This is a genomic window from Candidatus Magnetobacterium casense (genome assembly GCF_000714715.1).
GTDB classification, from domain to species: Bacteria; Nitrospirota; Thermodesulfovibrionia; order Thermodesulfovibrionales; family Magnetobacteriaceae; genus Magnetobacterium; species Magnetobacterium casense.
Genome location: NZ_JMFO01000026.1, coordinates 1 through 44,968 on the forward strand (window position 1 = coordinate 1; position 44,968 = coordinate 44,968).

The 44,968-nt window shown below is 47.8% G+C and carries 39 protein-coding genes; 18 read left to right on the forward strand and 21 right to left on the reverse strand.

Going from position 1 to position 44,968, the window contains the following annotated elements:
• From Mcas_RS12250 to Mcas_RS12270, 5 genes are all read right to left on the reverse strand, one after another.
• The coding region (locus Mcas_RS12250) for a hypothetical protein (RefSeq protein WP_156033351.1) at positions 1 to 714 on the reverse strand (714 nt) is incomplete at its 3' end.
• A gap of 186 nt (positions 715 to 900) precedes the next feature.
• Positions 901 to 1,902 (reverse strand): D-alanine--D-alanine ligase family protein, encoded by a 1,002-nt coding sequence (locus Mcas_RS12255; protein WP_040335842.1) that lies wholly within the window; start codon positions 1,900 to 1,902, stop codon positions 901 to 903.
• Positions 1,903 to 1,955: 53 nt separating this feature from the next.
• Entirely contained in the window at positions 1,956 to 2,276 is a 321-nt protein-coding gene (locus Mcas_RS12260; RefSeq protein WP_040335843.1) for a nucleotidyltransferase domain-containing protein, read from the reverse strand.
• Positions 2,249 to 2,641, reverse strand: a complete 393-nt coding sequence (locus Mcas_RS12265) for a HEPN domain-containing protein (RefSeq protein ID WP_040335844.1) — start codon at positions 2,639 to 2,641, stop codon at positions 2,249 to 2,251. The genes Mcas_RS12260 and Mcas_RS12265 overlap by 28 nt, the downstream gene beginning before the upstream one ends.
• Positions 2,642 to 2,761: 120 nt before the next feature.
• Positions 2,762 to 3,670 carry a sensor domain-containing diguanylate cyclase gene (locus Mcas_RS12270; RefSeq protein WP_040335845.1) on the reverse strand — a complete coding sequence of 303 codons (909 nt, stop codon included), beginning with the start codon at positions 3,668 to 3,670 and terminating at the stop codon, positions 2,762 to 2,764.
• A 124-nt stretch (positions 3,671 to 3,794) separates the two neighbouring features.
• Between Mcas_RS12270 and Mcas_RS12275 the strand changes: the two genes are divergently transcribed.
• Positions 3,795 to 5,012, forward strand: coding sequence for a cyclic di-GMP phosphodiesterase (locus Mcas_RS12275; RefSeq protein WP_040335846.1), 1,218 nt, complete (start codon positions 3,795 to 3,797; stop codon positions 5,010 to 5,012).
• Between the two features lie 20 nt (positions 5,013 to 5,032).
• Here the strand turns inward: Mcas_RS12275 and Mcas_RS12280 are convergent, their stop codons facing one another.
• A complete protein-coding gene (locus Mcas_RS12280) occupies positions 5,033 to 6,256 on the reverse strand; it encodes a glycosyltransferase (protein WP_081853835.1) in 1,224 nt (407 codons plus the stop codon).
• Between the two features lie 228 nt (positions 6,257 to 6,484).
• On the opposite strand from Mcas_RS12280, the gene Mcas_RS12285 reads away from it, so the two are divergent.
• The 3 genes from Mcas_RS12285 (at position 6,485) to Mcas_RS12295 (ending at position 9,309) form a co-directional block, all read left to right on the forward strand.
• Positions 6,485 to 7,552, forward strand: coding sequence for a radical SAM/SPASM domain-containing protein (locus tag Mcas_RS12285; RefSeq protein ID WP_040335848.1), 1,068 nt, complete (start codon positions 6,485 to 6,487; stop codon positions 7,550 to 7,552).
• A 165-nt stretch (positions 7,553 to 7,717) separates the two neighbouring features.
• The gene (locus tag Mcas_RS12290; protein WP_040335849.1) at positions 7,718 to 8,473 is read left to right on the forward strand and encodes a hypothetical protein; all 756 of its coding nucleotides are present in this window, start codon (positions 7,718 to 7,720) and stop codon (positions 8,471 to 8,473) included.
• 188 nt (positions 8,474 to 8,661) lie between these two features.
• The gene (locus Mcas_RS12295) at positions 8,662 to 9,309 is read left to right on the forward strand and encodes an endonuclease III domain-containing protein (protein ID WP_040335850.1); all 648 of its coding nucleotides are present in this window, start codon (positions 8,662 to 8,664) and stop codon (positions 9,307 to 9,309) included.
• On the opposite strand, the gene Mcas_RS16945 is transcribed toward Mcas_RS12295, so the two are convergent.
• A complete protein-coding gene (locus Mcas_RS16945) occupies positions 9,299 to 13,057 on the reverse strand; it encodes a PAS domain S-box protein (protein WP_081853836.1) in 3,759 nt (1,252 codons plus the stop codon). The genes Mcas_RS12295 and Mcas_RS16945 overlap by 11 nt on opposite strands.
• A 182-nt stretch (positions 13,058 to 13,239) precedes the next feature.
• Positions 13,240 to 14,256, reverse strand: coding sequence for a hypothetical protein (locus Mcas_RS12305; RefSeq protein WP_040335851.1), 1,017 nt, complete (start codon positions 14,254 to 14,256; stop codon positions 13,240 to 13,242).
• A 462-nt stretch (positions 14,257 to 14,718) separates the two neighbouring features.
• Here Mcas_RS12305 and Mcas_RS12310 point away from each other — a divergent pair, with 462 nt between their 5' ends.
• Both Mcas_RS12310 and Mcas_RS18280 read left to right on the forward strand, forming a co-directional pair.
• Positions 14,719 to 15,102 carry a hypothetical protein gene (locus Mcas_RS12310; RefSeq protein WP_040335852.1) on the forward strand — a complete coding sequence of 128 codons (384 nt, stop codon included), beginning with the start codon at positions 14,719 to 14,721 and terminating at the stop codon, positions 15,100 to 15,102.
• Positions 15,056 to 15,646, forward strand: a complete 591-nt coding sequence (locus tag Mcas_RS18280; RefSeq protein ID WP_156033352.1) for a hypothetical protein — start codon at positions 15,056 to 15,058, stop codon at positions 15,644 to 15,646. Before Mcas_RS12310 ends, Mcas_RS18280 begins: the two co-directional genes overlap by 47 nt.
• A 400-nt stretch (positions 15,647 to 16,046) precedes the next feature.
• Here the strand turns inward: Mcas_RS18280 and rsmA are convergent, their stop codons facing one another.
• Genes rsmA through Mcas_RS12335 form a run of 4 tightly spaced genes read right to left on the reverse strand, consistent with a single transcriptional unit; the run spans position 16,047 to position 18,758 of the window.
• The gene (rsmA, locus tag Mcas_RS12320) at positions 16,047 to 16,826 is read right to left on the reverse strand and encodes a 16S rRNA (adenine(1518)-N(6)/adenine(1519)-N(6))-dimethyltransferase RsmA (RefSeq protein WP_081853837.1); all 780 of its coding nucleotides are present in this window, start codon (positions 16,824 to 16,826) and stop codon (positions 16,047 to 16,049) included.
• Between the two features lie 50 nt (positions 16,827 to 16,876).
• Positions 16,877 to 17,212 carry a hypothetical protein gene (locus Mcas_RS12325; RefSeq protein WP_040335854.1) on the reverse strand — a complete coding sequence of 112 codons (336 nt, stop codon included), beginning with the start codon at positions 17,210 to 17,212 and terminating at the stop codon, positions 16,877 to 16,879.
• Complete coding sequence (amrA, locus tag Mcas_RS12330) at positions 17,209 to 17,742, reverse strand: AmmeMemoRadiSam system protein A (RefSeq protein ID WP_052567374.1); 534 nt, start codon at positions 17,740 to 17,742, stop codon at positions 17,209 to 17,211. The genes Mcas_RS12325 and amrA overlap by 4 nt, the downstream gene beginning before the upstream one ends.
• A gap of 26 nt (positions 17,743 to 17,768) precedes the next feature.
• On the reverse strand, positions 17,769 to 18,758 hold the full coding sequence (locus Mcas_RS12335) for a polyprenyl synthetase family protein (RefSeq protein ID WP_052567376.1): 990 nt from the start codon (positions 18,756 to 18,758) through the stop codon (positions 17,769 to 17,771).
• 850 nt (positions 18,759 to 19,608) lie between these two features.
• Between Mcas_RS12335 and gatB the strand changes: the two genes are divergently transcribed.
• The 4 genes from gatB to Mcas_RS16950 all read left to right on the forward strand — a co-directional run bounded on the left by gatB (position 19,609) and on the right by Mcas_RS16950 (position 25,248).
• Positions 19,609 to 21,081 (forward strand): Asp-tRNA(Asn)/Glu-tRNA(Gln) amidotransferase subunit GatB, encoded by a 1,473-nt coding sequence (gatB, locus tag Mcas_RS12340; protein ID WP_040335855.1) that lies wholly within the window; start codon positions 19,609 to 19,611, stop codon positions 21,079 to 21,081.
• A 1-nt stretch (position 21,082) separates the two neighbouring features.
• A complete protein-coding gene (locus tag Mcas_RS12345) occupies positions 21,083 to 21,601 on the forward strand; it encodes an NUDIX hydrolase (protein ID WP_040335856.1) in 519 nt (172 codons plus the stop codon).
• Positions 21,602 to 21,826: 225 nt separating this feature from the next.
• Positions 21,827 to 24,559 carry an excinuclease ABC subunit UvrA gene (uvrA, locus tag Mcas_RS12350; protein WP_040335857.1) on the forward strand — a complete coding sequence of 911 codons (2,733 nt, stop codon included), beginning with the start codon at positions 21,827 to 21,829 and terminating at the stop codon, positions 24,557 to 24,559.
• 224 nt (positions 24,560 to 24,783) lie between these two features.
• Positions 24,784 to 25,248 (forward strand): 3D domain-containing protein, encoded by a 465-nt coding sequence (locus Mcas_RS16950; RefSeq protein ID WP_052567378.1) that lies wholly within the window; start codon positions 24,784 to 24,786, stop codon positions 25,246 to 25,248.
• Between the two features lie 95 nt (positions 25,249 to 25,343).
• Here Mcas_RS16950 and Mcas_RS12360 read toward each other — a convergent pair whose 3' ends face one another.
• Positions 25,344 to 26,594, reverse strand: a complete 1,251-nt coding sequence (locus Mcas_RS12360) for a putative glycoside hydrolase (RefSeq protein ID WP_040335858.1) — start codon at positions 26,592 to 26,594, stop codon at positions 25,344 to 25,346.
• An 84-nt stretch (positions 26,595 to 26,678) separates the two neighbouring features.
• A complete protein-coding gene (locus Mcas_RS12365; RefSeq protein WP_040335859.1) occupies positions 26,679 to 27,461 on the reverse strand; it encodes a polysaccharide deacetylase family protein in 783 nt (260 codons plus the stop codon).
• A 161-nt stretch (positions 27,462 to 27,622) separates the two neighbouring features.
• Between Mcas_RS12365 and Mcas_RS12370 the strand changes: the two genes are divergently transcribed.
• From Mcas_RS12370 to rpsU, 8 genes are all read left to right on the forward strand, one after another.
• Positions 27,623 to 27,802: a type II toxin-antitoxin system HicA family toxin gene (locus tag Mcas_RS12370; protein ID WP_040335860.1), complete on the forward strand. Its 180-nt coding sequence runs from the start codon at positions 27,623 to 27,625 to the stop codon at positions 27,800 to 27,802.
• Positions 27,799 to 28,233, forward strand: coding sequence for a type II toxin-antitoxin system HicB family antitoxin (locus Mcas_RS18285; RefSeq protein WP_040335861.1), 435 nt, complete (start codon positions 27,799 to 27,801; stop codon positions 28,231 to 28,233). Before Mcas_RS12370 ends, Mcas_RS18285 begins: the two co-directional genes overlap by 4 nt.
• Before the next feature lie 436 nt (positions 28,234 to 28,669).
• A complete protein-coding gene (locus Mcas_RS12380; RefSeq protein WP_040335862.1) occupies positions 28,670 to 30,349 on the forward strand; it encodes a phosphoenolpyruvate carboxykinase (ATP) in 1,680 nt (559 codons plus the stop codon).
• Position 30,350: 1 nt separating this feature from the next.
• Positions 30,351 to 31,046, forward strand: a complete 696-nt coding sequence (locus Mcas_RS12385) for a site-2 protease family protein (RefSeq protein ID WP_040335863.1) — start codon at positions 30,351 to 30,353, stop codon at positions 31,044 to 31,046.
• A 13-nt stretch (positions 31,047 to 31,059) separates the two neighbouring features.
• On the forward strand, positions 31,060 to 32,109 hold the full coding sequence (trpS, locus tag Mcas_RS12390; RefSeq protein ID WP_081853839.1) for a tryptophan--tRNA ligase: 1,050 nt from the start codon (positions 31,060 to 31,062) through the stop codon (positions 32,107 to 32,109).
• 54 nt (positions 32,110 to 32,163) lie between these two features.
• Positions 32,164 to 32,364 carry an FmdB family zinc ribbon protein gene (locus tag Mcas_RS12395; RefSeq protein WP_040335864.1) on the forward strand — a complete coding sequence of 67 codons (201 nt, stop codon included), beginning with the start codon at positions 32,164 to 32,166 and terminating at the stop codon, positions 32,362 to 32,364.
• Between the two features lie 219 nt (positions 32,365 to 32,583).
• Entirely contained in the window at positions 32,584 to 32,919 is a 336-nt protein-coding gene (gene rbp, locus Mcas_RS12400) for an RNA-binding regulator (RefSeq protein ID WP_040335865.1), read from the forward strand.
• 6 nt (positions 32,920 to 32,925) lie between these two features.
• Entirely contained in the window at positions 32,926 to 33,120 is a 195-nt protein-coding gene (rpsU, locus tag Mcas_RS12405) for a 30S ribosomal protein S21 (RefSeq protein WP_040335866.1), read from the forward strand.
• 223 nt (positions 33,121 to 33,343) lie between these two features.
• Here the strand turns inward: rpsU and Mcas_RS12410 are convergent, their stop codons facing one another.
• From Mcas_RS12410 to Mcas_RS18535, 7 genes are all read right to left on the reverse strand, one after another.
• Positions 33,344 to 33,631, reverse strand: a complete 288-nt coding sequence (locus Mcas_RS12410) for a hypothetical protein (protein WP_040335867.1) — start codon at positions 33,629 to 33,631, stop codon at positions 33,344 to 33,346.
• A 10-nt stretch (positions 33,632 to 33,641) separates the two neighbouring features.
• Positions 33,642 to 34,751 (reverse strand): hybrid sensor histidine kinase/response regulator, encoded by a 1,110-nt coding sequence (locus tag Mcas_RS12415; protein ID WP_040335868.1) that lies wholly within the window; start codon positions 34,749 to 34,751, stop codon positions 33,642 to 33,644.
• Positions 34,748 to 39,334 (reverse strand): response regulator, encoded by a 4,587-nt coding sequence (locus Mcas_RS16955; RefSeq protein WP_052567382.1) that lies wholly within the window; start codon positions 39,332 to 39,334, stop codon positions 34,748 to 34,750. Before Mcas_RS16955 ends, Mcas_RS12415 begins: the two co-directional genes overlap by 4 nt.
• A 17-nt stretch (positions 39,335 to 39,351) precedes the next feature.
• The gene (locus Mcas_RS12425) at positions 39,352 to 40,716 is read right to left on the reverse strand and encodes an ATP-binding protein (RefSeq protein ID WP_040335869.1); all 1,365 of its coding nucleotides are present in this window, start codon (positions 40,714 to 40,716) and stop codon (positions 39,352 to 39,354) included.
• Positions 40,713 to 42,626, reverse strand: coding sequence for a PAS domain S-box protein (locus tag Mcas_RS12430; protein ID WP_040335870.1), 1,914 nt, complete (start codon positions 42,624 to 42,626; stop codon positions 40,713 to 40,715). The genes Mcas_RS12425 and Mcas_RS12430 overlap by 4 nt, the downstream gene beginning before the upstream one ends.
• Positions 42,627 to 42,917: 291 nt before the next feature.
• Entirely contained in the window at positions 42,918 to 43,871 is a 954-nt protein-coding gene (locus Mcas_RS12435) for an RpnC/YadD family protein (protein ID WP_040335871.1), read from the reverse strand.
• A gap of 202 nt (positions 43,872 to 44,073) precedes the next feature.
• Positions 44,074 to 44,968 (reverse strand): RpnC/YadD family protein (locus Mcas_RS18535; protein ID WP_040335872.1); only part of this gene is annotated, 895 nt, incomplete at its 5' end.

Sequence of the window (44,968 nt, forward strand, 5' to 3'; positions counted from 1 at the left end):
CTTTACATCCCGGCCATCAGGCTTGGATTTTACCTCTATCATGAAGGCATTGTCCGTAGAGATGATCAATATGTCAACCTCACAGTTATTAGCGCCTCCTTGTTTACCGGCCCTTACACGAAAATCAATAGGTTCACATTTAAAATATTGCCTTATCAAGGGTTTTGCTCCAGGAGCTATTATGTTCTCAACAAGAGTGCCAAGTAGTTGGGCATTATCAGCGCTTGTTTTATTCATTTGTCGCTCGAACGCCTTACGTTCTTTCTCCCTTTCTTCCTTGTCCTTTTGAATCCACTCTTCGAAACGAGCATCCTTCTCTCTCATCTCTTGCCGGAAGGCTTCCATTGTTTTGTCAGACCGAGCATCCTTCTCTCTCATCTCTTGCCGGAAGGCTTCCATCGTTTTGTCAGACTGAGCATCCTTTGCTCTCATTTCTTGCCGGAAGGTATCCATTGCCTCCTTCTCTTGCCGGATATGCTCCTCAAATTTTTTGTCAGACTGAGCATCCTTCGTTCTCATCTCTTGCCGGAAGGCTTCCATCGTTTTGTCAGACTGAGCATCCTTCGTTCTCATCTCTTGCCGGAAGGCTTCCATTGCCTCCTTCTCTTGCCGGATATGCTCCTCAAACTTCCGATCTTGCTCCATTTGATGCTCTATCATCTCCGCAAAGATGTTCTCTAACCGGTCTACCCTTGCTTCCAATATCATCTGCATCGCTATAATTCTCCCTTCATAATCTTCTACATTTACAATAGCATATCCCATAGCCGTACTGCAACTATGCCGGCGAGGTATTTCCGACAAGCCCCAAGGTTATTGTAAAATTACTGGCAGCAAAGTAATCCGTGAAAAAAATTTGGGTAGGCTATGTGTTCAGCGCCTCTACTTTCAGATGTTGACTCATAGCTTACCCCCCTTGACCCTGACGGATGCCGAAGCAATGATTTCACCGATCAACTGTACGTAGGACATACCGGCCTTGGTGCACAGGATCGGCAGGTCGGAGTGCGTCGGATGAAGACCCGGCAGGGGGTTTATCTCAAGAAAGCAGAGCCGTCCTGCGGCATCGGCCTTGACGTCAACCCTACCGGCATCCCTGCACCCGATGGCCCTGTATGCGGCAATGGCCAACTCTGATGCCTCCTGCTTTATGCGTGCATCCTCAACCAGGACGTAGTCAACCAGTTGTTCGCAAAACTCCTTGTTCTCATACGAGTAGACGTACCCGGGCTGCCTCTGCCCAATCACCACCTCAAGCACCCCTACAACGTAAGCATTACTGCCACTTCCCAGGATGCCCACAGTGAACTCCCTGCCGCAGAGATAGCCCTCAACCAGCGCGGGCTGACGGTAACGCTCAAGGAGCCAACTGCATCGCTGCCGTAGCCCCTGCTCGTTATGAACAACGGAACCCTCGTCAACCCCCTTGCCCGTCCCCTCGTACAACGGCTTCACAAAGAGCGGATAATCCAGCCCCGTCAACACGCCGGGGGCGTCAAGTGCCTCAACCGAGTCGATAACCACATGGTTGGGCGTGGCAACCCCGACAGCCCTGACCACGGTCTTGGTTAATCCCTTATCCAGCGACAGGGCCATCGTAAGCGGGTCACTGAAGCAACAGGCAATGTCATATGCCTCAAGCAATGCCGGAACCTGTGCCTCCCTGCTCCTGCCGTGAAGCCCCTCGCAGATGTTAAAGACCAGCTCCCAACGCCTGCCATCGTTGAGCATACCAACAAGACTGCGGATATTGCCGACCCGTGTGACCCTGTGCCCCAACTGCGTGATGGCCTCCTCCAGCGACTCTATGGTCTGGACGCTGTCAAACTCGGCCGTCTCCTCCTCGCTGTACCCAAGCGCAAGGTACTCCGACCTTAAATCATATGTAAACCCTATGTCCAATCTTTAATTCAATGCCTTAACTATTTATCATTTTATCATTGCCAATTTGTGCTTTAAAACTTCAGCTTCTTACCAGTCATTTTGATTTCATCCGCAAGCAATCCGCCATTATCAAAATCTTCAGGTTTAAATGGCATAGGCTCTATCCTGCTGTCGATTTCTCTTCTATAAGGTACAATCAACCTCCGATCATCAAACCTGTCTCCTGAAAACGCTGTAGAAATCAGGGCAATATCAATGTCACTTGTTTCCACCTGGTTACCCTTGGCATAGGAACCAAACAAGATGACCTCTTGTATAGGTATATTGTTTTTTTCAAGTTCGTTTATATACCTTTTTATCTTCTCTATGATTGCATCTGTTGTAGTAACCATTCTCTTAACTCCTCTATTTCATTCATATATTTTGTGGCAAACGTCAATGTGCATTTTTTGTAAAATGAGAACTTTTCACTAGGATATCTTGCCTCAAAGTTAAAATCCGTGATTATTTCAAGCAGTTCCACTTTATCACGAGATAGCTCCAGGTTAATAGCTTCTGCCAATTGTATAAGTCTGTGCGTATATGGAGGTGTCTTATTAAATTTGCTGACATATATGCCTTTAAAAATCTTTTCAATTGTTAAGTGCCCAAAAAACATGGCATATGGGTAATCTCCATTTTCAAAAAGATGCCTTGCTACTGTCCAATCGTAATGCGATGATTTTATCCAGTACTGTACTTTCTCTTCTATTGTCATCTAACTACCCTAAGTATCTTAGCATAAAGCTTGACCCTATAATGCTCAATCCTAAATTTCATATAAAACCTTTTGCCAATATACTTATATCCGTATAGTAAGGTGAAAAAAGTACAGCGTCTATGTAAGCGGTACCGTAACGACCCTGTTGCGGCCTGTCTTTTTTGCCTCATAGAGGGCGCCGTCGGCCTTTTCCAGCAGTACGGTTGGTGAGTATATGTCCTCTTGCATCTGCGCAACTCCCAGGCTGATAGTGACTCTTACTATTTGGTTGTTGAAGTTGCTTTCAAGTTCCATGACGGACTTTCTCAGCCTCTCTGCCACTACGGTGGCACCCTCAAGCTCGGTCTCCACCAGCACGCAACAGAACTCCTCCCCCCCGTAGCGCGCTATCACGTCTATCTCCCTCAACTGGGACAGACACATGGAAGCCGTGGCCTTGAGGATGAGGTCACCGCAGGTGTGCCCGTAGGTGTCGTTGACCTTTTTGAAGAAATCTATATCAAACATTATCAGGCTGAAGGGCTTTGATGTCCTCATATATCGCGAGAACTCTTCGCTGAGGCGGGTTTCAAGATATCTTCGATTATAGGTCCCGGTGAGGGGGTCGGTGATGTTTAGTTCCAGCAGCGTTTGTTCGTGTGCCACCTGTGCCGTTACATCCTGCACGGTGATGAAGACGTATGCGGTGCCGTCCTGTTCATTGCGCAATGAACCCATGATACAATTCTGCCGCATATGGTCGTAGTTTACACTAAAGGAACCCACAGGTTTAAATGGAAACAGATACTTATACGGCTTGTGTCCAAAAAACACATTGTTGCCCAACTTTATTACGGACTTAAGATTCCTGAGAAACCTGGCCGTATTCAAATGGGGATAGAGGTCAAAGACAGACGTACCCACTACTTCGCTTGAGCTTAACTCACTGTGCAACTGCATCCAGCGGTTCCAGTGGACGACCCTAAAGTCGCTGTCAAGGATGACAAGTCCGATGTTTACTACGTCAAAGATGGCCGAAAAATTCATTTGTATGCTATTGTACTATTTTACGCCCCCACTTTTCAATTGCTGATGCCCGGGGGGATAAAAATGAGAAAAAAATATTTTTGCTTGCCATTTTTATTTATGTTTATGTATTATAATATTGTTTATGATAAAGAAGGTTAAAGTAGAGTACTTGAAGCCGGGGATATACATATCCGATCTGAACTGTAGCTGGATAATGCACCCTTTCTTGTCCAATAAGTTTAAACTCAAGGCTGAGAGTCAGATTCAGAAGATTATTGGTCTTGGGATTGCCGAGGTCTATATAGACACCGAAAAGGGTTTAGACGTTGAACAGGCCATAACAAAGCAAGAAATACAGGAGAGCATCCGGAAGGAGTTTAAAGAGGTCGTTGAAACCGGCAAACTCACCACCCAGAATCATGTTTCTACCGCAGAAGAAGTCAAGACGGCCTCGCTGGTGATCAAAGAGGCAAAGAAAATAGTGTCAACCATCATGGACGATGCACGTATGGGCAAGCAGGTCAAGATGGAACGGATTACCCCTGTAGTTGATAAGATGATAGACTCGGTGTTTCGCAACCAGGATGCACTTGTAAGCCTTGGCAGGCTAAAGAACGTCGATGAGTATACGTTTATGCACTCGGTCAGTGTAGCGGCCATGATGATATCCTTTTGCAGGGAGCTTAATCTGCCTCGCTCCGAAATAGAGCAGATTGCCTGTGGAGCTATAATGCATGACATTGGAAAGACGAAGGTGCCGCTAACGATTCTCAACAAACCCGGGAAGTTGACAGAGGACGAGTTTATACAGATAAAGCAGCATGTCACTTATGGGGTCAATATACTGGAAAAGATACCTGCAATGTCTGACAACTCCATGTGTGTTGTAGCACAGCACCATGAACACTACAGCGGTAAGGGCTATCCAAAGGGGCTGAAGGGTGAAGAGATACACAAGTACGGGCAGATGATGGCCATCGTTGACGTCTTTGATGCCATAACGTCAAACCGGTGTTATCACAAGGGCATGTCAACCATAGAGGCAATGAGGAAGTTGCTGGAATGGAGCGATTTCAACTTCAATAAAACCGTTACCCATAGTTTCATAAGGTCTATAGGGATATATCCTGTGGGGTCGCTGATTCGGTTAAAGAGCAAAAGATTGGCCGTTGTTGTTGACAGAGGGTATGACAACAGCCATTTCGAGCCTATTGTAAAGGTGGTCTATGACATAAGCAAATCACAATACATATTTCCCCCATTTACACTCGATCTCGCCAAAGACAATACCACTGATGAGATACAATGCCACGAGGTGCCTGGCAAGTGGAACCTTGACCCTTCGGTCTTTGATGCGTAGTGTAGCAGTTACGGTTATGCCTACCGTATTACCGGTGGAGTAGAGGGCGGTGGAAATAGCTTGTTTCTGATTGCGTAGTAGCGTTGTGCCAGTTTCCAGGATACGCTGGTGGAGGCATCGACGTTAAACTGCTCGATGTCGGCTATTTTGGGTATTAAGGCCATGAAATCGTTCACGATTGGTTTATAGTTCTCACCCGGTAAGTGCTCCATGTTTTCAACAAATGCAAATATCAGCTCCAGGTATGCCAGTACAACCTTGGACAGGGGCAGTTCCGGTTTGGTTTGTTCCTTTTGTGTGTGCAGAAAGAGTCTCAGGGGTCTGATGACCTCCTTGTTGGCCTGGAGTGTTATCAGTTGTTTCATGCTGTCATGCAACTGTTGGTTGGCAGCCTCCAGTTGAGCAATCCTGTGTTGCAGTTGGTTGTTTTTCAATCTTTCATCGTCGGATAGCTTATTGGCCTCAACGGTGACACACTTGCGTCTGTTGCCAACGAGTCCGTAGTTACGGATAACCCCTTCCGTTATCTTTTCCCTGTGTTTTTTCAGCACTCTGAAGTATGCGTCGTTTTTTACATCTTCGCCGGCGTGGGTTATCTGTGAGCACTTGTCCCAGTTGTTGTAGTGTGCGGTGGTTTTTCTTATGTGATGAAACGGATGTATTGCGGCCAATCTGATAAGCATGTCCCAGTCCTCAAACAGCTCAAAGTCCTCATCAAAGAGGATACCCTCAATGGCGCTCCGCTTAAAGAGCAGACAGTGTATCGGGATGTAGTTTTCCAGGAGAAGGGTGTCGTAGTTGAAGTCCTCCGAATAAAATACATACGTGTAAGCGTTCGTGAATTCCTGCTTTTCTATGTTGTACTGCTTGTGTACGATTTCGCAGTCTGAGTATGCGGTGTGGAAGTCGCTTCTTTCCAGGAAGGTTACCAACGTGTCGAGGTGTTCAGGCATGAGGTCGTCGTCGTCATCGAGGAAGCCGATGTAGTTGCCCGAGGCATTTGTCAGTCCAACGTTGCCGGCATAGGCACGCCCGCGGTTTTCCTCCAGCGCGATGTATGTGCACTGACAATCACCGAGGATTAGCCTTATTCCTTCTATGTCCAAGGCACACCCACCGTCATTGACCAACACAATCTCTATTGGTCTGTACGTTTGCCCGGCAATGCTCTCCAGGGCCTTGAGGAGCATTTTGGGTCGATCCTTCGTCCGTACTATAAGTGAAGCCAGGGGTTTTTTATCCATATATTTGTTTCAACTGCTGTATTATAGCATATGACGAATATAAATTTTGGGTATCCTCTTAAAAAGCATGGTAAAAATGGGGTCAAGGGGGCTGGCCCCCTTGCGGGGGGGTCTGAGGGGGGGCGGAGCCGCCCCCTTTTTTTTTTACTACCATTTTTGCTTAACGTAATACGTTTTTTTCCTGACTATGTTACAATATCCTGATGAAAGGGAATCTGCTGAGTTAGCATGGAGTTCGTGCCCAGGTGGATAGCGTGGGAGATCACGCGCAGGTGCAACTTAAAATGCGTCCATTGCCGGTCGTCGTCGGAGGACACGGCACCGGGACATGAGGACTTCACACTTGATGAGGCCCGGCGCGTCATTGACGACATCCGTAGTTACGCCGAACCGGTAATCGTGCTCTCCGGGGGAGAGCCGCTGCTGAGGGACGACGTCTACGACATAGCCCGCTACGGGACGTCAAAGGGCTTGCGCATGTGTCTGGCCACAAACGGCTCGCTTGTCTCAGATACGGTCTGTGCCGATATCAAGGCCGCTGGAATCAGGATCGTATCGTTGAGCCTCGATGGCGCAACGGCAGAGGTGCATGACAACTTCAGGTGTCAGCAGGGCGCCTTTGATGGCGTAATGAGGGCGGCAGGGCTATTCAAACGACACGGAATAGATTTTATCGTCAACTCGTCCTTTACCAAACGCAATCAGGCCGATATCCCCGCCGTTTACAGGCTGGCCAAGGATATTGGTGCTTCGGCGTGGTACATGTTTATGATAGTGCCCACGGGCAGGGGACAAGAGATGATGGCCGAACTCATATCCAAAGAAGACTACGAGGAAATACTCAACTGGCACTACTACATGGAAAAGGACGAAGACACGCTGTTGGTGCGTCCAACGTGTGCCCCCCACTATTACAGGATCGTGCTTCAGAAGGCAAAGGAGGAAGGCCGGCGGATGAAACAACGGTCGCTAAAGTTCTCCACGGGCGGTTCCAAGGGCTGCATCGCAGGGCAACTCATATGCCTCATAGACGTTGACGGCAACGTACAGCCATGCAGTTATCTCCAGCAGTATGCGGGCAACATCCGCAGGGAGTCGTTTAAGGATATCTGGGAGGGGTCGGCGTTGTTTAAGGACATGCGAAACTTTAACAGCTACGAGGGAAGATGCGGTGCCTGCGAGTACATTAAGGTATGTGGGGGCTGCAGGGCAAGGGCCTACACCATACACGGCGATTACATGCAAGAGGAGCCATTTTGCAGCCATCAACCAAGGGGCATGGCCGGAGGGCTCTGACCCCCCTTGACCCCACAATGCTTAATACTATCATCACAGAAATATTTACAGGAAGAAAACAGGGGAGGGTTTTTCTGCGCGTATGACTGCTATTGCAAATGAACGTAGAGGCATGTTATTATAAAGTCAATGGCAAAGGTGATAATCAGGATACAGGAGTAGGCAGTGAAAAATAACGATATAACGAAAGACAACAATAACGGCTACGTGCGTGTAAGTGAGTTCGATGAGCTTAAGGAGATGTTTCTGTTGATGATGCAGAAACTGGAGAGTATGGCATCGGATATAACCTCGATTAAGGTTGAGCAGAAGAGAATGGGGGTTGAGCAGAAGAGAATGGGGGTTGAGCTTGAGAGAGTTGGGGTTGAACAGAAGAGGATGGGGGTTGAGCTTGAGAGGGTTGGGGTTGAACAGAAGAGGATGGCAAAGGATATAACCTCGATTAGGCGTGACGTTGGCGGCCTGTCAAGGAGCGTAAGCTACGCACTGGAAAATGAGGCATATAGAGAACTGCCCGGATTTTTAAAGGCCAAGTACGGGATCGAACTGTTGGATAGCCTTATCAGAACTGAAATCAAAAAAGATTTCGAGATAAATATCCTCGGTGAGGGCACAAGGCATGGTAAACCGGTGTTAATCGTCGGTGAGGCAAAGCTAAGACTCCAGCGATACTATACCAGCGGTACGTCGAATAACTTGCAAATGGTCGATGTGTTTGAACAACTGGAAAGAAACGTAGAGGCCGTGCGTCTTCAATGCAAGGACGCTGAAACCGATGCCGACGGAAACACCAAAGAAATCGTGCGCATATTGATAACACACTTCGCAACAAAGGATTTCTTAAAAGAGGCGGAAGATAAAAATGTTATAGTCATACAGAGCCATGAGTGGCAAGCACCGTCGATCATTAAAACCAAGTAATTTATCTCTGATATCTGAATTGGCAGATACTCCTGCGCTGAGGATTGCTTATAACTGTTAGTTATCATAAGAATTGGCATATTTTAGTCATTTATTATCATTCTCGAGTTTTCGAAAAATAAATCTTAACAATGGTTGTAGTAAAAGCAGCAGTTTGTTATAATCTGAAAAAACCTCAAACTGTTGAGATGTTACCAAAAGAGTTTAACATAGACGTTGTCATCGGCCTGTTGCAGGGGCAGGTCAGTACGCTGAAGGTGCCATACATCGAGTTCATGGCCGTTAATGATAGGGCCCCATACAAGGTGCTGATAAGTTGTATCCTAAGTCTGCGCACCCAGGACAAGACAACTGCCCAGGCCAGTGAGCGTCTGTTTGCCTTGGCCGGTACTCCGGAGGCCATGTGCAGGTTGTCGGTTGAGGAGATTGAGCGGGCTGTCTATCCGGTGGGGTTTTATCGTGTCAAGGCCGCCAACATCAAGGCGATAAGCCAACGCCTGCTTGATGATTATGGCGGGGTTGTCCCTGATACGATTGAAGAGTTGTTGAAGTTCAAGGGCGTTGGCAGGAAGACGGCAAATCTGGTTGTAACGGTTGGCTATGACAGGGATGGCATCTGTGTTGACACCCACGTACACAGGATCACCAACAGGTGGGGGTATGTCCGGACCAAGACCCCGGAGCAGACCGAATTTGCACTCAGGGAGATACTCCCCCTGCGGCACTGGAGGGGCATAAACGGCCTCCTCGTCTGCTTTGGACAGGGCATCTGCCGACCCGTCTCGCCTTTGTGCACAAGGTGTTCGATTAGCCAATACTGCGGCTTCAGACTATAAACTCTAATGTAAAAACGGAACCACCATCTATCGTCCTTGCGCTTATTTTACCTCCTAAGCTTTCCTCTACGATTACCCTGGACATGTAGAGACCTATCCCTGTGCCTTTGTCTCCTTTGGTGCTAAAGTAGGGGTCAAACACCTTGTCAAGTATGTCGTCAGCGATCCCGCCTCCGTTGTCACTTACCTCTAACCTTAGAGTTCTGCCATCCTTATAACAGTCAATCGATATCATGCCCTCTGTTGTCAACAACCCCTTCTCTTTTCTTGCGATAATTGCATCTTTTGCGTTAGTTATTAAGTTCAACAGAACGTGTGCCAATTGGTTTTTATATGTAGTAATTACCGTGTCTTTACATATTATTACTGTAGAGTAATCCGTAAATGTCTTGTTATGAATATGACATGTGAGCCTGTATGATATCGAGTTTATTTTAAGTTGCGATGACAGCAGCGAAAATACATCTAATGAAATCCCTATTAAATTAAACGTCTCCTTAGTCTTGGACGGCTTGAAAAAGTTTCTGAATTCATCTATCGTCTTTGTCATAAATTCAATCTGTTTCATCATGTCTGTCACGGAATTGTTAATATACCTGGCATCAAGTTCTCCAAATCCATATGCGTCTTTTATGTCCTGGATCATAATGCCAAGGGAATTCAGAGGCTGTTTCCACTGATGTGCTATTGCACCTATCATCTCGCCCATGGCAGCCATCTTTGACTGTTGCATGAGTAGTTGTTCATTACGCCTCAGCTCATCCACTTTATTCTTAACAAGCGCCTCAAGGTTCGCATTAAGCCGGGCAAGTGTATAGGTCTTGACTCTCAGCTCTTGCTCTGATACCCTTAGTGCATTTTCAACCGCTTTTTGCTCGGTGACATCCCTGGCTATCTCAATTGCTGCTACAATATTGCCTGCGGCATCTCTGATTGGTGATGATACATTGTGGAAGTAAGCAACTTTACCATCAGGTTTTACGACACTTCTGATACTTGAATGAACATTACCATCCTTGAACACCCTTTCCACAGGACAATCATCACATACCTGATCGTTATTTTCGTATGCCTTATAGCAATACTCGCCAATACGGTCACCAAAGATGTCTTTTAAGTTTTGATTCTGGTAAGTTATCCTGTAGTCGGTGTCCTGAATCGTTACCCCATCGCCGATAGCCGTAAGCATGGCCTTGTTTTTTTCGTTTTCTTCAAACAATTGATTCTGAATGTGTTTTATGCTGCTGATATCACGTGCAAGATGAATTGACCCATAAAGTGTACCGTCCGGATTATATAGCGGCGTTGTGGTCACCATAAAGTACCCATTGAGGTGTCCATCATATACCTCAAAAGTATGTTCCAAGCCATCTTTGAGCAATTGTCTATGCGGGCAATTATCCAGGGGTTTATATGTTGCGTGGACAATTTCATAACATGTCTTTCCTATTGACTCTGACGGCATGATATTTAATTTCCTGGCCATTGTCTCATTCATCTTGATAATCCTGTGATTGCCGTCCAATATCATTATGAGATCAGGGATAGTGTTGAATGTTCTCTCCCACTCATTTCTGGCCTGAATCAGAGACATTTCCTTTATTTTGAGCTTAGTAATGTCTCGTGCTGCCGCAAATACGCCTATTACTTTTCCGGTCTCATCCCTGTATACGGATGCATTATACAGGACGGGTGTTATATGTCCCTTTTTATGCCTGATGGACAGTTCATAATCCTGTACCCTGCCATATTCAAACACCGCCTGATAACCAGTCCTTGCTACGTCAGGTTCCGTAAAATAACGGGAGAAATCAGTCCCTGTCAGCTCGTCCCGTGAATACCCGGTGACGACTTCAGTTGAGGTATTAACGTCGCCTATCTTGCCATCGGGGGTAATCGTTACAAGTGGATCAAGGCTGGCCTCTATCAAACTCCTGTTATACAGACCGGACAACCTTAAAGATTCGTTGAGGCGCTTATAGCTAGTGATATCGGTTGCTATCCCGCATACACCATAAGGATTTCCGTAGGCATCAAGCAATATGAACTTAATAGATATGTACGTGTGCAGACCGTCATCATGAGGTACGATCTCCTCAATCTCTATAGTTTTCTTTTCATTTAATACTATCCTGTCATTTTCTCTAAAGTTGTCTGCCCACTCCTTTGGAAAGATGTCATAATCAGTCTTACCAATGATATCGTCTTTGGTGATATGAAAGAGATCCTCGTACTGACGATTAATAAAAATGTATCGCCCGTTTGTATCCTTCAGGAAGATGATGGCGGTTGTATTGTCGATTATCGATTGTAACTGTTCTCTGGTCTCATTAAGTTTATTTTCCAGCAACTTACGGTCAGTTATGTTTCTTGAAATCTCTACGCACGCTATTATCTTTCCACTAATGTCCCTGACAGGATTGGCCGTGTTTTCAAAATACACAATGTTTCCACCTGGTGTTGTTACCCTTCTTTCTGAGACATGCGACTTTCCGTCTTTGTATGACATCTCCACGGGACATCCTTGACAAACCTCATTGCTACCTTCAAAGACACTGTAACATTTCTCCCCATGTCGTTCACCAAATATAGACTTGCTTATTTCACTTTGATATGTGATGTTATATTCCAGGTCTCGAATGGTCAGGGCATCTTCCATTGCATCTACGATAGACTGGAGTTTATTTTTCTCTTCAGTCAGGGATTTTTCCATATCCTTTTGTTCCGTGATATCTCGTGCAATCCCCACGTAGAGAGTCAAGTCTCCGGTAATGTTGGGAAACCCCCTGTCAGATATCCATCGGACAGAACCATCAGGACGGATAATTCTATATTCATGACTGAAGGGCATTCTTTTCTTTTTAACTTCAAGAGCAGCAATAACGCTTTCTCTATCTTCCGGATGTATTGCATCGATAAAAGAGCGAGGGTTTTCATACAAGCTATTGCATGTACGTCCCCAGATGACCTCATAGGCGGGGCTGACATATAGCGTTACACTAGTGTCAAGATTGGCAATCCAAAAGACTTCTGAGATATTACTCGTAAGTAAAGTTAAGCGCTCTTTGTTTTCTGACAGTTTTTTGCTTAACCTTTTTTGTTCGTCTATTTCAAGCTGAAGCTTGGCCGTTCGCTCCTTTACCAATTCCTCAAGGTGTGTCTTGCAGTGTCTTATTTCCTCTTTTTCCTGATTGCGTAAGAAAATGTTGGCAATTGTGTTGGCGGCTATTACAATGTGCTTTCTGGATGCGCTAAACACATACTCAGGTCTTGGGGTGTATTGTGCAGCAATTGCAGATAGTTCATCCGGAGATACCTTATATCTGTCTGCTATTTCTTTGATTTTTTTCTCATCGGTTGGCGGATTTGAAATACCGGCGTTATTTGAACCTATCACCATACCATCTGCTATTATTGGGGCTGCGTATATGACAATTCCTCCTGAACACTCCATCTCAACAGGTCTCTTGTCTCTCATACTCTTGAGACTCGTTGCCCAACAGTCTTCATGGCATATCCATTTGCCGGATTTCAGCGATTCTTCCTCAGAGGCATTACCGCATAGTTTCCTGGATGTCTGATTTAAAAAATCACACCACGTGGAAGTGAACAGGCTTGTCGCATAATCTCCGTTGACCTCATAAATAGACGCAGAGGATTCCAGATATTGCAGGTAGGAATCCTGAATATCCCTTAATTGTCCTTCACCTATGGCCTGCTTTAGGCTGATATCTCTTTCAGTTGTCATAACTTTTGACCACGATGTATATTATGTCACACATGGAGGGACAACAGTCAAGTTTTGAGACACACCAACCACGATGAGTTTATAGCAAATTCCGATTGATACAAAATTAGGTGGCATTTTTACGGGGTCAAGGGGTCAGCGACCCCCGGCATAAAAGGGGGCTTCTTCGTGCCCGGGGTGGCTCACCCCTCACCTTGCAGGGGGTTCTGAAGGGGGGCGGATGGGGTGTAGGGCGGGGGAGAGTTCTCCTGTTTTGTATTTATCTCATCGAAGTTGAGTATGTCGAGGTACTCCCATTGTCTGTATGCAACGACATAGAGGCCTTTTATGGTCGCAAATCTGGTAATTTCATCCTCAACGACGACACTGGCAAGCATGGGGATTATCTGTCTGCCTTTGCACTCGTCAAAAAAGATCGGCAGTGTTTCTACCTTGGCCAGTATCTTAGTGACATCTCGTTCATCCGGTTTGGATTTTACCTCTATAACAAAGACCCTGTCCTGACATGTGAGCATTATATCAACCTCACAATTCTTGCCTCCTGTTCTTTTCTTGTATCTCAGACAAAAAGAGGCAGGGTCGCAGTTAAAGTATTGTTTTATCAAGGCAACAGCGCCAGGCGCTATTATGTCTTCAACGAGCGTGCCCAGTTGCTTGGCAATTTCAGCCCTTTGCTGTCGGGCTCCTTTCGCTATCTCCGCCATTTCTTTACGAAAGGCCTCATGATCCTCTTTGTCCTTCCGATCGCGCTCTTCTTGCCTCCGGTCGCGCTCGGCAGCCTCACGTTTAATCTCCGCTACCTCTTCCTTGTACTTCCGATCGTTTTCGGCAGCCTCACGTTTAATCTCCGCTACCTCTTCCTTGTACTTCCGGTCGCTCTCTTCTTGTCTGCGGTCGCGTTCTTCTTTTTCTTCCTTGTCCTTCCGGTCGTTCTCTTCTTGTCTGCGGTCGCGTTCTTCTTTTTCTTCCTTGTCCTTCCGGTCGTTCTCTTCTTGTCTGCGGTCGCGTTCTTCTTGTCTGCGGTCGCGTTCTTCTTGTCTGCGGTCGCGTTCTTCTTTTTCTTCCTTGTACTTCAGCTCGCGCTCGGCGGCCTCACGCTTGATCTCGGCAGCCTCGAGCTTCAGCTCCCTGCAAACCTCGTAAAACTCCGCCCTGGCAACCTCTAACCTGTCAACCCGTGATTCCAATAACATCTGCATCGCTTTTACCTCTCTGTACTTTTATATCTCTCTCTGCTACTACGATAACATATCTGACACCCATTTGACAACCGGTTGAGGGGGGGTGGGGGGGTGACATTTGTATCTGCCCTCGTGATACAATAACGCATGAGAAGATGGGAGATATATAATTTTTGTCGTCAGGCGATCTGGCATCCCTCTTGCGTGCACGCACGCACGCATATAACATATCTTTAATAGCTTCCCTAAAAGAAAGCAAACAATTTAACGGCTTGTCTATACCCTATACCGCCGAGGGGGGAGGTGTTGCGTATGGATAAGTAGCGGGATAGCCATTTTTCTACATTGCGTCTCAGTCGTTAATTTAATCCGCTTATGTTAAGCGAATAAGCAAGTTTGTGACTGTGGCAGTTAGGAGTGTGTTTCTGTGTTTGGAAATCAAAGATGCTTTAAGCATCTAAAACAAGAAGGAGAATCTAAATGAAAGCGAATTATAGGTCAAGAAACAACAAAACAGGGAAAAAAACGCTGATACTTCTTATTGCAGTATTTCAGCTCTTACTCTTGTTAACATCGGCTTATGCTATCCCCACTTGGGTAGATAGTACTTCGGGTACTATTGATGATCAAAAGGGAATTGCAAACATAAACGACTTAGTAGAACCACGTATTAATGCTTATCAATGCACTCAAGGTGTTTGGGGTAACCAATGCGTAAGCTATGTACGAGGTTATTTTGCTGGAAGCGGGGTTTCTATGCCAGGGTTAGGTGAAAACGGTGGTGCATATCTTGCATGGTCTAATTGGAATTCAAATTATGGCAAAGATGATACACCAACAAACAATTCTATTGATGGTTCTTGACCACTGGGCCACAAACCAATATGGACACGTTGCTGCTGTCAAATCTGTTAAAGTTAACAGTAGTGGCTGTATTAATGGATATGCTCTCACAGTTGATGAATCAAATTTTTGTAATAATTGTGAGAAAATGTCTTGCAATGTACCTTATTGTTATAACCGTGCTACAAAAAAGGTTTCGAGGCGTGGTTTAGGTGCATATTCTGTATTAGGATTTATACATGCCTCACCAACGATATCAACCACGCCTGAAGTTTCTGATTTTTGGCAAAGAAACAACAATGGCATATACATTGCCAGTTGTTCATCAAATGTTTACAATTTTGATGCACAATTTAAACTTAAAAACACTACATCCTATACTATAACTGATGTTGCTCTTGCAGTATATGGATCAGATGGAAATTTCATATTGGATGTAAGGAAGAATTCAAATCTCAATATTTCACGAGGTCAAGCCTATCATTTTGATGTTGCTTACGATTACTTTCTCGAGGCAGGTGAATATCAGATTATAGCAAAAGCCTTCTATATTGGAATGTTGTGAAGGTTGCCGTGCAAAGCCCAATCAGTACACCCATTGGATTATATGCAACATGCGTAGCACCAAGCGTATCAGCAACTAGCCTTACACCTACATCCACTCCCTCTGCTGGCGATATGTATGATGGCAGTTACAAGTGGTATGGAAACGGTTCTATCATGAGCAAGCACTTTGAAGGCTTCTACAATAGGCGAAACGATAATGTAGGAAATGCTTGGCCATATGGTGCTTTTATTGATTACTTTGCTTCCTACGGTCGCAGGGCAGATTAAAGGATTTACAGGAAAAAGGGATAAGACCTTCCTGGCTTGACCAGGAATCCAGGATGCGTAACAGTATAGTTACCGTGAAATATAAAGAGGATACAAATTTTGAGACACACACCAATCACGATGAATTTATTCTATCGGTCTTTGTGTCTTCTCTGCTCCAGGGCGTGGGATACCCGTGCGAACTCCTCCAGGGAGAGTCTTTCTGCCCTTGTCATGTGGTCTATGCCGATGTCGCTCAGGATATCTTTGATGTTGATGTCGTATGACTTGAGGTTGTTGGCGATGGTCTTCCTGCGCCTCAGAAATGCAGTCCGGATCACCTTGAAAAACGACTCCTCATTGTTGACCGCTACGGCAGGTGTGGGCAGTGTCACAAAACTCACCACGGCAGAATCAACCTTTGGAGGCGGACTGAAGACATGCCGTGGTACAATGAAATCCAATCTGGCAGAACTCCTGTATTGCACCATCAGGGTCAGCACGCTATAATCCTTGGTGCCTTTGTTGGCGGTTATTCGCAGGGCCACCTCTTTTTGCAGCATCAGCGTCATCGACTGCATACCTTTGGCCTCTTGCAGCAACTTAAAGATCAGCGGTGTTGTTATGCTATAGGGGATGTTTGAGACGACCTTAAACCTCTCTATCCCGCTGTAATCAAAGTCAAGGGCATCACCCGCAATCAGGGTGATATTGTCACAACCGGCAAAGCGTACCCTCAACCTCTGATACAGGTCTGCGTCTATCTCTATGGCAATAACACGTCCCGCCCTGGCGGCAAGCATCTCCGTGAGCACCCCCGGCCCAGGACCAACCTCCACAACCGTATCGTCCGCAGTCAGTTGTGCGCAGTCCAGCATCCGTTGCAGGATGCCCACGTCATTTAGGAAATGCTGGCCATATCTCCTGCCCAGAAAATCCCTCCCCTAATCCCTGTCACAGAGGGAAAGGTACCCGGCATACGCTACCACTTCCTGGCCTGTTTCGATACCTCACACTTTGCCTTGACCGTCAATAGTTGTTCCCTTACCACCTTGAGTTCATTGTGCTCCATAAAGTACATGTACCAGCCCGTTGATGCAACGATCAGCAAGGCTAAAGTGAAATAAAATAAGCTTCTTTTGTTTTTGGTATAGTCCTGCTCAGAACCCTCAAGTTCTTGTTCGAGCTTCGTCTTGTCACTCTGATTAAGTGTGTTGATTTTACTTTTGTCACTCTGCTGAAATATGCTTCTCCTGTTCTTACTGTAACGCAGCTCGGAAAACTCGAGTTCCTGTTCTAACCTTGTCTTTTCGATCAATAGTACCTCCTGACTTCAAACCTGAATATCTCTACAGGTTCGTTTCCATAGATGTTTGCCTTTAACCTGGCGATCCTCAACTGTTCCTCAACCGAGTCCACACCATCTATATCGGGTAGTAGTAGTCCTTTTCTATAGTCCCTTGCCACGATCACACCAAATTTTTTTGGGTCCAACTCCGAAATGTCATTGATCTTCTGTGGTTGCGACAGTACGTCAACGGAGACAGTAAGTTCGGGCAGTTCGTCTGGCCTGACGGGCGAAAAGCGCGGGTCTTCGGTGGCCGCGGCCATGGCATTTCTGATTACCTCCAGTGCAACATTTTCCGTCATTGGCGCAAATGTCCCTATGCAGCCTCTTAGTTGGCCGTGCTTTTTCAGCGACACAAATACCCCTGCCTTGTCCTGCATCTCAGAGACAGGCTCCGTTGGTACAGGCAAGGGCTGTCCTGACTTGATGTAGTGCTCTATGGCTGCCCTGGCCAGCAACACCAATGGATGATTGGTTGCATTATCTGCTTCAGTGGTCATCGACTGTTTCCTTTCACGTTTTTTTCTTATTTTTTTCTCTGCAGGGCATAGTCTGCCATGACCGTAAGGGCTTCCTTTTGCGGACAATCGTCAAAGACAGACAGTTCCCCTTTGGCTTCATTGACGATGTCGATGGCCCTTTGCATGGTTTTCTCTATAACCCCGTACTTTTTAAACAGCTCTTGTATCTCTGCCAGGTTTTGGGTCATTTCCTGAGGGGAGGCATCGTCTGCCGATTTAATGATCCGTGTCACCTGTTGTTTTTCCTGTGGCTGGGCACAGTTCAGGAGATAAATTAGCGGCAACGTGATCTTTCCCTCGTTTAGGTCCTTGCCCAGTATTTTGCCCAGGCGCTCCTCATCGGCCTTGTAATCGAGTATGTCGTCAAACATCTGAAACACAATGCCGGTCTTTAGCCCAAAGCGTGCAAGGGCCTCCACCCTCTCCGCCGAAACACCGGCAAGCAGTGCCCCGATCCTGCATGCAGCCGAAATGAGTACCCCCGTTTTGGAGGAAATTATCGTCAAATACTCCTCTTCGGTTACAGAGGGGTCTGCTATCTTTTGTAGTTGCAGGATTTCCCCTTCGGTCATCTTTGTGACGGCATAGGAAATAGCGTGCATGATGGCAAGGTTCTGTTGCTCCACGGCCAGACGCAGGGAGTTGGCATAGAGGAAGTCGCCCACAAGCACCACGACCTCATTGCCCCAGAGGGAGTGCGATGTCGGTTGTCCGCGTCGCACCTCTGCACCATCCACGATGTCGTCGTGCAGGAGGGAGGCGTTGTGTATGGCCTCGATGATGCTCCCGAAGACCGCCCTTGCCTTGCCCGTGTATCCGGCAAGTTCGGCGCTCAGGATCAGGTACAACGGCCTCATGCGTTTTCCGCCGCTGTTGAGTATGTGCCTGCCAATGGCCGGTATGAGCGCCACATCGCTGCTAAAAACGTCGTGAAGCTCCTTTTCGACAAGCCTCAGTTCCGGTTCGTATCGTTGAAATATATCGACAACATCCATATCTGCTATGTATCTACCATACCTTAAAATCTCAAACTCCTGATTAACTTTAACATACTATCATAAACCATACTCTGGTATTATACACGATTGCAGATTTTATTTGCGTTGTAAAAGATAAAGGTATCCTCTTTATATTTCATGGTAACTATACTGTTACGCATCCTGGATTCCTGGTCAAGCCAGGAATGACACAATTGGAAAACGGCTATAACTGTCATTCCTGCGAAAGCAGGAATCCATGTCTTTAAGCCATGATGTTAATTTTACCATGCTTTTTAAAGAGGATACAGATAAAGAATATCATTTTGCTAATTTGACAAGCAGATTCTTATGTCTTGCAATATATGCATCAATGAGTTTGAGGTCTTACATTTTTTTATTTACCTGAGAAATTGGCGGTTCGCTTGCGTCAATTTTCTCCAAGACACGCAACATTGGTACCTGAGTAGTATTCAGGTTCTGGTTGGTATCAATAGCGCATGCTTGTTGTTCAGCTTTCAAGTTACTCATATGTTTACCCCCTTGTCTTCTGTTATCTTATTAAATCACATGATCTATGCTAACTGGATATTTACTCTTTTGTCAATAGAAGTTCAGGGCAGGCAATTTGATTTGTTTTTTTAAACAATAAATTTATGGTATACTGAAATGACACAGTTTTTTTCAGGCATGATAATTGATTATGAAATAATGGGGTCAAGGGGACTTCTTTCTGGCCGGGGCGCCTCGCCCCTCCCCTTGCGGGGGGTTATGAAGGGGGCCAGGTGCGACCTGGAGCGCCAAGAAGTGGAGCTGCCCCTTTCTTTCTTTTCCCTTCTTCTAAATTAAGGAGGCGATTGATAGCGTTATGACTAAGAGAGACACGGCAACCGCTTACGAGGTTGTCATTGGACTGGAGATACACGCGCAGATGTCTACTGCGACGAAGATGTTCTGTGGCTGTACCACGCGCTTTGGGGGACAGCCCAACACCCACACCTGCCCCGTGTGCATCGGGATGCCCGGGGTGCTGCCCGTGATGAACAAACGGGCACTGGAATTTACCATCCGGGCGGGACTGGCAACCAACTGCCGGATATCGCCCTACAGCCGCTTTGCACGCAAGAACTACTTCTACCCCGACCTGCCCAAGGGCTACCAGATAAGCCAGTACGAACTGCCCATCTGCATCGGCGGTTCCGTTGCCATAGCCACCGAGGACGGGGAAAAGACCATCGGCATTACGCGCATCCACATGGAAGAAGATGCCGGCAAGAACATACACGAGGGCAACGTTAACCATAGCCTGGTTGACCTAAATCGTGCGGGCGTGCCGCTGATGGAGATCGTGACCGAACCCGACATTGGCAGCCCCAAGGAAGCAGCCGCATTTATGCGCAAGCTCCGGGGGATACTACGCTACCTCGAGGTCTGTGACGGCAACATGGAGGAAGGCTCCCTGCGGTGTGACGCAAACGTCTCACTGAGACCGCATGGCACCGAAACCCTCGGCACAAAGACCGAAATCAAGAACATCAACTCGTTCCGTTTTGTGGAAAAGGCACTCGAATATGAAATAAAGCGCCAGGAAAAAGTGCTCAGGGCCGGCGGTACCATCACCCAGGAGACGAGGCTGTGGGACGTGGCAGCATCCGTCACGCAATCGATGCGCTCCAAGGAAGAGGCACACGACTACCGCTACTTCCCCGAGCCGGACCTCGTCCCGATTGCCGTATCTGAGGCGTTTATCGACACAATCAGGGCTGCGATGCCGGAGCTGCCCGATACCCTCAAGGGACGCTTTATCGAGGTCTATAACCTGCCCCAGTACGACGCCGACATCCTGACGTCGGACAAACAGGTGGCACTCTTCTTTGAGGAGGCCGTCCGTGGCGGTGCCAATCCCAAGGCCGCAAGCAACTGGATCATGGGTGAACTGATGCGCCTGCTCAACGAAAGTGCGGCTGCACCAGCAATAAAAGGGCCAGTGGCCTTTGAATCGCTTCCATTGCGTCCTGCCGACCTGGTGGCACTGATAAAGCTCATAGACGATGGCACCATAAGCGTCAAGATCGCCAAGGTCGTCTTTGAGGACATGTTCACAACCGGCAAGTCCGCACAGGAGGTCGTCAAGGACAGGGGCCTGGTGCAGATAAGCGACCAAGGACAACTGGAGCAAACCATCGCCGACATTATTGCCGTCAATCCCGCCGAAACGGAGCGTTACCGTGCAGGAGAGGTCAAGCTCATGGGGTTTTTCGTGGGCGAGGTCATGAAGGCAACAAAGGGCAAGGCAAATCCCAAGCTGGTCAACGAAATATTAAGGAGGAAACTGTCATAATATGCAAGAGGCGGAACTGCTGGACATAGTCAACGAGGATGGCAAAATCATAGGCGTGGCCAGTCGTGGAGAAGTCCATGGCAATAACAGCCTCCTGCACCGGGTTGTACACGTCCTGGTATTTGACGCAGCCGGAGACCTGATACTCCAGAAACGCTCGATGAACAAGGACGTGGCCCCAGGCAAGTGGGACACCTCCGTGGGCGGACACGTAGACCACGGTGAGACGGTAGATGTCGCACTGTTGCGTGAGATGCGTGAGGAACTCGGTATAATATCAGCGTCGCTCCTTCCGGAACTCATGTACAGCTACATCCACAGCAACAGCTACGAGTCCGAGATGGTACACACGTATCGTTATACGCACACAGGCGCCATTGACTTCAACCGCGATGAGATCGACGAGGTCAGGGGCTGGCCACTGAAGGAAGTGTGCGCAAACCTCAACAAAGGAATATTCAGCGACAACTTTGAGGATGAGTTCAGGAAGTATCTGGACTTTAAAGACAGCATTGCGTGACCTGACACTGTTTTTTTTGTATCCTCTAAGAAAAGCATGGTAAGCTTTATTTTATAGTTCAAAGTCCTGGATTCCTGCTTTCGCAGGAATGACAGTTACAGCCGTTTTCCAAGTGTGTCATTCCTGGCTTGACCAGGAATCCAGGATGTGTGAAAGCATTGTTACCATGAAATATAAAGAGGATACATTTTTTCTCTTTTGACCCCAAATGGTGGGTAGGTTTTTATGGATATTGATTGGCTTGAGATAAAGGGTGTACGGCAGAACAACCTCGGGAACATAACACTGAGGGTTCCGCACAACAAGGTGATTGCCATAACGGGGGTCTCCGGGTCGGGTAAGTCTTCGTTGGCCTTTGACACTATCTTTGCCGAGGGGCAGTGGCGATTCATCGAGTCACTGTCGAGCTACGCCAAGCTGTTCCTGGAAAAGCTCAACCGCCCCGACGTCGATGAGATACGCAACATCCGTCCCGCCATCGCCCTGGAACAACGTAACCCCGTCAAAGGCTCGCGCTCAACCGTGGGCACCGTCACGGAGATATATGACCTGATGCGGGTGATGTTTGCGCGTATCTCCACGCCATTTTGCCCGAAATGCGGCCAGGAAATCAGAAAATGGACGCCCTCTGTGGTAGTGCGTCAACTCGTTGAAAAACACGCCACCGCCAGGGCCATTATCACATACTCCACGCAACTGCCCCTTGCCACGATCAGGGAACAGGGTTTTGTACGACTCTACGTCGCCGGACAGATATGCGATATCTTTGACGTTACTGAGGATAATGGTACCTACGAGGTGGTTGTTGACAGGGTCGTCATCAGGGATGAGCCGCGCCTGGCAGACTCCGTGGAGCTGGCCTGGAGGTACGGCAATGGCCGGATGAAGGTGATTATCTACGATGGCGGTGAGACAATATTTTCGCAGGGCAACGCCTGTGAGCGATGCAACATAACGATGCCGGAGGCCACACCCATACTGTTTTCCTTCAATCACCCCGTGGGGGCATGTCCAGAGTGCAAGGGGTTTGGCAACATCCTCCGGTACGACGAGGCGCTAATCGTGCCCAATGCCGGACTATCGCTATCACAGGGGGCCATAGAGCCTTGGGAAAAACCCGCCTTTAAGTGGTGGAAGACACAACTGCTTACCGGCATTGAAGGGTGTGGCATTGACCCAGATGCACCCTTTCACAGCCTCACACCGGAGCAGAAGAAGACACTCTATGACGGTGTAAACGGCCGATTCTACGGCATAAACGAATTCTTTGAAGTCCTCGAGTCAAAGCGCTATCAACTGCACATCAGGGTCTTTCTGAGCTACTACCGGATGCCCCTGCAATGTCCATCCTGCCTTGGAAAGAAGTTGAAACAGGAGTGCCTTGCCTACAGGATCGGCGGGTTTGACATCGCAGACCTCAACGACATCACGATAGACCGGCTGTATGAGTTCTTCAATGCCCCTGTTATATCCGACCATCAGCGGGAGGTGGTCGAGGAGATACTGCGACACATCAGGGCAAAACTGGAGCTTCTGATGCGAGTTGGCCTCGATTACCTTACGCTCAACCGTCAGACCATGACGCTCTCCGGCGGGGAATTTCAGCGCATAAACCTTGTCAATCAACTATCAAGCCGTCTGGCGGGTACGCTCTACGTCCTGGATGAACCAACGGTGGGACTTCACAGTTCCGACAACGAGCGCATCGCAAGGATCATCAACGAACTGGCAAACCAGGGTAACACCATCATAGTCGTCGAGCACGACCCCGAAATCATTGGCGCCTCCGACTGGGTCGTAGAGCTTGGCCCCGGTGGAGGGAAAAACGGCGGACAACTCGTCTTTAACGGCACCATTGATGACTTTCTCAAGGCCGACACGATTACGGCCAGGTACATGCACGGAGTCAGTGCCGTTGTGCCCCATGTCAGGTCTGTCTCTGTGGGGCAGAGCATACGTCTCAGGGGGGCATCCGGTCACAACCTCAAGGGGGTTGACCTGACGATTCCGCTGGGGGCGTTGACGGTGGTCAGCGGGGTGTCGGGGTCGGGCAAGAGTACGCTTGTGGTGGAGACACTCTACAGGGCGTTGGCGAGGCACTTATCGGTGAGCGGAGTTCCCCATCGCACCGTGGATAATCCGTTACCGTATGAGGGCATCGATGGCGCCGGGTATCTGCGGGACGCCTGTCTGATTGACCAGAGTCCCATTGGTCGCAATCCACGATCCAATCCTGCGACGTACATAAAGCTATTTGAGCACATCCGCCGCCTGTTTGCGCAACAGCCCGAAGCCAGGGCGCACGGGTACGAGGCCGGTTATTTTTCGTTCAACATCCCCGGGGGCAGGTGTGAGACGTGCAAGGGCGAAGGGTATCAGAAGCTCGCTATGTACTTCTTTGAGGACCTGTACGTCAAGTGTCAGGACTGCAATGGCAGCCGGTACGCCCCTGACGCACTCAATGTCCGATACAACGGTCGCACGATCAGCCAATGTCTGCAACTCACCGTGGAGGAGGCCATTGAGTTCTTTGACCGGCACGCAGCAATCACAAAGAAGCTGGTGCTCTTGCGAGACATTGGTCTGGGATACATTCAGTTAGGTCAGGCGGCGACAACGCTCTCCGGGGGGGAGGCGCAGAGGCTCAAGATATGCGCCGAGCTGGGGGTGCAGGTAAAGACCGGCGTTATGTACATCCTTGACGAGCCAACCATCGGGCTTCACATGCACGACGTGGGTGCCCTGGTGGGCATCCTCCGCAGGCTGGTAGAGGTGGGCAACACGGTGGTCATCATCGAGCACAACCTCGACGTCATCGCCCTGGCCGACCATTGCGTGGAACTTGGCCCCGATGCCGGCGACAAGGGCGGGCGGATCGTCTTTGAAGGCACACCGCTGGAGTTGTCCTGGCAGGAAGGCTGTCATACGGGGCGGGGATTGGCCCGGAGGCTAGGGTAGAGCGAGGAGGAGTAAGCGTCCTGATATTGCAACACAGTGTGGTAATTGTGCAGCGCAATTGAGGGTTAATTTGCACCTCAAATATCTTTCGATGATGCTGGGTTGTGATGTGCCGGTTGTGGCATGAAATATGCAAGCACGAGGGCACTTCAACTGTAAAACTATTTACTACATTGAACTCCTTTCCGGTATGAAAGAAAGAAAATATGCAGGAGGTTTTAAGCATGAAGCCCAAGAAGAGGTGTTTCGTATTGTTTTCAATCCTGGTGATAGTCTCCACCGTTGCAACGGGGATGTACTATAACAAGGCAGTAAGGATGCTACAGAGAAATAACGCAGTTCTTATGAGTAAGTTGACCGATATGGAGGAGATGTTTCTCTCCGAGCTGCAAAGAGGCGAATTTGAGATAACGGCTTATGAGAGTTCGGAGAAGAGTTGCGGTAAGTGGGCGAAGTACAATAAGACAAAAAGTGGTACAACGCCGCACAAGTTCAGGACCGTGGCCGTTGACCCGATGGTAATACCCATTGGTTCTCTGGTATACATAGAGGGCATTGGATGGCGTGTAGCGGAGGACTCCGGAAAACTCGTCAAGGGTAAGGTAATCGACCTGTTTGTTGATTCATACGCTGAAGCAAGGCAGTTTGGCAGGCAAAAACTAAAGGTCTACTACAACAAGAGTACATAAAAGAAAGGGGCGGACCAGTCCCCCTTTTATGCCGGGGGTCGCTGACCCCTTGACCCCTTCTACCTTATAGACAGCGGATTGATTATGCACAACCTTTACTCACTTTTGAGGCCGGCGTTGGTGTAGCTGTTTCTGGGATTCCAGAGCATCCAGCCGTGTGAGCCAAATTGTTCGGCGGCACTGACCTGATCCTTGATCTCCTTGGCCGTGAAGTGGCGTTTATCGAAGGCGTAGTCCTTAAAGGCTTGTAACCACGGTCTGAAGCGATTTGGTGGTACGTTGGCACGCTCCTGCGCCCTCTTAAGCGACAGGTAGACTATCTTGTTTGAATTTGCAACGGGATTTCTGTACTCCGGTATGCCAAACTGAAACCCCGAGGGATAAAGCATTGGCGATACATAGTCAAGGTGGGTTAAGGCGCCATCTATTGTTTGCCCTATTTGTGTGTCATCGAGATTCCAGCATACGTAACCAAAGATGTCGCCGGAGATGAAGACGTTATAGGGTTCAAGTCTTTTTCTGGCCTCACTGAGGAATCCGGTGATGGCCTTTACGCGATTTTCCTGTGTGTTTGGCATGGAAAAGGTAAGCCCTTTGACATCGGGAAACCTCATATAGTCAAACTGTATTTCGTCAAAGCCTAGCTGTGCAGCCTCCTCGGCTATTTTGATGTTGTAGTCCCAGACCTCCTTGCTAAAAGGCTCCACCCAGGCCAGTTTTTCCCTGTCGCGCCAGAGTTCGCCGGACTTTCTCTTTATCGCCAGCCCTGGTCTTGCCTCTGCAAGCAGATTGTCTTTAAAAACAACGATCCGTGCTATCAGGTAAATCCCCTTATCCTTTAAGGTCTTTACCATATCCCTTGCATCCCTGACGGTAATGATTTTCTGGGCGCCGATCTCCGAGGCCAGCGTTACGGAACTCTTGTAGTTTATCATTCCCCTGTCGCCCTTGACGTCTATAACGAGGGCGTTTAACTCTGTCTGGTTTATGAGGTCGATGGCGGAGTTGCGTATTTTTCTGTCCCCGATGCCGTAGAAGGACAGATAAAGTGCCCGTGGTGCAAACGGTGTCAATTTCACTTCTATTGAGTCGCCGCCATTAACGGGTTCTTCGCTCCTAGCATAACCATATGCCCTGACCGCTACTTTCGTTGCGGGGGATTTCAGACTATACGTGCCGTTTTCATCGGTGCGAAAGACACTGTTGCCCACGGTTACCATTGCATCTTTTATGGGCTTTTTAGTCTTGGAATCCACGACCTTCACAACCAGTGCTGCCGACGTACTATAGGGCAGCATCATCACCATGATCAAAGAAACTGCTAATGCACTAAATCTCACTCTCACTGTTTACCTCGCCTGTATTTATATTGTTTGGATTGATTTCAATTGTCTGTGGCATTTTTCCGGCATAGGGATAAACCGGGTTTTTTATGGGGTTCCCCCCCTCAGTATGCTTTCAAATGCCTTGCCCTGATTTGCATTGCTCAACAGATATCGCGGTAACGCCATGATATTGTCTCCATTGCCTGCATGATGGCGTTCTATTGAAAAGGCGGCAACGTATCCGCCCTCTCTGGCCTTGGCCATGAGGTGGTCATCGTATATGCCAAAGGGCCATGCCAACAAGTCTACGTTAGTGCCAAATTCCTTCTGGAGCTTTTCTTTTGATTTCTTAAGCTGCATGTCGATAAGTTTGTCGTATTCGTTTGGGGGTAATCGCTTCTTCTCCGTTTTGAAGTTAGGATGCCAGTACGTGTGTGATTGGAGGTCGAAGAGGCCGGTACCTTTCAATTGTCTGAGCTGATCCCAGGTCATGGCATATGAGGCGTTAGAGATGGCCGATGGATATATAAACAGCGTCACCGGCACGTTGTACTTCTTAACCAGGGGCAGCATATCGGAATAGACTGACTTATGGCCATCGTCAACAACAATTACTACCGACTGTGGCGGCAGCGAAGGCCTCTTTTTCAGTTGATAATCCACAAGCTCCCTCAGCGGGATCACCGTATAACCGTTTTGCTTGAGATACTTCAGGTGCGACTCAAACACGGACGTCACTACGGTCATGCTGTCGGCCACCACAGGCCCCAGGCGATGATAGAGCAGGATCGGTACCCGTGTCCCCGAATCCGCCGCCAACAATGGTGCCGGCACGGTAAGCATCGCCAATGCCATCACCGCCACCGCTGTCCTGGCTAACCTGAGCATAAAGCCTGCTGCTAAAGCAATCATAGCTAATAGTATCATGACTCTTTGGCCTGTGTCAACGTCAGCGAGCTAAGTTGTCCTGTTAAAAAAACTCCTTTAGTTGTTTCAGCTTGCACATCCTTTACTTGAATGTACACTATATATAGTGTATAATATAAATCGTGAAGGGTAAGGATTTGATAAAGCAGTTGGTAAAGGCAGGATGGGAGATTGACAGAATAACCGGCAGCCACCATATTCTTAGAAAAGGAGACGAGTTGATTTCAGTGCCGGTACATGGCAGTAAAGATATAAAACCTGGAACGTTAAATAAACTTTTAAAGCAAGGAGGGTTAAAATGAGCAGGTTAAGATATCCGGCAATTATAGAATATATTGCAGAGGATGAGAATTTTACAGTAGAGTTTCCGGATTTGAAGGGCTGTATAACGCATGGTGATACTATAAAGGCAGCAAAGGCTTATGCAAAAGATGCGATGTCCGCTTTCCTGGCATCAATGTTTGACAGAGGATTTAAAATTCCCGAGCCATCAGATATTAAAGGAGATAACGTATACCTCATTGAACCAGAGCCTTACGCATCCGTTCCAATACTTCTGAGGAAATTACGACAGGAATTCGGTTATAGTCAGGTTGATGTAGCCAAAAAACTGGGAATTCCTTATCAGGTCTATCAAAAATTAGAGAATCCAAACAAATGCAATCCCACAGTCAAAACTCTTGAGAAAATTGCCAACATCTACAACAAGCATTTACATTTGGAAATTGCATGATGTAAGAGATATATATACCAGTGTTAATTATCATAAGAATTGACACTAAAAGATGTCTGAACCACGATTTAACGGATTAAGGGATTATCAGGATTTTGTTAAAAAGATATTATCCCTTTTTCCTGTAAATCCTTTAATCTGCCCTGCGACCGTAGGAAGCAAAGTGATCAATCCTAGTTCAGACAATCCCTATGTTTACTTAAATGTGACATTGTCAAAATAATGTATCTTATTAATGAAAGCTAATATACTATACTTGAGCAATGTGACCACGTTTGAATGCAGTGGCGCAGGCGTCCCCTTTTCTTTTCCCAAAGCACCCAGGCAATTTGTGGCGTTGACATATAATATTTGAATATGCTACCATCTCTATGCAAGAATTCAGAAAGCGCAACTGTATAGTATTTTACATATTATGAAGAAGGAGTTACGATAAATGTCAAGCAAGACGCAACTACCAGGTTCTCCGTGGAGGGCCATAATAGAAAGCGCAATGTACGCCAACTCGGTGCATAAGACCACTATGAGGGAGCTGTACGAGTATGCAGTAAGACAGCCCGAGGTGATAGTCACGTCGGAGCCAATGTACAAGCCCCAGACTTACGGTCTTCCCGCCGACGCCAAGGTGCTGGTATCCAACGACGGAACAATAGTTGGACGTACAGCGCGTGCCAGACGCCTGGTGCGACAGATGGGCAGCGACAGGGATATGTACCTGACCATCCTGCGCGAGGCCGTGTATCAGTTTAACAAGAAGCCTGCCTTCTGGATGGAGGGCATTGTGGGACTGCACAGCGACTTCATGGTCAAGGCCCACCTGGTAAGTCCCACCACCGACGCCAAAAACATGTTGGACTGGACGCTGAACTTTACCCCATGGATGAAACCCTGGACGGACACCTATGCCACATCGCGGCCACTGGATGAGCCTGATATCATAGTGCTCGCCGACTCCGACTGGTCGCATCCGGGATTCCCCGATGGCCTGATCATCGTCGATGAGAAACAGAACTGCATAGCGATACTGGGTCTGAGGTACTTCGGTGAGCGCAAAAAGGGCACTCTGACGCTGGCCTGGAGTGTCGGTGTAAGACAAAACATGGTGGCCTGTCACGGTGGCATAAAGAAGATCGGAAAGAACCCGCCCATTGCCGTCTTTGGCCTCTCCGGGTCGGGGAAATCCTCCATCACCAACAGCGACAAACACGAAAGCGCCCTCGCCGAGGGTGAGCAGGTCACGGTCGTCCACGATGACGCATTCTTAATCGACCTCGATAACGACCTGTCAATAGCAATTGAACCAAATCTCTTTGACAAGACCGATGCCGTGGTGCCCGATGACCCGATCATCAAGTACTTCTACAGCGCCCAGAACGTCGGCATAACCTTGTCTGACGATGGCAAACGCAAGCTGGTCTGTGCCGATGTCCGCAACAGAAACGGCAGGTGCATAAAGACCCGTGACATGTTCAAACACCGTGACTACTGCGAACGTCCAGGCAAGGTCATCTGGCTGCAAAAGGACACCTCGTTGCCGCCAATCAGCAAGATCGACAACCTGTGGCTTGCTGTTGCCATGGGGGCGTCTTTGAGCACGCTGAGGGCCAAGGGGGTTGAAAACGTAGACCCCAAGGAGTTTGAAAAACTCGTCATCGAGCCTTTTGCCAATCCCTTCAGGGTGCATCCCCTGTTGTGGGATTGTCAGCAGTTCTATAAGCTGTTTGAGGGCGGCACCGAGTGTTACATTATGAACACAAACGCCTTCGGATTGCCGGAGAGCCTGATCGATATTCCCAAGGAATTATCGCTGTCCATCGTGACCGAACTGGTGCGCAATACCATTGTGTGGAAGGAGTGGAATGCGTTTCAGGGATTGTTGATCCCGCAAAATGGCAATGAACTCTTTGGCGCCGACTTCGACCAAAAGTACGAACCCTCACAGGATGAATCACGGCTAAGATTCCTGCGTGACAGGATGCAGGACCGTATAAACTTCCTGTCAAACAAGAGAGATGTTGAAAACGACATGGACAGCGCCATCATTGACCCAATCGTTGCAGCCAGAACCGTACTGGACAAGCTATTAACGCCGTTGTCCAAAAAAGTCGCAAAATAGTTTGGATATAGTCCAGATACTGCGTAGCCTGTCTGTTGCGGCCTTGCCAATTCTCATAGCGATAACCTTTCATGAGGTTGCGCATGGGTGGATTGCGGACAAGCGCGGCGACCCCACGGCAAAGGAAATGGGACGGCTGACGCTTAATCCCATAGCGCATATCGATCTGATGGGAACGATTATCATGCCGATAATGCTGTTTATACTCTCCAGCGGTTCGTTTATATTTGGTTCGGCCAAGCCCGTGCCGGTTAATTTCGGCAGACTGAAAAACCCCCGGGTAGATGCAGCACTGGTCTCTGCTGCCGGCCCCGGGGCTAACATCGTGATAGCCACGGTGAGCATTGTACTCATAGCCATCATTGCCAGGCTGTATCCCTCACCGCACAATCCAGAGTTCATGTCTTCAAAGGTACTGATACCGGTGGAACAAATGTTGCGATATAGCGTATATTTTAACGTCTTTTTGGCGGCCTTTAATCTGATCCCGATCCCACCCCTTGATGGCGGCAGGATCGTTGTAAGTCTGTTACCTTACAGACAGGCGTATCAGTACAGTCGAATTGAACCCTATGGGATATTAATTGTACTTGCTTTATGGGTTACCGGCATGGCACAATATATCATAACACCTATACAGAGGGTCGTACAGTTCCTCATAGGCATGATCCTTATGCCTCTGGGACGAATTCTTTAAACAGGGAGACAGAATGCAAGACGGTGACAACAAGTTATCGGGCAGCACGGGTGGCACGGGTGGCACGACGGACAAAGCGGCGGTGAAAGAGCGCGTCCTGAGCGGAATGCAGCCAAGCGGCTTGCTGCATGTTGGCAACCTGGTGGGTGCGCTCCAGAACTGGGTCAAGCTGCAACACCACTACGACTGCTACTACTTCGTGGCCGACTGGCATGCCCTGACCAGCAACTACGCAGACCCGGCAGTGATACGAGAGTACACACAGGAGCTTGTCCTGAACTTCCTGGCCGCCGGACTGGACCCCGATAAGTGCACCGTATTTGTGCAGTCTGCGATACCGCAACATGCGGAGTTATACGTGCTGTTGAGCATGATCACGCCCCTGGGGTGGTTGCAGCGGGTGCCCACATACAAGGAAAAACAGTTTGAAATAAAGGACAAGGACCTGGACACATATGGATTCCTTGGATATCCGGTGTTGCAATCGGCGGACATCCTTGCCTATCGGGCAAAGTACGTCCCGGTGGGAATAGACCAGCAACCGCACCTGGAGTTTACCAGGGAGCTGGCACGACGATTCAACTTCCTCTACCCCGGAGACGTGATGGTAGAACCCGAGGCACTTCTGACCGACTATCCCAAGGTGGTTGGCCTCGATGGCAGAAAGATGTCCAAGAGCTACAACAACTGCATCTATCTCTCCGATACCACCGAAGAAGTTCAAACCAAAATTCGGACTATGATGACCGACCCGGCCAGAGTCAGACGCACCGACAAGGGAGACCCCGAACTCTCCCCAGTCTACCAACTGCACAAGGTGTTCTCTACCAAAGAGCAGCAACAGTACGTGGCCGATGGCTGTCGCAATGCGAGCATCGGTTGTATCGATTGCAAAAAAATTGTTACCACACACATATTGACCATACTGGAGCCTATATGGGCCAGACGCAAGGAACTGAAAAATTCCTCCACGCTGACCGATATTTTAAACGCCGGCAATGCAAGGGCCGCCAGGGTTGCCCAAGAGTCCATGCAACTGATCAGGGAGGCCATGAGGCTTTAATGACCATGCCGAGGGCCGCCAGAGGGACGCCAGAGGACAGATTAGAGGGTAACTATGCCGATATATGAGTATCTGTGCAATAACTGTAAACAGAACGTAGAGCTACTGGTCTACGGCAACCGTCAGGTGAGTTGTCCGCATTGTGGCTCGTCGGAGATGAAAAAAAAGATGTCCATGTTTGGTGTCAGTGGCGTGGACAAGCAGGTCAAGAGTGATTGCGGCGGTTGCCGTAAGACCTCCTGCAGCACGTGTTAGACCGTTTTATATGGGATTATCGGCCACGATGATACCGTGGTATGATAAAGGCAAAGGTGTCATGGTTGACATGAAAAATTGCTGAAATAATTTTATATACATTTTATGCAGTTTTATTGTAGACTATATACAGGGACGCAGGCTTGTGGGACCACGTAGACTTTTAAGGCGATGGGGTCTTTTTAGTGAAAATTATTTAATTAAGGAGTTGAGTTAACGATGGGGAAAAACATTTATGTAGGCAACATTTCCTTCCGGGCAACAGAAGACGACCTCAGAGACCTCTTCGCACGAATAGGGGAGGTAGATGTGGTAAAGTTGATCTCTGATGCACAGACGGGACAACCCAAGGGATTTGGCTTTGTCGAAATGGTAAACGAAGAGGACGCCCAAAAGGCTATTGCTACACTCAATGGCAGCAGCTTTATGGAAAGAACCTTATCCGTTGCCGAGGCAAAGCCACAGCAGAAGGACAGGCGTGGCGGCTTTGAAGGTAAAAGAGGTGGAGGCCCCGGCGGCAGCGGAAGTCACAGGGAGACTAAAAAATGGAGATAAGCGGTTTTGTATATAAAAGTATATGAAAATGATGTTGAGAAGGCCCTTAAAACCTTAAAACGCCAGCTTCAAAAAGAAGGCCTGTTTAGAGATATCAAAAACAGGAGCTTCTATGAAAAGCCCTCTGTCAAGAAAAAAAGAAAACAGAGAGATGCCAGAAAAAAGAGGCTCAAGGCAATGAGATTTAAGAAGGCCGTCTGAAGCGTGCATTTGAATTTAAGCTGCTAACGTCCCGTAAACACCTCAAACCGTAAGGCTATGACAAAAGTTCCGATTTATGCAACCGCGTCCTTGAATAAATCGGACTTGAGTCAACCCACTCTATAATAACGGTATCATCAGCCCCCCTGCCGTTTTCTCTCTTGCCGTTTCCGTGCATTGCATACGCCCTGCCCCTGCCGAAGCTAGCAGCCCGACACCGAACTTACATCCTGAGCATGTCTGAATCGTCATCCGGCAATAGTTCCTTTACCTCCCTGCACTTTGCCATGGTCTCCTGTATGCCCAGCTCTATCACCTGGATCATCTCGCAGGCAAGCAGTTGAGTCCAGTCCACGAGGTTGCAGTATTGCTCTGTGGTCTCCGTCTGCAACGATATCGACACCTTGGCCTGTGCCTGACGCACTGCATGTTTGGCGCTGGAAACCAGATTCTCAACATGCTGAAGGGTATCCCCCAGCTCCTTTAATGACTCTGCAAGTTTTGTATCCATAATCGTCCTCCTAAAGCTCTATACTGAACTCGGCTCCACCGTCAATGTTTCTTGCCGTCAGTTTTCCGCCCATATCAATCTCGATAAACTGTCGCGCTATATACAGCCCAAGGCCCGTGCCTGACTTAGGCCCCTTGCTCGTGTGATATGGTTCAAATATCTTTTCGATCAGAGGCTCACTGATACCGCCTCCGTTGTCCTGGACAGTGATAACCGGTCTGTTGTCTGCGGTCAAGAGACAGATGTTGATCTGTCTGTCTGTCTGCCTATTTTCCAGGAGGGCATCCCGTGCATTATTGATTATCTGCGACAGGGCTTCAATCAGTTTGGTACGGCAACCCGTTAGCGTGTGATTGTCTCTGATGTCCACCTTTACCGCTATGCAACAGTCTTTGAGTGTTTCGCAAAGGAATACCAGGACTGTGTCTATCACCCCTGAAAGCTCAAATGTTACATCCGTCTCAGACCGTGGCACAGAGGCCATAAACAACTCTATCGTGCCGGACATCTTTTGAACCACACTCATTGACTGTTGTATGAATTCATCCAGAAAATTTTTGTCTATTTTACCGTCCTCATAAGCAAACTCGATATTTTGAATCAACAGACCGATCTCGTTGAGCGGATTTCTCCAGTGGTGTGCGATGTTCTTAAACAGCTCGTTTATAGCGGCAAGCCTGATCTTAAAGACGTTACACCGCATGTACTCTTCCTCGTACTTTATTGCCGTGCACACCTTAAGCAGGACGTCCAATAACTGCTCGTTGTTTATGGGCTTTGTTATAAACTTATCAACGCCGATATTTATCAACTCAAGCAGGTACCCGGCATCACTGTAGGCAGAGGTAACCAGGATTGGCTGCTTTCTGTTAATCGCCTTGATCTCTCCGGCCAGCCTGATGCCATCAAACATGGGCATCTTGATATCCGTGATGACAATGTCGTATCTGTCCTTCTTGTACAACTCCAACGCCTCCCTGCCATTACAGGCCGTGTCCACTTTTCTGAAAAACTCCATGTAAAACTTGCCATATTCAAGCCGTATATCGTCTTCGTCCTCGACGTACAGGACCCTCAACGATTTGGCTAACTCTCTCAGCAGCATGATATTTATCTTCATACGGATTCATTCCCCAAGTTCAACTGCTTTGGCAGTCTTATGCTTATGCAGGCGCCGTCATTAACGTTTGAGACTTCGATATGACCCTTCAGATTGTCATCTATGATTACCTTGCAAATGTACAAACCCAGTCCTGTCCCCTTTGCCTCACCCTTGGTAGAAAAGTATTGCTTGAACACGTCCCCAAGGACATAGTCGGAAAACCCTCCTCCGTTGTCCGTCACCCTGACGTAGATGTGGTCATCGTCTTCGTCTTCGCTTATGTTTATGAGCGGATTGGCTACATTGCGTTCTTTTACGGCCTCCAGGGAGTTTGAGAATATGTTCAGAAAGACCTGCATCAGCTCGTTCGGATACGTCTGAAACACAGACGATATCTTCCTGTCATAGTTTATCTGCACGTGGTTGTCCCGCACGGGAATGGCTATGATATTTAAGCTCTTTTCTATAACATCGTGCAACAGGGCAGGTTCAAGCCTCTTGTTTGTCTTGTAAAAGTTTCTGAAGTCGTTGATGGTTTCAGACAAGAACGAGACGTGCTTTTCTATCTTGTCAAAGCCCTCGCTGATGTCATCTTCCGATACACTGGATAGAGCCATCTTTACTTTTAACGTAGCAATGATGGCATTAATAGTGGCCAGGGGTTGTCGCCACTGATGCGCTATGAGACTTAACATCTCACCCATCTGAGCCTGCCTCATCTTCATCAGAAACAACCTGTCCTTGTGTTTTTGTTCCGTAATATCCCGTCCTACTATTATCACTACCGTGCTGTTGTCAATGACGCTTGTGCAACCGGAAAAAGACACCAGCATGGCAACCTTTGTGCCGTTCTTTGTCTGATATGTTGCCTCATCGGTACGTTGATTGAGGTCAAGATGACATATGATATCTATTTTTTTTCCGATCAGTTCCTGCCCGCCGTACCCCAGCAGGGTGCAGGTGGCCATGTTTACAGCCTCTATGACTGCCTCCTGCGTGACCACGATGAGCGTCTCCTGCATGGAATTGATGATGTTGCTGTAGTAGTCCTTCTGAGAGCGAAGGAGTTGCCCCTGAAGCTCTTGCAGTTCCGTGTTGGTCTTTGTCAACTGTTGCACCAACTGCCTCTCTTTCTGCATTTGTCGCTTAAGCGTCAGGTGATTTTTCACTCTCAGCCTCACTACGTCCGGATTGACAGGCTTGGAGATATAATCGACGGCACCTAATTTCAGACCAATTGCCTCATCGTCCCTCTGGTCCATAGAGGTTAAAAAGATGATCGGCACGTCAACCAATGAGGGTTCCCCCTTGAGGCGACGACACAGTTCGTAGCCGCTGACTTCAGGCATTATGATATCAAGCAGGATCAGGTCCGGCTTTACCGACAAGGCTATCTCAAAGGCATCCCTGGCGTTAGTGGCAAAGTACGTTGTGTAGACATCTTGCAAGGCATCATTGGTGATCTCAATATTTGACGGTGCGTCATCCACTATGAGAATCTTTTCTTTTTCGGCGATGTTCAGCGACTCCGCAAGTGCTCTCACAATCAGCATGGCCCCCTTAAAGTCCAGCTTGTTGATATGGCTGCCCAGCTCATCGATCTCTTTTTCACTGGAGGCTGACATCAGAGACGAACGATTCTCAGCGAAATACCTCCTCACTTGCAGAGAGTTCTGTTGCAACAACTGTTGCAATTGCAAGATAATTGCACCGAGTTCGTTGACCTCATCGGAGGAGTCTGCCGTCAAGGATTCCTTTTCACGTATCAGTATCTCCAATGTATGTGCCGACTCAAATACCGTGTGAAGCTCCCTTGTCATTCTCTTCAGACATCCTGGAATCTCTCCGGAGTCTTCTTTTTTCAACAGGTCTTCAAGCTCCCTGACAACGCCAACCAGCGCCGTCGCCGATATATTAGATGCCATGCCCTTAAGACCATGTGCCAGGTCCCTGGCGCTATTGTAATCCCGCCCCCTAAGCGCTGCCTCAATGTCATCAACGATACCGGCATTGGCGTTTCTGAAATCTATAATGACCTTTTGTAGCAGTTTTCTCTTGCCGCCAAGCCTCTTAAGCCCCGATGCCACGTCAATGCCGGGGAGGTTATCCTCCTGCAGACCTTCTTCCTGCAGGGACGGTGCAGCCCCAACCACGGGGAACTCTGATGCCGTTGGCGGTATCCACTTCAGAAGCGTGTCGCAGAGGTCTTTGATGTCTATTGGCTTGGATATGTGGTCGTTCATCCCTGCCGCATAACATCTGTCCTGCTCTTCCTTCATCACGTGGGCAGTCATTGCAATTATTGGCAGCTCGTCCCCGGACAGTTTCTCTCTGATCAGCCGTGTGGCCTCAAGGCCGTCCATTTGTGGCATCTGTATGTCCATCAGGACGGCGCCATATTTTTCCTTGGCCATCTCTACGGCGCTCACCGCCTCTAGTCCGTTGTTGGCTATATCAACAACAAACCCGGCATCCGTCAGGAGTTCAAAGGCAACCTGTTGATTTACGTAATGGTCCTCCACAAGCAACAAGCGCGCCCCATTTATGCTTGACAACCTTTTAGTGTCAGATGTGCCGCTTTCATGACGCCTTACCTGATGCCTTGTATCCTTGCCAAAGGCCTCAAGTATCGTGTTAAACAGCATGGATTTCTTGAGAGGCTTTGTGAGGAAAGACCTTATGCCAAGCTCCCTGGACACTTGCCTGACATCGTCATTGCCGTGGGCCGTCACCATAATTATGATCGGCGGGTTGGTTATTTTAGGGTCAGAGAGGATATGCCTTGTTGTCTCAAGGCCGTTCATCCCCGGCATCTTGTGATCGATAAGTAACAACTTGTATTGCCGCTGCGTTGACATCTCACAAGAGCGCCTCAATTGCTCTATGGCCGCCATGCCGCAATCAACTGTTGTCACCTCCATGGTAAAGCCCTCCAGTATATCCTTTAATATCTCGCGGGCACTTTCGTTGTCGTCAGCCACCATGACCTTCATCCCTACAAGGTCGTGGGGTATCAGGTAAGTTGTCCCTGGTGGTTGTCGGCAGGCAGTTTTTAGGGTAAAGGTAAACTCGCTTCCTTTGCCGTATTCGCTTTTTGCACTGATTTCGCCATTCATCAACTCTATCAGTTTCCGGCATATACTCAGCCCAAGACCGGTACCGCCATACCTCCTTGTTGTCGAGCTGTCGGCCTGTGAAAACGGTTTGAACAGATTTGGCATTACGTCAGGCTTTATACCAATCCCGGTATCTTTGACGGAAAAACCCAGGGTGACCTCTTTATCGTCCATATCAATGACCTTGATGGCCAGTATAATCTCTCCCTGTTCAGTGAACTTGATTGCATTACCGAGCAGATTGGTGATCACCTGGGTTATCCTCAAGGGGTCACCGGTGAGCAGGAAAGGGACGTCCTTGTCGATAGAGAGCATTATCTCTACACCCTTTTCCTCCGCCTTGATGGCCAGCATGTTGACTATATTATCCAGGACACTGTTGAGGTCAAAGTCAACGATATCCAGCTCCAGTCTTCCGGCCTCTATCTTTGAGAGGTCGAGCAGATCGTTAATGAGCAACAGCAGTGAATTTGACGATGACTGTATCTTGTTGACGTAGTCTCTCTGTTTTGCCGATAGTTCGGTTTGCAGCATCAAACGGCCAAGGCCAACAATGCCGTTGATCGGTGTGCGTATTTCATGGCTCATGTTGGCAAGAAATTCGCTTTTGGCGCGGTTGGCGCTGTCGGCCTCCCGCATTGCCGTCATTAACCTGGTCTCAATTATGCGACGTTGAGTGATATCCTCTCCGGCCCCCATGAGTGAGGTGATTTTACCATTTTTGTCGTACAGTGGTGTTACATGCCAGTAAATTAGTCGTTCGGAGCCGTCCTTTGCAAGGACATAGTTCTCATGGAAATCAAGCGTCACCCTGCCTGCCAGGGAATCATTAAAAGAGCTTCTGTCAGTCTCACGCTTATCCACGGGGATACAGAGATCAAACCAGTCCTTGCCCATGATTTCGTTTTCGTGGTAGCCAAGTATATCGCATCCCTTCCTGTTAATGAGTTGGAGGCTATGGTCTGAATTCACAACTACTATCATGACACCCGCCATGTCAAGGTATCTCTGTGCCGTTTCCTTTTCGCTTCTTAAGGCGTCTTCCAGTTTTTTTCTATCGGTGATATCCCACAGTATGCCAAGCATACCAATAACGACGCCATTGTCATCACGGACTGGGGAGAGTACCGTATGGACGACAGATTCCATACCGTTTTTCATATATGGCTCATCAAAACTCTCGGCAACCCCTGATTGCATGATACGGATATCGTTGATGAGGAATCGTTCTGCCAGGTGCTTGGGGAAGAAGTCAAAGGCTGTCCTGCCTATTATGTCGTCAGATTTGAGATTGAATTCGGATGCAAATGCCTGGTTGACTGCGACGTAGACTAAGTCCCTGTTTTTATAAAACACCTTCTGCGGGATATTGTTCAGCAGGAGTCGATATTTTTCTTCGCTCTGGATGAAGCATTTTTCAAAGTGCTCCCGTTCCCTGATCTCTCTTTGAAGGGCTTCGGTGAGTTCATGCAGTTGTGTTTCCATTGGCTGCTTACATATCCTTAAAGCTCTATCCTGAACTCGGCTCCACCGTCAATGTTTCTTGCCGTCAGTTTGCCGCCCATATCAAGCTCGATAAACTGTCGCGCTATATACAGTCCAAGCCCCGTCCCTGACTTAGGCCCCTTACTGGTTTGATATGGTTCAAATATCTTTTCGATCAGAGGCTCACTGATACCGCCTCCGTTGTCCTGGACAGTGATGACCGGTCTGTTGTCTGCGGTGAAGAGGCAGATGTTGATTTGTCTGTCTGTCTGGCGGCTTTCCATGAGGGCATCCCGTGCATTATTGATTATCTGCGACAGGGCCTCGCCCATATCAAGCTCGATAAACTGTCGCGCTATATACAGTCCAAGCCCCGTCCCTGACTTAGGCCCCTTACTGGTTTGATATGGTTCAAATATCTTTTCGATCAGAGGCTCACTGATACCGCCTCCGTTGTCCTGGACAGTGATGACCGGTCTGTTGTCTGCGGTGAAGAGGCAGATGTTGATTTGTCTGTCTGTCTGGCGGCTTTCCATGAGGGCATCCCGTGCATTATTGATTATCTGCGACAGGGCCTCAATCAGCTTGGTACGGCAACCCGTTAGCGTGTGATTTTCGACGACGTCTACCTTTACCGCTATGCAACAGTCTTTGAGTGCTTCGCCAAGGAGTACCAGGACAGTGCCTATCGTCTCTGCAATGTCAAATGTTACATCGTCAGAGTCCGCCCTCGGTACGGAGGCCAGAAACAACTCTATTGTGCCGGACATCTTTTGCACCACTGACATGGAACGGTCTATGAAATCATCCAGGAACTTTTTATCCAGCACCCCTTCATCATAGACAAGTTCCATGTTTTGAATCAACAGTCCGACCTCGTTGAGCGGATTTCTCCAGTGGTGTGCGATGTTTTTGAACAGTTCGTTTATAGCGGCAAGTCTGATCTTGAAGACGTTACACCGCATGTACTCTTCCTCGTACTTTATTGCCGTGCACACCTTGAGCAGGACGTCCAGTAACTGCTCGTTGTTTATGGGCTTTGTTATAAACTTATCAATCCCTATGTTTATCAGCTCAAGCAGGTACTCGGAGTCATTGTATGCAGACGTGATCAGGATTGGCTGCTTTCTGTTAATCAGCTTGATCTCCCTGGCCAGCCTGATGCCATCAAACATGGGCATCTTGATATCCGTGATGACTATGTCGTACCTGTCCCTCTTGTACAACTCCAGGGCTTCCTTGCCGTCACGGGCAACATCGACCCTTTTGAAGAATTTCATATAAAACTTACTGTATTCATTCCTCATGTCATCCTCATCCTCGGCGTACAGGATGCTCAATGACTGGGCTAATTCCTTCAGTATCATGAGATTGGCCTTCATTGAGGTTTACTCTCCTTGTTCAAAGTTTTTGGCACTTTTATGCTCATACAAGCGCCGTCGTCGCAGTTTGAGGCCTCGATGCTGCCCTTTAAATGGTCGTCAATTATTACCCTGCAGATGTACAAACCCAAACCCGTCCCCTTTGCCTCGCTCTTGGTGGAGTAGTATTGCGTGAATATGTTTTCCAGAACATAATCGGAAAAACCACCGCCGTTGTCGATTACCTTGACATAGATATACAGTTCATCTTCGTCTTCGATTATTCTTATGTACGGATTGGCTATTTTCCGTTCTTTTATGGCCTCCAGGGAGTTAGACAGGAGGTTCAGAAAGACCTGCATCATTTCGTTGGGATACGTCTGAATGGGTGTGTATATCTTTTTGTCAAAGGTGACTTGTACCTTGTTATCTCTCAGTGGAATTTCTATGACCTTTAAGCTCTTGTCTATGACGGTATGCAGGACGACCGAGTCAACCCTTTTGTCCGTCCTGTAGAAGTTTCTGAAATCGTTGATTGTCTCCGACAGGAATATTACGTGTCTCTCTATGTCATCCATGGCGGCAGAGACTTCATCTTCGGATACGCCGGCAATGGTCATATTCACCTTCAGGTTTGCGATAATGGCATTGATAGTGGCCAGGGGTTGTCTCCACTGATGTGCAATGAGGCTTAACATTTCACCCATCTGAGCCTGCCTCATCTTCATCATAAACAACCTGTCCCGATTCTTTTGCTCTGTGATATCCCGCCCTACCATTATCATCACCCTGCTGTTGTCGATAACGCTCGTGCAACTGGAAAAAGACACCAGCATGGGGATTTTGGTGCCGTTCTTTGTATTATAGAGTATCTCTTCGGCAAGCAGGCTGTTGAGATCAACGTTACAGATGATGTCTATATTTCGGCCGATTATTTCTCTCTCAGTGTATCCGAGCAGGTTGCATGTGGCAGAGTTTACCGCCTCTATGATTGCCTCTTGTGTGACCACAATGAGCGTATCCTGCATGGAGTTGATAATATTGTTGTAGTAGTCCTTCTGGGTGCGAAGTATTTGCCGCTCAAGTTCCTTGAGGTCCGTAATGTCCACAACCCCTGCCGTTGCCCCGGCATAAGAGCCGTTCCTGTCCGTAATGGGCGACATCACCACTGTTACGTACATGACGGAGCCGTCTCTGCGCAGAAGTTCCATTTCAAACTGCTGCGGCACCATGTCCACGCTTAAGCGTCCGATGGTTATTTCAAAGGTGTCCGCCCAGTGTTTGTCCATATATGCGGATGGACGTGTCTGCTTCATCTCCTCGGTGCCGTATCCCATCATCTCTGCCATACGTGGGTTTATCAGTGTTGTTACACCACCCTTGTCTATAGTCCAGACCCCTGCGTGTGACAGTTCAAACAACTGACGATATTTGTGTTCGCTGTATTTTAATGCCTTTTCTATGCGTCTGCGCTCTATATTTTCGTTCAGGATTGTTGCGTTGGCATTTGTCAACTGTTGTATCAACTGTTGTTCGAGCAACATCTGTCTCTTCAAATCCAACTGATTTTTGACACGCAATTTCACCACGGCAGGGTTAACAGGCTTGGAGATATAATCGACGGCGCCTAACTCCAAGCCAACAGCTTCACTGTCTTTTTCGCTCATGGACGTCAAAAATATAACCGATACATCCGCCAATGAAGGTTCCTGCTTTAACTGGCGGCACAAGTCGTACCCGCTGCTATCAGGCATGATGATATCAAGCAGTATCAGGTCAGGCTTTATAGACAAGGCTACATCCAGGGCGTCTCTGGCGTTAGTGGCAAAGTACGTCATGTAGTTGTCTTGCAATGCCTCATTGGTTATCTCAATGGTGGAGATGTTGTCGTCAACTATCAGCACCTTTTGTTTTTCAGTTTCGTAAGACATTATAAATACTCCATTATTCCCATGAAATATAAAAAAATCCAGTTAGAACATGCAGAATTGAATAGCTCCTTGAGCCTCTTGCAAAAAGAAACCAAAACTCACTAAAAATATCTGCCCTACCCTCATCAATGAGGTCTAAATTTTACTCGTTAAGATGTAGTCTCTGAGAGCTATTTCTATGGCCTGAGTTTTAGTCTTTTGCACTAGAGAGATACCTTGCTTCATTAAGCAACTCGTACTTTATTCTAAGTGTTGTCCTCATATATCGTCTCTCTCATACATTTGAGTAAGTCACAGCAATCCCTCAATCTCCCTGATGTCCTGTGCCCTTATCAACGCCTCTGTTATTGAGCGGAGCCTTGACGTATCTCCATAGCCTCTGATCTTCGGCATAAACGATAAGCCTTCTTCACCAAATCTGGCCCTTAACAAAAGTTCTATCGTATCTTGCATGCCTTCCACCCGACCACTTTCCAAACCCTCCTGTATACCCTCCTGCTTACCCTTCTGTATACCCTTCTGTATACCCTTCTCTATGCCCTTCTCTATACCTTCCTGTATACCCTCTTGCTTACCTTGTATGAATCTCAGGTCCTTTTCTATTGGTAAATCGTATGCAAGTGACATTTTTCCAGCCTCCTCTATCACGATTTTTTGCATGTCTCTCAACCTTGAGAGCATCTCTAATGTCCTTATATTTCTTGACAGTTCCAGTCCTTTAGCGACCTTCATCAGCTCACCTAAAATCTGTCGTACAAGCTCCCTCTCATCGCGCCCGCCCATGTTGCATAATATCGCCAGGATAATTTTCCCCGGTACACCCGAATACAGAAATTGTTCGCACTTGATATTCCTCATATCGATCAACCTGTACTTGTAGCGCATCTCCGGCAGTTTTAATCGAGTTTTCATATTCATCTTGTCTTTGCCGATAAATATGACGTACTGCTTTACTCTCAGCTCGTACAACGAATATATGTGAATAAAGTACCGCATCATTCTCTTAAGCATTTTGGGGTCATTTGTGCTCTGAATCTCTGCGTGTGCAATGAAGGAGTCGGTGTTGGCGGAGTCCACCCTTGCCAGAAAATCAGCCTCACGTTCGTCCGTCAACTGCATAATGGGGTTCAGCCTGGTAATTTTATCGGCCTTGATCCCCAAGACACTCTCTATCAGAGGCTGCTCTATTTCCTCAATCAGCTCCTTGATGAGCTTATCGTAACCGCCTGGTGGTGTAGTATCCATATTGATCTATTATAACGCATGGCATTAAAAATTAAAAGTTACCTAAAAACAGGCGCATAAAAAACTCATGGGTGCCTTGGGGAAAGAAAAGGGTGCCAAATCACTCAGAACTGCAATACAACACGCTAACTCATAATATACCACCCTCTTTTAAAGCAATCTAAAAAAAACTCACTGCTAACATTAGTGTAACCGGAGGAGGTTAAAGCAATCCCTCAATCTCCCTGATGTCCTGTGCCCTTATCAACGCCTCTGTTATTGAGCGGAGCCTTGACGTATCTCCATAGCCTCTGATCTTCGGCATAAACGATAAACCTTCTTCACCAAATCTGGCCCGTAACAAAAGCTCTATCGTATCTTGCATGCCTTCCACCCGGCCACTTTCCAAACCCTCCTGTATACCCTCCTGCTTACCCTCTTGCTTACCTTGTATGAATCTCAGGTCCTTTTCTATTGGTAAATCGTATGCAAGTGACATTTTTCCAGCCTCCTCTATCACGATTTTTTGCATGTCTCTCAACCTTGAGAGCATCTCTAATGTCCTTATATTTCTTGACAGTTCCAGTCCTTTAGCGACCTTCATCAGCTCACCTAAAATCTGTCGTACAAGCTCCCTCTCATCGCGCCCGCCCATGTTGCATAATATCGCCAGGATAATTTTCCCCGGTACACCCGAATACAGAAATTGTTCGCACTTGATATTCCTCATATCGATCAACCTGTACTTGTAGCGCATCTCGGGCAGTTTTAATCGAGTTTTCATATTCATCTTGTCTTTGCCGATAAATATGACGTACTGCTTTACTCTCAACTCGTACAACGAATATATGTGAATAAAGTACCGCATCATTCTCTTAAGCATTTTGGGGTCATTTGTGCTCTGAATCTCTGCGTGTGCAATGAAGGAGTCGGTGTTGGCGGAGTCCACCCTTGCCAGAAAATCAGCCTCACGTTCGTCCGTCAACTGCATAATGGGGTTCAGCCTGGTAATTTTATCGGCCTTGATCCCCAAGACACTCTCTATCAGAGGCTGCTCTATTTCCTCAATCAGCTCCTTGATGAGCTTATCGTAACCGCCTGGTGGTGTAGTATCCATA

Coding starts and splice junctions, on each gene's coding strand:
- Mcas_RS12380 (WP_040335862.1), top strand. CDS start 28,670: ATGTCAAGCAAGACGCAACTACCAGGTTCTCCGTGGAGGGCCATAATA.
- Mcas_RS12265 (WP_040335844.1), bottom strand. CDS start 2,641: ATGACAATAGAAGAGAAAGTACAGTACTGGATAAAATCATCGCATTAC.
- Mcas_RS12280 (WP_081853835.1), bottom strand. CDS start 6,256: ATGGATAAAAAACCCCTGGCTTCACTTATAGTACGGACGAAGGATCGA.
- uvrA (WP_040335857.1), top strand. CDS start 21,827: ATGGATATTGATTGGCTTGAGATAAAGGGTGTACGGCAGAACAACCTC.
- rbp (WP_040335865.1), top strand. CDS start 32,584: ATGGGGAAAAACATTTATGTAGGCAACATTTCCTTCCGGGCAACAGAA.
- Mcas_RS12365 (WP_040335859.1), bottom strand. CDS start 27,461: ATGCTCAGGTTAGCCAGGACAGCGGTGGCGGTGATGGCATTGGCGATG.
- gatB (WP_040335855.1), top strand. CDS start 19,609: ATGACTAAGAGAGACACGGCAACCGCTTACGAGGTTGTCATTGGACTG.
- Mcas_RS12410 (WP_040335867.1), bottom strand. CDS start 33,631: ATGGATACAAAACTTGCAGAGTCATTAAAGGAGCTGGGGGATACCCTT.
- Mcas_RS16945 (WP_081853836.1), bottom strand. CDS start 13,057: ATGACAACTGAAAGAGATATCAGCCTAAAGCAGGCCATAGGTGAAGGA.
- trpS (WP_081853839.1), top strand. CDS start 31,060: ATGCAAGACGGTGACAACAAGTTATCGGGCAGCACGGGTGGCACGGGT.
- amrA (WP_052567374.1), bottom strand. CDS start 17,742: ATGACCACTGAAGCAGATAATGCAACCAATCATCCATTGGTGTTGCTG.
- Mcas_RS12310 (WP_040335852.1), top strand. CDS start 14,719: ATGAAAGCGAATTATAGGTCAAGAAACAACAAAACAGGGAAAAAAACG.
- Mcas_RS18285 (WP_040335861.1), top strand. CDS start 27,799: ATGAGCAGGTTAAGATATCCGGCAATTATAGAATATATTGCAGAGGAT.
- Mcas_RS12345 (WP_040335856.1), top strand. CDS start 21,083: ATGCAAGAGGCGGAACTGCTGGACATAGTCAACGAGGATGGCAAAATC.
- Mcas_RS18280 (WP_156033352.1), top strand. CDS start 15,056: ATGGCAAAGATGATACACCAACAAACAATTCTATTGATGGTTCTTGAC.
- Mcas_RS12295 (WP_040335850.1), top strand. CDS start 8,662: ATGTTACCAAAAGAGTTTAACATAGACGTTGTCATCGGCCTGTTGCAG.
- Mcas_RS12270 (WP_040335845.1), bottom strand. CDS start 3,670: ATGAATTTTTCGGCCATCTTTGACGTAGTAAACATCGGACTTGTCATC.
- Mcas_RS12275 (WP_040335846.1), top strand. CDS start 3,795: ATGATAAAGAAGGTTAAAGTAGAGTACTTGAAGCCGGGGATATACATA.
- Mcas_RS12425 (WP_040335869.1), bottom strand. CDS start 40,716: ATGAAGGCCAATCTCATGATACTGAAGGAATTAGCCCAGTCATTGAGC.
- Mcas_RS12415 (WP_040335868.1), bottom strand. CDS start 34,751: ATGAAGATAAATATCATGCTGCTGAGAGAGTTAGCCAAATCGTTGAGG.
- Mcas_RS12395 (WP_040335864.1), top strand. CDS start 32,164: ATGCCGATATATGAGTATCTGTGCAATAACTGTAAACAGAACGTAGAG.
- Mcas_RS12430 (WP_040335870.1), bottom strand. CDS start 42,626: ATGTCTTACGAAACTGAAAAACAAAAGGTGCTGATAGTTGACGACAAC.
- Mcas_RS12260 (WP_040335843.1), bottom strand. CDS start 2,276: ATGGTTACTACAACAGATGCAATCATAGAGAAGATAAAAAGGTATATA.
- Mcas_RS12305 (WP_040335851.1), bottom strand. CDS start 14,256: ATGCAGATGTTATTGGAATCACGGGTTGACAGGTTAGAGGTTGCCAGG.
- Mcas_RS16950 (WP_052567378.1), top strand. CDS start 24,784: ATGAAGCCCAAGAAGAGGTGTTTCGTATTGTTTTCAATCCTGGTGATA.
- Mcas_RS12335 (WP_052567376.1), bottom strand. CDS start 18,758: ATGGATGTTGTCGATATATTTCAACGATACGAACCGGAACTGAGGCTT.
- Mcas_RS16955 (WP_052567382.1), bottom strand. CDS start 39,334: ATGGAAACACAACTGCATGAACTCACCGAAGCCCTTCAAAGAGAGATC.
- Mcas_RS12285 (WP_040335848.1), top strand. CDS start 6,485: ATGGAGTTCGTGCCCAGGTGGATAGCGTGGGAGATCACGCGCAGGTGC.
- Mcas_RS12435 (WP_040335871.1), bottom strand. CDS start 43,871: ATGGATACTACACCACCAGGCGGTTACGATAAGCTCATCAAGGAGCTG.